47 protein-coding genes (2 of these 47 cut by a window edge) are annotated in these 57671 nt (G+C 53.5%); 22 read left to right on the top strand and 25 right to left on the bottom strand.

Annotated elements, in window-relative coordinates; translation table 11 throughout:
* The 5 genes from SFC07_RS09480 to SFC07_RS09460 form a co-directional block, all read right to left on the bottom strand.
* On the bottom strand, positions 1–1620 hold the 5' portion of the coding sequence (locus SFC07_RS09480) for a hypothetical protein (protein WP_411208001.1). 687 nt of this gene lie to the left of the window's left edge; 1620 of the gene's 2307 nt are visible here — the first part of the coding sequence; the start codon lies at positions 1618–1620; the stop codon falls past the left edge of the window.
* Positions 1621–4434: a hypothetical protein gene (locus SFC07_RS09475; RefSeq protein WP_411208000.1), complete on the bottom strand. Its 2814-nt coding sequence runs from the start codon at positions 4432–4434 to the stop codon at positions 1621–1623.
* Entirely contained in the window at positions 4434–8030 is a 3597-nt protein-coding gene (locus SFC07_RS09470) for a tubulin-like doman-containing protein (protein ID WP_411207999.1), read from the bottom strand. Before SFC07_RS09470 ends, SFC07_RS09475 begins: the two co-directional genes overlap by 1 nt.
* Positions 8031–8106: 76 nt before the next feature.
* Positions 8107–10890, bottom strand: a complete 2784-nt coding sequence (locus SFC07_RS09465) for a vWA domain-containing protein (RefSeq protein WP_411207998.1) — start codon at positions 10888–10890, stop codon at positions 8107–8109.
* 8 nt (positions 10891–10898) lie between these two features.
* Positions 10899–11468: a hypothetical protein gene (locus SFC07_RS09460; RefSeq protein WP_411207997.1), complete on the bottom strand. Its 570-nt coding sequence runs from the start codon at positions 11466–11468 to the stop codon at positions 10899–10901.
* A 250-nt stretch (positions 11469–11718) separates the two neighbouring features.
* On the opposite strand from SFC07_RS09460, the gene SFC07_RS09455 reads away from it, so the two are divergent.
* From SFC07_RS09455 to SFC07_RS09415, 9 genes are all read left to right on the top strand, one after another.
* The gene (locus tag SFC07_RS09455; protein WP_411207996.1) at positions 11719–13092 is read left to right on the top strand and encodes a dipeptidase; all 1374 of its coding nucleotides are present in this window, start codon (positions 11719–11721) and stop codon (positions 13090–13092) included.
* 335 nt (positions 13093–13427) lie between these two features.
* Complete coding sequence (locus SFC07_RS09450) at positions 13428–13988, top strand: acetyl-CoA acetyltransferase (protein WP_411207995.1); 561 nt, start codon at positions 13428–13430, stop codon at positions 13986–13988.
* Between the two features lie 390 nt (positions 13989–14378).
* The gene (locus tag SFC07_RS09445) at positions 14379–17453 is read left to right on the top strand and encodes a Na+/H+ antiporter subunit A (protein WP_411207994.1); all 3075 of its coding nucleotides are present in this window, start codon (positions 14379–14381) and stop codon (positions 17451–17453) included.
* Positions 17454–17945: a Na(+)/H(+) antiporter subunit C gene (locus tag SFC07_RS09440; RefSeq protein WP_411207993.1), complete on the top strand. Its 492-nt coding sequence runs from the start codon at positions 17454–17456 to the stop codon at positions 17943–17945.
* Complete coding sequence (locus SFC07_RS09435) at positions 17938–19707, top strand: Na+/H+ antiporter subunit D (RefSeq protein ID WP_411207992.1); 1770 nt, start codon at positions 17938–17940, stop codon at positions 19705–19707. Before SFC07_RS09440 ends, SFC07_RS09435 begins: the two co-directional genes overlap by 8 nt.
* The gene (locus tag SFC07_RS09430) at positions 19704–20213 is read left to right on the top strand and encodes a Na+/H+ antiporter subunit E (protein WP_411207991.1); all 510 of its coding nucleotides are present in this window, start codon (positions 19704–19706) and stop codon (positions 20211–20213) included. The genes SFC07_RS09435 and SFC07_RS09430 overlap by 4 nt, the downstream gene beginning before the upstream one ends.
* 3 nt (positions 20214–20216) lie before the next feature.
* Positions 20217–20492 carry a monovalent cation/H+ antiporter complex subunit F gene (locus tag SFC07_RS09425; protein ID WP_411207990.1) on the top strand — a complete coding sequence of 92 codons (276 nt, stop codon included), beginning with the start codon at positions 20217–20219 and terminating at the stop codon, positions 20490–20492.
* Positions 20493–20873: a monovalent cation/H(+) antiporter subunit G gene (locus SFC07_RS09420; RefSeq protein WP_411207989.1), complete on the top strand. Its 381-nt coding sequence runs from the start codon at positions 20493–20495 to the stop codon at positions 20871–20873.
* A 145-nt stretch (positions 20874–21018) separates the two neighbouring features.
* Positions 21019–22227 carry an Nramp family divalent metal transporter gene (locus tag SFC07_RS09415; protein WP_411207988.1) on the top strand — a complete coding sequence of 403 codons (1209 nt, stop codon included), beginning with the start codon at positions 21019–21021 and terminating at the stop codon, positions 22225–22227.
* Here SFC07_RS09415 and SFC07_RS09410 read toward each other — a convergent pair.
* The 4 genes from SFC07_RS09410 to SFC07_RS09395 are packed head-to-tail and all read right to left on the bottom strand — an operon-like array spanning position 22224 to position 24920.
* Entirely contained in the window at positions 22224–22826 is a 603-nt protein-coding gene (locus tag SFC07_RS09410; protein WP_411207987.1) for an alpha/beta fold hydrolase, read from the bottom strand. The two genes, SFC07_RS09415 and SFC07_RS09410, sit on opposite strands and share 4 nt — an antisense overlap.
* Before the next feature lies 1 nt (position 22827).
* Positions 22828–23973, bottom strand: coding sequence for a glutamate--cysteine ligase (locus SFC07_RS09405; RefSeq protein ID WP_411207986.1), 1146 nt, complete (start codon positions 23971–23973; stop codon positions 22828–22830).
* A 54-nt stretch (positions 23974–24027) separates the two neighbouring features.
* A complete protein-coding gene (locus SFC07_RS09400) occupies positions 24028–24702 on the bottom strand; it encodes a LytR C-terminal domain-containing protein (RefSeq protein WP_411207985.1) in 675 nt (224 codons plus the stop codon).
* Positions 24703–24707: 5 nt separating this feature from the next.
* Positions 24708–24920 (bottom strand): DUF3263 domain-containing protein, encoded by a 213-nt coding sequence (locus tag SFC07_RS09395; protein WP_411207984.1) that lies wholly within the window; start codon positions 24918–24920, stop codon positions 24708–24710.
* A 16-nt stretch (positions 24921–24936) separates the two neighbouring features.
* Between SFC07_RS09395 and SFC07_RS09390 the strand changes: the two genes are divergently transcribed.
* From SFC07_RS09390 to cls, 4 genes are all read left to right on the top strand, one after another.
* Positions 24937–25518: a peptide deformylase gene (locus SFC07_RS09390; RefSeq protein ID WP_411207983.1), complete on the top strand. Its 582-nt coding sequence runs from the start codon at positions 24937–24939 to the stop codon at positions 25516–25518.
* A complete protein-coding gene (locus SFC07_RS09385) occupies positions 25508–26524 on the top strand; it encodes a GNAT family N-acetyltransferase (protein WP_411207982.1) in 1017 nt (338 codons plus the stop codon). Before SFC07_RS09390 ends, SFC07_RS09385 begins: the two co-directional genes overlap by 11 nt.
* Positions 26525–26614: 90 nt before the next feature.
* Positions 26615–27406, top strand: coding sequence for an exodeoxyribonuclease III (locus tag SFC07_RS09380; RefSeq protein WP_411207981.1), 792 nt, complete (start codon positions 26615–26617; stop codon positions 27404–27406).
* 4 nt (positions 27407–27410) lie between these two features.
* A complete protein-coding gene (gene cls / locus SFC07_RS09375) occupies positions 27411–28928 on the top strand; it encodes a cardiolipin synthase (RefSeq protein ID WP_411207980.1) in 1518 nt (505 codons plus the stop codon).
* Positions 28929–28949: 21 nt separating this feature from the next.
* Here the strand turns inward: cls and SFC07_RS09370 are convergent, their stop codons facing one another.
* Positions 28950–30146, bottom strand: coding sequence for a multidrug effflux MFS transporter (locus SFC07_RS09370; RefSeq protein WP_411207979.1), 1197 nt, complete (start codon positions 30144–30146; stop codon positions 28950–28952).
* 268 nt (positions 30147–30414) lie between these two features.
* Between SFC07_RS09370 and SFC07_RS09365 the strand changes: the two genes are divergently transcribed.
* Positions 30415–31725, top strand: coding sequence for a Na/Pi symporter (locus tag SFC07_RS09365; protein WP_411207978.1), 1311 nt, complete (start codon positions 30415–30417; stop codon positions 31723–31725).
* Here the strand turns inward: SFC07_RS09365 and SFC07_RS09360 are convergent.
* Genes SFC07_RS09360 through SFC07_RS09345 form a run of 4 tightly spaced genes read right to left on the bottom strand, consistent with a single transcriptional unit; the run spans position 31722 to position 34808 of the window.
* Entirely contained in the window at positions 31722–32543 is an 822-nt protein-coding gene (locus SFC07_RS09360; protein WP_411207977.1) for a PhzF family phenazine biosynthesis protein, read from the bottom strand. The two genes, SFC07_RS09365 and SFC07_RS09360, sit on opposite strands and share 4 nt — an antisense overlap.
* A 26-nt stretch (positions 32544–32569) precedes the next feature.
* Entirely contained in the window at positions 32570–33328 is a 759-nt protein-coding gene (locus SFC07_RS09355) for a multidrug ABC transporter permease (RefSeq protein WP_411207976.1), read from the bottom strand.
* Complete coding sequence (locus SFC07_RS09350; RefSeq protein ID WP_411207974.1) at positions 33329–34276, bottom strand: ABC transporter ATP-binding protein; 948 nt, start codon at positions 34274–34276, stop codon at positions 33329–33331.
* A 4-nt stretch (positions 34277–34280) separates the two neighbouring features.
* Entirely contained in the window at positions 34281–34808 is a 528-nt protein-coding gene (locus SFC07_RS09345) for an NUDIX domain-containing protein (RefSeq protein ID WP_411207973.1), read from the bottom strand.
* 164 nt (positions 34809–34972) lie between these two features.
* On the opposite strand from SFC07_RS09345, the gene SFC07_RS09340 reads away from it, so the two are divergent.
* The 3 genes from SFC07_RS09340 to SFC07_RS09330 are packed head-to-tail and all read left to right on the top strand — an operon-like array spanning position 34973 to position 40245.
* A complete protein-coding gene (locus tag SFC07_RS09340; RefSeq protein WP_411207972.1) occupies positions 34973–36595 on the top strand; it encodes a hypothetical protein in 1623 nt (540 codons plus the stop codon).
* A gap of 1 nt (position 36596) precedes the next feature.
* Positions 36597–37661, top strand: a complete 1065-nt coding sequence (locus SFC07_RS09335) for a glutamate ABC transporter substrate-binding protein (protein WP_411207971.1) — start codon at positions 36597–36599, stop codon at positions 37659–37661.
* On the top strand, positions 37645–40245 hold the full coding sequence (locus SFC07_RS09330) for a tetratricopeptide repeat protein (protein ID WP_411207970.1): 2601 nt from the start codon (positions 37645–37647) through the stop codon (positions 40243–40245). The genes SFC07_RS09335 and SFC07_RS09330 overlap by 17 nt, the downstream gene beginning before the upstream one ends.
* A gap of 87 nt (positions 40246–40332) precedes the next feature.
* Here SFC07_RS09330 and SFC07_RS09325 read toward each other — a convergent pair whose 3' ends face one another.
* Both SFC07_RS09325 and pta read right to left on the bottom strand, forming a co-directional pair.
* Complete coding sequence (locus SFC07_RS09325) at positions 40333–41526, bottom strand: acetate kinase (protein ID WP_411207969.1); 1194 nt, start codon at positions 41524–41526, stop codon at positions 40333–40335.
* Positions 41527–41528: 2 nt separating this feature from the next.
* Positions 41529–42911 (bottom strand): phosphate acetyltransferase, encoded by a 1383-nt coding sequence (gene pta / locus SFC07_RS09320; RefSeq protein ID WP_411207968.1) that lies wholly within the window; start codon positions 42909–42911, stop codon positions 41529–41531.
* Between the two features lie 476 nt (positions 42912–43387).
* On the opposite strand from pta, the gene SFC07_RS09315 reads away from it, so the two are divergent.
* From SFC07_RS09315 to SFC07_RS09305, 3 genes are all read left to right on the top strand, one after another.
* A complete protein-coding gene (locus SFC07_RS09315) occupies positions 43388–44755 on the top strand; it encodes an FAD-dependent oxidoreductase (RefSeq protein ID WP_411207967.1) in 1368 nt (455 codons plus the stop codon).
* Positions 44756–44882: 127 nt separating this feature from the next.
* On the top strand, positions 44883–45431 hold the full coding sequence (locus SFC07_RS09310; RefSeq protein WP_411207966.1) for a GNAT family N-acetyltransferase: 549 nt from the start codon (positions 44883–44885) through the stop codon (positions 45429–45431).
* A 143-nt stretch (positions 45432–45574) separates the two neighbouring features.
* Positions 45575–45901 carry a type II toxin-antitoxin system HicB family antitoxin gene (locus SFC07_RS09305; RefSeq protein WP_411207965.1) on the top strand — a complete coding sequence of 109 codons (327 nt, stop codon included), beginning with the start codon at positions 45575–45577 and terminating at the stop codon, positions 45899–45901.
* 71 nt (positions 45902–45972) lie between these two features.
* Here SFC07_RS09305 and purT read toward each other — a convergent pair whose 3' ends face one another.
* On the bottom strand, positions 45973–47187 hold the full coding sequence (gene purT, locus SFC07_RS09300) for a formate-dependent phosphoribosylglycinamide formyltransferase (protein ID WP_411207964.1): 1215 nt from the start codon (positions 47185–47187) through the stop codon (positions 45973–45975).
* 169 nt (positions 47188–47356) lie between these two features.
* The gene (locus SFC07_RS09295; RefSeq protein ID WP_411207963.1) at positions 47357–48646 is read right to left on the bottom strand and encodes an adenylosuccinate synthase; all 1290 of its coding nucleotides are present in this window, start codon (positions 48644–48646) and stop codon (positions 47357–47359) included.
* Positions 48647–48765: 119 nt separating this feature from the next.
* Between SFC07_RS09295 and SFC07_RS09290 the strand changes: the two genes are divergently transcribed.
* Positions 48766–49617 (top strand): hypothetical protein, encoded by an 852-nt coding sequence (locus SFC07_RS09290; RefSeq protein WP_411207962.1) that lies wholly within the window; start codon positions 48766–48768, stop codon positions 49615–49617.
* On the opposite strand, the gene SFC07_RS09285 is transcribed toward SFC07_RS09290, so the two are convergent.
* The 7 genes from SFC07_RS09285 to SFC07_RS09255 form a co-directional block, all read right to left on the bottom strand.
* The gene (locus tag SFC07_RS09285; RefSeq protein ID WP_411207961.1) at positions 49614–50789 is read right to left on the bottom strand and encodes an FUSC family protein; all 1176 of its coding nucleotides are present in this window, start codon (positions 50787–50789) and stop codon (positions 49614–49616) included. The genes SFC07_RS09290 and SFC07_RS09285 overlap by 4 nt on opposite strands.
* A gap of 155 nt (positions 50790–50944) precedes the next feature.
* Positions 50945–51979 (bottom strand): class II fructose-bisphosphate aldolase, encoded by a 1035-nt coding sequence (gene fbaA / locus SFC07_RS09280; protein ID WP_411207960.1) that lies wholly within the window; start codon positions 51977–51979, stop codon positions 50945–50947.
* 259 nt (positions 51980–52238) lie between these two features.
* Positions 52239–53456: a glycoside hydrolase family 76 protein gene (locus SFC07_RS09275; protein WP_411207959.1), complete on the bottom strand. Its 1218-nt coding sequence runs from the start codon at positions 53454–53456 to the stop codon at positions 52239–52241.
* Between the two features lie 126 nt (positions 53457–53582).
* The gene (locus SFC07_RS09270; protein ID WP_411208016.1) at positions 53583–54254 is read right to left on the bottom strand and encodes a TrmH family RNA methyltransferase; all 672 of its coding nucleotides are present in this window, start codon (positions 54252–54254) and stop codon (positions 53583–53585) included.
* The gene (gene pyrE, locus SFC07_RS09265) at positions 54238–54792 is read right to left on the bottom strand and encodes an orotate phosphoribosyltransferase (protein WP_411207958.1); all 555 of its coding nucleotides are present in this window, start codon (positions 54790–54792) and stop codon (positions 54238–54240) included. Before pyrE ends, SFC07_RS09270 begins: the two co-directional genes overlap by 17 nt.
* A gap of 155 nt (positions 54793–54947) precedes the next feature.
* Positions 54948–56339 (bottom strand): hypothetical protein, encoded by a 1392-nt coding sequence (locus SFC07_RS09260; protein ID WP_411208015.1) that lies wholly within the window; start codon positions 56337–56339, stop codon positions 54948–54950.
* Between the two features lie 42 nt (positions 56340–56381).
* Complete coding sequence (locus SFC07_RS09255) at positions 56382–57206, bottom strand: sulfurtransferase (RefSeq protein ID WP_411207957.1); 825 nt, start codon at positions 57204–57206, stop codon at positions 56382–56384.
* 147 nt (positions 57207–57353) lie between these two features.
* Between SFC07_RS09255 and SFC07_RS09250 the strand changes: the two genes are divergently transcribed.
* Positions 57354–57671 carry the start of an MFS transporter gene (locus SFC07_RS09250; RefSeq protein ID WP_411207956.1) on the top strand. Its footprint extends 1095 nt past the window's final position, so the window shows 318 of its 1413 coding nt (coding positions 1–318); its start codon is at positions 57354–57356; its stop codon lies beyond the right edge, outside the window.

Here is a 57671-nt window from a genome sequence, read left to right as displayed (position 1 = left end):
AAGCAATTGGCTATTCACGCGCTCATGCAAGGTGGCGTTAGTAATTGCGCCCACGCGCACGCGGGAATGGGTTTTACCCACCTGGGCTTGGTTGCCCACCACATTAACTGGGGTAATGAAGATTGAATACCAATCATCAGGCCACGTGACGGTGCAGGAGGATTTTTCTCCCTCCAAGTCATTGGCCCAATCGCGGCGTGCTAGTCCAAAACCTTCCAGCTGGTCTACTTCAATTTCATTAAATTGCAGCTCAGGATCGGGTGCGGTGGCGGTGCGATAAATCCACACATCTCCTGAATGTGGTGGTTGCCAGGACACCTTAAAGGTGGTGTCAAAGCCGTTATCCTTTTCCACCACTTGAATTGGCACGGCCATAACCTCAGCCGGAACGTGAATGGTGAATTCATCAGAGGGCTTGGAGGCAAGTTCCAGGCCATTAATGATGACAAAGCGCTGCGCCACAAATTTATATCCGCGGCCGCGGTGCTGTGGCGTAAAACGGAAGCCCTGCAGATTAGCGGTATCCGTGGCGATCTCATTGCGACGAACCAAAGCTAGGCGCTCATTGTCTGGAACCGCAAAAACTGCCACGCGGTGGGTGTGCTCTGCAGAGGCCCATTGCCCCTTAACCTCAGAACCAGCAACAGAAAGTTCCAGCTCGCCGATGGGAAGAATATAAGACTTCTCACCAATGAGCACTGGTTGGGAACGAACCGCCGTAGATTCTGAAGTGCCTACGTACATCCACACCTGGTACATACGGTATGCAGAGGTCAAACCCTCATTATCGGTCCAATGATTGCCCACTGTGACAGCGCGGTGCTCGCCAAAATCAGGATCCAATTCGAAGGATTGATCATCACTGACAATACGGAAAAGACGCACTTGCTGTGGTGGCAGTTCTAGTAATTCCCAGTCCAAGTTAAGCCCACCAGTGGCATTAGCTTCGACTCTTAGGTCTGCACCTGCTAGCGGTTCAGGGCGGGCAAAAGCATCCAGGCGAGCAAACTCATAGGACTCCCATTTACGCATGTTGGAGTCAACTTGAGCCGTGGTATTACGGGCACGGCGACGTCCGCCTCGGCTGGGGCTGGCAATTGTTGCTTTAGTTGCTTGGATAAAGTCCGTTGCCGCTGGAGCTGCGGGATTGTCCTCCCGGTGGCGGGAACGTTTTTGGGGTTTAGGTTTTTCAGCGCCGGTTTCTTTAGTGCTGGTTTCGTTTCTGCTGGGCGGGGCGGGAGCTGTTGTGCCGGAATTTGCTTCAGGCTCCGGGGTTGCCGCAGGAACAGGCGCGGGGGCCACTACCTCGGGGCTTGCCTCAGATGTTGCCGGTGCTCCTCTGCCACTGATATCCACAGACAGATCCGGTTGGAATAACAAAGGATCGCTGCCGTCTTCAATAATTGAGGTCGTGCCTACGCGGGCATAACCAGATACCCGCCGCAGTGGCTTCGCCCAGACCAAAAGCTCGGGATACTGCTCTCCAGTTTTTAATAATTCGGGATTGGCAGCTGCTGCAATTAGCGCTTCATCAGACGGCAGTGCCTGTGCGGAATAGGTCTCCCTGGCAGTATCACGCCAGATCCTAAAAGCGCTAAGGATTTGGTATTCGGTGGACATTTAGTACTCCCCCATTCCTGGCAACTGCGTGTTTTTGTTATTTCGGGCAGAAAAGCCACCATTTACTCCGCCTTGGTTGAAGCGGTTGGGATTTACACCAGTGGTGGGAAAGTCCTCATCAACCGGCATTCCAGCGATAAGTTCTGCAGAGATCTGCTTTTGTTCAGGGATCTTAAAAGCAATATCTTGCTCATTTACTGGCCCACTGACCTGCAACAAGACCTCGCTCAATCCGATGTAATCAAAGGCATTGATATGTGTTTCGTATTTGCACAGGTTCGGATCCAATTCCAAAATGTCATGCACTCGACCAATTTCGGTAGCAATCTCACCGTTAAAGGATCCCGTGGTGGTGTGCTTTTCCAAGGATGAATAGGAAGGCGCACTGATCTTGTGTCCAGCACGGTAGATCGTCAATGAATCAAGAACGCCGGCGCGGTAATTATGGGGATCATTAATCAGCTCACGCGTGATTTCAGACCAGGTAGACACACTGCGGTCTTCATTGAGGAATTTCTCATCCTCAAAGCTGGCGGCTAATCGACCCAGATCACCGAAGGTATTGTTGCCAGTGGTGGCAAAAAGATTCTTGGTATTAACCGGGCTGTTGGTACGCTCTGCCAGAATCTGCGCAGCGCGATTAATGCCTTCCAAAACATGCTCGCCGAGCCAGCCTTGTTCAAATACTTCTCTGCGGAATCTCCGCGCCAATTGGTCCACTGCCAGGGAATCTGGGGTAGCTTCCGCAAAAACCACGGAATCTGGAACGGTGTTTTCTAAAATGAGTGGCGATTCGGACTCTTTGCTGATGCGACCAAAAGGCTTTTCCAACAAGGTGCCAATAATTTTTGAGGTAGACAAGAACTGCTGGTAGCCCACTTCAAGGCGCACCAGATTGTTCTTTATGATCTCCAAATTTTCCCGCGCAGTACGAAGTTCCTGCGAGGTGGTATCGCGGAAGGCTTGAATACGGAGCTTATCCTTGGCCAGACCCACATTCTGCAAAATCACACACAGCAGCCATAGTGCAAACCATGTGCTAAAAAATGTCCATTTTTTGGCAGTTGAGACACTATTGAGGTGCAGCACCCAGGTATCAAGAGCTGTACCAGGTTCCTGATTGACGTTTTTGTACCACCACACGCCAGCGAAGAATATGGCCGACCAAAAAATGACATATCCCAACCACCGGAAAATACTGGCCATTTTGCCAACTTTGGGACCTTCCACCGATTTCTTTTCCAAATCGGCGATAGTTGATTCCAGTCGGCGTTTTTCCATCATTTGGTGACGGGTACGATCTCGCAAACCCTGCGCCACAAAATAGGCGTAGGAGTTGGAGTTTTCTTCTTTCCACTGCTTAAATTCACCGATGGCAGCGCCGATGCCACGTTGTCCACTGTCGCTATGGCGAGCAAGTTTTTCTTCAAATTTTTCCTGCCCAATCACGTCATAGGGAGCAACTTCTCCACCCTCAACACGCACTTTGATTTCCACGGGCAGGCTAGCGCCATAGTTTTCTTTGGGTCCTGGAATGACATCAGCTGCTTTGCGGGCCACGATGACTCGCTCTGAGGCGTTGGATTTCACCGCGGCCGGGCGTCGAATGCCATCTTTTCCAGGCCCAATAAAACGCGGCTCTGCATCCAACAAGCTCATGGACGTATTGGCGTATGCGGTCCACACACTCACCAATTCTGCAGCAGCATTGAGCTCCTGATCTACCTGAGAAGCCTGTGAACTGCGTTGTTGTCCATAATGCGCAGCGACACCAGCTTGCCCAACGTGTGCTGCAGTTGAGGTGGTGCCATAAATTCCTGCTTGAAGCGCATCATCGGTCAAGCTAAGAGTTTCGGAGCGTAAATCATCCCATGCCCGGCGCGGGGTGCGAATGAGGTTTTTCCACCAAGCACCGAGGAATTCTTTGGTGGCCTGGCCGGAACTCATCACCTGAGTCTTTTTCACCAAGACGTCTCTTTGGGGATTAACCAGGGTTTTATCAAATTCACCAAAAAGTTCAGCTGCTGCTTTATGGGAAAAATCCTCAGGATTTTCGGTGTATTGCGCGGTGTAATCGGTGCCGGGTTGTTCCTTAAGTTTGGGCAAAGGATTTTCTTCGGTCGCCAAAATTAGATCTTTAAGACGTGCCTGCACAGCTTGACCGTCAATATGCCGATAAAAAGCGCGGACCAGGCGGAAGCTGCTGCCCTTAGCTGGTTCCAGATCAGCAACCGGTGCACTGGTGCTTCCCTCCCAGAGTCCAAAAAGGGAAGCAATACCTGCGCTACAGTGCAGCACAAAGCTATGGTCAAGATCGCCATGATGATAAGCCACGGTAGATGCATCGGGACCAGGCGAATCCTCCGGTGCCAACATCAGGTTGAGGTAACCGCTCAGGACCGGAAGTTGTCCTTCTAAAGGAGCATTTACCGAGGTAATCATCAAGTTGGTGCGGTGAATCTCAAAATTGGCGCACACGCTGTCAATGGTGCGCATTAGTGGCGAAAGCTCAGCATACCCGAGGGTTCCAGCTGGTGAATCCACTACATTGATAACGCCCAGGTTCATTTTTTGCGCGCCGGAGCGGGAGACCAGCTCATTAAAAGGACGACGCGCAATATGCGGTTGACCTGCATCATCAACGCGCAATTCAGTAACCAAAGAAGCGGAAGTTTCAAAGGCATCCGCATCCACCCACACCAGGTTGCGGATTAATCCCGTGGCGGTGAAATCTTCGATCGTTTGTCGAATGCCTTGGGATAATAATCCGCGACCCAAAAATATGGTGAGCGTTTTATCAAAGGAATCTGCCACTAGAACTCCCCTTGACCAGGCAAGGTAGGACCGGAGTTAGTCGGGCGCGTTGGCGCGCCAAACCCAGTGGGCTTGTCGACGGGTGCTCCCAACTTATAACACGCTTCAAGAACCTCAATTAGCTCAGCAGTGGCATCGGCAACATCAACGGCGATGTCATGGAATACCGGAATCTGAGATGCCAATTGGCGATCGGTGATATCGCCATAGGGGCGCTCAGCAAAGTTGAACATCTGGCCTTGACCCAGTTTGTCACTTGGTACATAGTGCTGCGCGATCTCATTTTGGCGCTGCAACCAGGCAACGGCGTTCTTGAGGCGCTCCTCTGGAGTGACTCCGACTTCGGTTCCCTCGATCTGCAAGGCCTCGCCCGACTGGCGTTCGCCGTCGAAAAGCCACTTGTGTAGCAAACGGCGCCCCTTAGTGGTGCGTCCTTCGCGGGATGGGCTGGGTGCATCGTCCCAGAGGTGGCGCAGCTCGATATATGGCTTGACGGATTCAAATACTGGCTGTGCGCCAGCACGCGCCCATGCCAAAGAAACCGATTCCAGCAGGTTAGGCAGCCAATCGAGGGTGGCGCGGAAGCGGGAAGCTGGGGTGAGCATCGGGGTGTCGAAGTTGAGCCAGCTATTGCTGTGTTCATTATAGATCTGCACCGGGGTGAGATCTGAGGTGTCCAAGGTACCGGGGAAGAATACGCGTCCAACCAAACGGCCCACATACCAACCGCGAACCATGGCGTTTCTTTCCACATCGGTCATCGGCAACGCTGCGGTCAGCGGACGAGTGCGGCGGCCATGCCAGAATTCTTCGCGGGTTCCGGCGGTTTGACGCCATTGCTTCTCGATTGGAGGCAGCAAGGATTCAAACACGATCGGCGCATAGTTGGGGTAGGAACCAAAAATGTCGATGGAACGCTCTTCACCCTGGTTAACCAGTGCTTTACCCAGTGGTTTGGTGACATCTGCCGGACGATGATTGGGGTAATCACGAACTGCCTGCTCGAGGCTGGCTCCAACTTCATCGCCGCCGAAAGGAATGCGCGAGAAGTTGAACTGATAACGCACCTCATCGTTGTAGATGGCGCGCACCAGTTGAGTGTTGATCTGTGCCAATGGCAAGGCATAAGTCATAGCCTCACTGAACTTGCTGAGAACCTGCTGGCGGCGGGCGCGGCGCTCATGCTCAGAGAGTCCTGCAGCAGTGACAAATTCACGCAAAGAGCTGGAAATAAACTGCTGGAAAGAGAAACCTGGACGGCGAATGTACTGGCGTGAACGTTCCAAAACTGCATCGGTGGAGATATTGATATCAAAACGCGCCGGACGAGGATCGCGGTGTGCTTTGGGATTATTGGGATCGAGAGTTAACTCTCGGGAAACCCAGGTATCTTGCAGCACAATGAGGTCCTTTGGTGATTGCTCAGAACCGGAAAGAGATTCCCATTCACCGCTCACCACGCGAGTTGCAGATTCACTCAAAGCAAAGGTGTAGTCAACATCTTGGCTCTGCTCGCTTTGAGCAGACTGGATAATATCTGCCTCAAATTGGCTAGGGAAGCTTTCTACCTGGGTGAGGAAGACCTCGTTGGCGGCTTGGCTGAATCGACGAGGAACCTGAGTCTGGCTCTCATCTGGCCAAAGCGCGGGCACATTGGTCTTGAGCTGAGAGACACCGAGGTTCACATCGGTGCTGAGCTCGCTGAATTTCTCTAGATCCTCATGTTTATCATTAATACTGCGCTGCAATGGTGCAAGGAAGTGATTAATGAAATCACGCAAAATGCCCTGCATATGGTGGGCAATATGCTGGGCACCGCGCAGGCGGAGCGGGGTGGCGTTTTCATCGATGATTTCTGCAATCATCTGGGTTGAATCCTCAACGCGACCCTTGGCGCCTTCGAGTTGCAGGCGTCGTTCGTCGGAAAGCCCCACTGCTTCTGGGCTGCGTTGCTCCCACAAGTGGTTGAGCGCCGGCAGGGTGGAAACTTCAATGTGGTTGCGGATTTTATCAATCATCGCTTTGGCATAAGCCACACCGTATTTACCGATTTCCGCACGCACCATATTCAAAATGTAGTTTTGCAGCGCCTCAGAGCTGGCCCAGAAGGAAATACCGCGGTAGAGCTCACCCTTGCCATCGAGGTCAATTTGTCGGCTAGCTTCTTGCAGGCCACGCATAACATCGCTGATCCACTCGCTGCCACGTTTATTATTGGCCTCTGGAACTTGCTCCTTAATTTTCTGCGCCATGCGACGAGCCCAGGACTCAATTACCTCGCCGAAATTAGCTCCGATCCAGTTCAGTTCATTTCCTTGTTCTGGAATCACAGTGTTGAGTTGGGCAAAGAAGCTTTGTTCATTATTATTCAAACGCTTGATGATCTGCTGGTCAGCAGGGGAATCATCATGAGGATCTTCGTGCCCATGCAACAAGCGCTCTACTGCTGAGCGGGCAAGGCGCTGAGCTGCGTATTCTGCATAGCGGTCACGGCCCATGGAAAGCTGCGCGTAGCCATAGGTACCCCAGGGAACATTCTTGGCTTCTGCTGCACCCCAAGCATATTTGCTCTGATCGGCGCCTGATCCACCGCGGTTGCCCAGAGTGAATTGTTTGTAATTATCCATGGAGACTTCATCGGACATCAGTGCTGCGAGTCCACGACCAAGTGCGCGGTAAACAGTATCTGGCTTGCCGTCACCAAGTAGTGCGCCGTTTTCACCGGAGCGCACACCCACGGGGAAAATACGTCCAACTGGGATTGAATCATTACCTACTGGCACGCCCAAAGCATTGAAAATGCGCTGGTCAGCATCGGTGGCAGCACCCAACTGGGCGGCGACGAGCTCGGCGAACATGGCCAATGCATTTGGGTTGGTACCAGCAACAGCATCTGGAGAGAGCTGGGAGAAGATATCTGGAGTCACCATAAATAGGGAGCTCTGGCCCACTGCATAACCTTCAAGGCCAGTGAGCAAACGGCAGATATCAAGTGCCATCGATGCACCAGCGCCACCTGCCATAGATGAGACTACAAAGACCATGGGCTGTTCTTTAGAGGTATCGCCTGAGGATACGGAACGGCCATAAAGTTGGGAGCGTAGATCGGCTAGCTCACGCTCGGTTTCACCGGTAAAAAGGACATCCCAAGACTTGCGTAGCTCTTGCTGGATTTCTTGTAATTTACTCAGGATGAGCATGCGACCAATGGAACGATACTGGCCCGCACCTGCACTAATTGGGGTGGTTTCAGATTCAGGATTATCCAATGCCCAGGTAGCGATGCTGCCTTGAGCACGGCGAGTTGCTAATTGGTTGGTCACTGCAGTGTCCACAGTGACATAGCGATCGGAAGATCCACAGGAAATATAACGTCCGCCAGCTTCTGGAACGTTGGGAAGATTAGGTCCTGGGCGTTCTGGAGTGGTGGGAACATCGACGGATACAAATTGCCATGCACCGGGAAGTTTTACGTCTTTAGGGCTGTCATATCGCTCAGGCAAACGATCTGCCAGGGTGGACTTAAGCTGATCCATCATATAGGCGAGGGTTTTGGCACCTGAGCCACCACAACCGACGACAAGAACTTTATGCATGTGAAGTCTTCCTTAAAAAAAATAAATGAATCAGAGTTATACGATTTTATCGTTTGGGCCGCAGGCCCGCAGTATTCTACTGCGGGCCAAAGCCACCCGAGCCGAAACCACCGGAGCCAAAGCCACGAGATCCACTGGAGCCGCCGGTGCCAAAGCCACCAGACCCGAAACCACCAGAGCCTGTTCCGCCGGAATTGCCGCCAGTATTTCCGCCCGAGCCAAAGCCACCAGAGCCAAAGCCACCAGATCCGAAACCTCCGGAGCCAAAGCCACCAGAGCCACCAAAACTATTGGGATCAGACTGTGGGGAATCCGGCTTTTCAGCAGGTGGAGCTGGGTTTTTCGGCGCAGCGCCACCGGATTTCTTAGCACCGCGCTTAGGCGTTGTGGGCTGAGCGGGGGCGGCGTCGACAAGCATGGTTTGCAGCTTTTTAACCAGCTCAGGGGCTTTGTCACGGATGTCAGAGGCCATGCGATCCAGCTGGCTTGGATCGGCCGGCAGCACCGGCAGCGCGATGAGGTCAATGTTTTCAGCATCGGTGGCGACCAAGAACCAGGTCCCCTGCACTACCACGGGGAGCTTGGCTTTAGCCTTTTCGGACTTGCCGTCATTGCTTATCGACGGCACCGTCTGGACCAGTGCTACGGGTGAAGCAATCGGGTTAAGTTGGAATCGCTTCACCTTCACCTGGTGACCAGCAGCATTAAAGGAAATTCCCTGGTGATTGACCTGGTTTGAAGAGGTCGTCTTTGAGCCCAGCTCTGGACGCTGCTGACCTTCATATTTAATGAGGTCGCCTTCAAAAGTGAGCGGAATGCGCACGGCTGCGAAAGACTCGGATGGAATCTTCGCGGTGAAGTAACGAATCAAATAGAGAATAAGCAGCGGAATAAGTAGCGCAATGAGCAATGCCAGGATGAAAGCAAGCGCAAATTGGGTGGCATTTAGGGGAACGCTGAGGGTTCCTTCCGCCGGAATATTTACGGTGGTTTCATTGCCACCCTCAGGATTGGAAATCTGAATAGGCAATGCGCCGTTGACCAAACCATCGCGCAGCTGACTCATGGTCAATTGCACAGGTAGGGTGCCCTTTTCATCGAGTCCCAAGACGAGTGCATTGTCTGGACTGTCAAATTGGCTGCTTGCTGCAATGCTGTCCACACCATCAGGCAAGCTTCCAGAAAGTGCTGTTCCTGCTGGTAGCCACACCTTTCCAGGGCCGCTAATCGGGACCTCGACGGTAACAACTTCCTCATCGGCGCGGAAGTTGATGGAACTTGGCACGATCGGCATATCTCTTTGGGTAACGCTAATGCCCGTGCTGTTGAGAATTGGGCTGAGCGCTGTACCTGGCTGGCCGTCAACTCCAGCGGTGGTGATGAAAGTACGTGCGTTCAAGGTACCCAGCGCTGGGAATTCGGAGATCATAGAAAGCGGAAGTTCCGCCTGACCAGAGGTGATATCAAGACCTTGGGTCAGGGAGGTTTCCGCACCGGTATCCGCGCGGGTGAAGGTCAAATCAACAGTGGCTGATCCTTCAAGCGCTCGTGGGTTACCTTCACGGTCCACCAAATGCAGCTGAAGTGGCTGGTCATCGCGGAGGTTCAGACCGTTATCGTCGGCTTCCCCACCGCTAAACTCCAACTGCAGATCAGGCTGAATAGACACTGAGTTAAACACACGGCCATCTGCCTTGGAGGCATCAAAACCCTCAAATTGCAGCTGCCACACGCCTTTCCAATCCCCACCATCTGGCAGGGTCAAGGTGCCATCGGCCAATTGCACCGGCGAATTTTGAGATTCCCAGGTGACATTGGCAGAGTTTAAACTGCCAGAACCACTATCTACCAGGGAAATCTTCTCCCCATTTGGGGCGGTAACAACAAGGTGTGCCTGCTCGCCCAGATCGTCTTTGGCGATTACGGAAAAACGCACCGAATCCACGGAATTATCCAACGCAAAGCTAAACGGTTCCCCGGCGCGGGTTTCACGCATCAATTCACCACCAGTTGCCAGCGCCTCGCGGAAAGCCGCAAAAAGCCCGCCCACATTGTCGGCGGTAAAGAAAGCGCCATTGGGCGCTTCCACGCCGCAACTATCGCCACCGGCTCCCGGGCCTTCGGTGATACCTTGCAGCAAGCGGAAGTCAGAGGGGTTGCTTGGCGACGACAAACCGATGCCAATGTGGGTAATCCCACCAGCGCGTAAGCGGTCAGAGACTCCGCCAGGTGCGCATAATGCCTGTTGAGCTGCATCTGCGCCTTCCTCAGCTGTAAGTGCACCATCGGTGAAGGTCACCAACATGCGGCAGGCATCGGCAGATTCTGAGCGGGAAAAGTCTTGGTATGCCCCATCAAGTGCAGCGGCATAGTTGGTGTATTGCTCGGAGGTGCGGTCAGAAAATGCCTGAATTTCTGCGAGCGTGCCATCAAGGGAAGACTGTGAAAGCTCAGTCCAGGGGCCATAGTTTTCAGCATCAGTGGTGCCGGATTTATAGCTTTGGCCAAATCCAGAAACCCTGACCTTGGTTTGGAAGCCTTCGTCTTCCTGTTTGTTGAGAAGTTCTTTAATAAAGCTTTGAGCTGCTGGTACGCGGTTTCCATCAGCATCAGCGCCAGGGACATTTGCATTTACGTTGCCATCGCGGGCCTCGTGGATGAGTGATTCTGTCTCATCGATCATCACGATGACATCAAGGGCGCCTTTTTGAGCGATGCAGGCGCCCACGTGGTTAAGGTTTCCGCCCTGCAAAATGGGAGATTCTTGAGCTACTGCTCCCGGTGCTGAAACCACTGCAGTAAGTATTCCTGCAGCTAGTACTGCTAATCCCCGAGAAATCTTAGGTGCGAAGTTAAGCATGTATCTCCTTATAATTTCCCGAAGAACTGAGCGATATTAAAAGCTGACCACAACACTGCAATAAGCAGGGCAATGGCGGTGACATAAAAGAAAGCCTTGCGGGCCGACTCATCAACAAAGATGCCATTGGCTCTAGCCTCATTTAATCCGTTGAAATACCAGCTCAGCATAGATATTCCAAAAATTCCTGCCAGCCCCCACGCAGCCCCAGACACAATGAGGAAGGCGGTATCCGTGGCGACGATATCGCTGAATATGAGCCAAATATTTAGTCCGATTCCCAGCAGCGCAAAAACCAAACTTGGGATTAATTTTTTAATAGGAGCCTTAGTGAAGCCCCGGTTTCGAGATCCCGCAGGTGCAGAACCGAACCCAGAATCAAAACCACCTGTTGAAAAACCACTATTCCCCGCGCCCCCAAAAGGGCTTGGTGCTGCTGAATCTTGGCCAAAGCCACCAAATCCGCCTGAATTTCCCGCGCCTGCTCCAAAACCGCCTTGACCGGCACCAAAGCCCGATTGCCCGCTGGGAGACGATCCAAAAGGACCTCCAGACGGTGGATTAAAACCTTGAGACATAAACAACTCGCGATCTTTCGAGGATTTCTGGTGGTACTGCATTAAAGGAAACCAGTCGGAAGAAAATTGACCAACTTTTAAGATTTTTGCTTCCCCTCGAAGTTTACTCAGCCACCGGACATCATTCGCCTACAAGCTTAAAAAATCGAACATTTCCTACAATTTCCCTAAAAGTTGCTAGCCTGAAAACCCGCCACGATCCTACAAGCGCTTTAACATCTGCAGCTCAAGGTATATAAGGTGGAAAGGCATGAGCCAATTCAGCAATGTCCAAGAAATCAAAGCCCATCTTGAGAGTCAACGAGAGCAAATCTTTAACCAGTTAAAAGAGATTGTTTCTTTTGATTCAGTGCACAGCAGCGAAGCCCTTCACGAGGACTATGTCGCAGCTGCAGCCTGGGTCCGCAAGGCCCTCACCGAGGCGGGACTATCTGTAACTGAATATCCCGCAGCAGACGGCACCACTAATTTTGTTGCCACCAAAGCTGGCGCTCCCGATGCCCAAAAGATCCTGCTCTACAGCCACTTCGACGTCGTTCCTGCAGGTCCTTTGGAGCTGTGGGAAACCAGTCCTTTTGAACTGACCGAGCGCGATGCAGGCGAAGGCACCCGCTGGTACGGCCGTGGCGCCGCAGACTGCAAGGGCAACCTGGTCATGCACCTCGCTGCTCTGCGCGCAGTGCAGGCCTTGGGCAATACCGACCTCAACCTCACCTATGTCATTGAAGGTTCAGAGGAAATGGGCGGCAGCGCGCTAAGCGCGCTCATTCAAGAACAACCAGCGCTTTTCGACGCCGACGTCATCCTCATCGCCGATAGTGGTAATGCTGCTGTTGGCGTTCCAACTCTTACCACTACTTTGCGTGGCGGTGGCCAGGTCACAGTCACCGTCGACACCCTCAAAAATGCTGTGCACTCCGGCCAGTACGGCGGAGCAGCTCCAGATGCAGTAGCTGCATTGGTCCGCATTCTAGATACCCTGCGCGATGAGGACGGTCGTACTGTGATTGATGGTGTGGACTCCTCTGCTGTTTGGGAGGGTGCACCTTATGATCCTGAAACTTTCCGCACCGATGCCGGAATCCTGGACGGTGTTGAGATCATGGGCAATGGTGACAACCCCTCCAGCATGCTGTGGTCTCGTCCCGCCATCTCTATCACGGGCTTTACTTCAACTCCTGTCGCCCAGGCTCTCAACGCGGTTCCTGCAACTGCTTCTGCAAAGCTCAACTTACGTGTACCTGCAGGCCAAGATGCAGATGAGGTAGCCGCAAAGCTAAAAGAGCACTTGATCAACCATGCTCCTTGGGGCGCAAAGGTCACCGTGCAGATGGACGATATCAACCAGCCATTTTCCACCGACATCACCGGCCCTGCCATGTCTACCTTCTCCCAGTGCCTTTCCGCGTCTTATGACGACAAGGAAACTGTGACCGAGGGCAGCGGTGGATCCATTCCTTTGTGCACCGAGTTGATTGAGGTTAATCCCAACGCAGAATTGGCGCTTTATGGTGTCGAGGAGCCACTTTCAGTGATCCACTCTGCTAACGAATCCGTGGATCCTCACGAGATCCGCGATATTGCCACCGCGGAGGCACTCTTCCTGCTCAACTACACAAAGTAGACTTTTTAAAAGTAGTACTTTAACCCTAACCCACCCCCGCCTGGGGGTGGGTTTTTGCCTGTCCCGAAATGGCCTCTTGATCAATTATGTGACCGTCGTTACTATGGCCAACGTGACTAAAAACATTGACCTTAAGCGAGTAGCCAAGGCTACGTACCCTACGGCGGGATGAAGGACTGACTCCCCGCACTAGGGAAGTAGTCGTTAATCATCACCCAAAAAACGCTTAAGAGTCGGTCCTCCACCTAACAGGATCCTGTACACACATATTCTTTTCTGGAACAAGAAGAGAACGATCCTGCTTTCCCCTTTTAAAGACGCAAAGGACCGTGTCAATGTCTCTCTACCTCCGCACCCAGAATTCCCGCCACTCCACCATCATCAACTTTCCGCAGCGGGAAACGCAGCCTCAAACCGCTCCACAGAGCACCCCTATCCAGCACATCCCAAGCGCTGATCCTTTCCAGGAACGCTTTGGACACCAGCTCCCCCGTGGCCTGCGCGAAGAAGCTCACGGCATGGAATGGCGCACCTTTATCAACAACTACGCTCCAATGGGCAACTTGCGCATTAACAACCTAGAGTCCCAGGCTCTGCGTGGAGGCCTCTTCCGCTTTAACGCTACGATGATCACCAACTCTGAACAGCACCGTAGCACCATCGATGCTGAGATCATCGCTACCGGCCCAGTTTCCGCTTGCACCAATCTTCTCGCAGATGCTGGCCGTCGCATTGAAATCCTCGAATTCCACCAATTCGACATCTTTGAAGCAACCGTCACCTTTATCTACACCTGCAATAACGTTCACCGCACCTGGGCCATGGGCTTTGGTGGCACCCCTGAGCATTCCGCAGCAGCTGCTATGAGCTCCGCAGCTCACCTCATTTATGGGTAGTGCCGCAGGCGAAAAACCAATAATCCAAAAATAATTCCATCGCTGGAACGCCCCACAGGTGCACCCGCGATGGAATTATTTTTGGGCTTACACCAGCCTCTCATCATCATGCAATGAACTGCATAAACGTTAACTACCAGCGTGCAATAGCCCCCTATTAATACAGTGAAAATCGTTTTTCCATTGGGAACACAGGGAAACGATAGGTAGACTTCATAATTATTGGTCGCGCCCTCAAGCGACGCCGACCGAGCTTGGGTGTTTCTCAGTTATCAACTTCGTGCTCCATATTGACGTGTGTTTCTAGCTGGGGGTAGCACGCGCGCCGGCGTTGTTAAATGGTGTGGCTCCAGACAAATCCACAATGCGCAAAGGGGAACTGGAGATCGCGTGCTAATTCTTTTTCTCGCCCTCACTGCCGCCGCAGTGATCGCCCCCGTACTCATCCGTACCATCGGACGACCCGCCTTCGGATTGCTCGCACTCGTGCCAGCAGCCGGATTCTTTTGGGTTATCTCGGAATTTCTCACAGGCACCTTCAAGAATGGAGGTGATATACGCCTCCACTATGAGTGGATGCCTTCGGCAAACCTCGATATCAACTTCCGCTTGGATTCTCTAGCTGCACTATTCTCCCTTATTATTTTGGGCGTCGGTGCACTCGTCCTGCTTTATTGTTGGGGCTATTTTGACTCCAACCCTGGACGCCTAAGCGCCTTCGCGGGAGAACTCACTGCCTTTGCAATGGCCATGTATGGCCTCGTGATTTCCGACAATATTTTGCTGATGTACGTGTTCTGGGAGATAACCTCGGTATTGTCCTTCCTGTTGGTCGGCTACTACGGTGAACGCGCATCCTCTAGGCGCTCGGCGGGACAAGCACTGATGGTCACCACCTTGGGTGGTTTGGCCATGCTGGTAGGCATCATCTTGTTGGGAACCCAAACCGGAGTATGGAATTTCTCCGATATTCCCGCTTATGAAGGTTCTTGGGCAGATGCCCCCTTCACCTCTGTGGCTGCTGCCCTGCTCTTGGCAGGTGCGCTATCCAAATCAGCAATCGCCCCCACACACTTTTGGCTACCAGGCGCTATGGCTGCTCCAACGCCGGTATCTGCTTATCTGCACTCCGCCGCGATGGTGAAAGCTGGCATTTATCTAGTAGCACGATTGGCGCCAGAGTTTAATGTGGTTTCCTCGTGGTATCTCATCATTATTCCGCTCGGCATGCTCACCATGACCATGGGTGGCTGGATGGCTCTGCGCCAAAAGGATCTTAAGCTCATCCTCGCCTATGGCACCGTCTCCCAGCTCGGTTTTATTATCTCGGTCATGGGTATCGGCACCCGCGAGGCACTGCTGGCGGCGTTGGCACTAACCTTTGGCCACTCCCTCTTTAAGGCCACGTTGTTTATGACAGTGGGCGCCATCGACCACACCACGGGTACCCGAGATATTAGAAAACTCTCCGGACTCTGGCGTAAACAACCAATTTTGCTGGTGGTGGCTGCAATTTCCGCAGCCTCCATGGCTGGTATTCCACCGCTTTTTGGTTTTATCGCCAAGGAATCAGCACTGACAGCAGTGCTGAATGAAGAAATGCTGCACGGTATGCCAGGTCGATTGATGCTGGCGGGAATTGTGCTGGGCTCAATTTTCACGATGGCATATTCTTGTTATTTCCTTTATGGTGCTTTTGCCACCAAGCATGTGCAATTCCCGGAAAACAATGGACAATCACCTGCTGTGGCCAATATGCATCCGGTGAAGTTCAAGCTGTGGATTGCGCCGGTAGTATTGGCATTCCTCAGCGTCGGCTTGGGTCTTTTCCCCAAACCAATTTCCGCTGCGATTGTCATGCACCTTGATAATGTCACTCCTGCCGCGCCCGATGCTCATGCCACTTATCTATCACTCTGGCACGGCTTTAATATTCCGCTGTTGCTCTCCACGGTGATTGTTATTTCGGGCTTCTTGCTTTATTGGAAACTTGATACCGTCGAGGCCATTCGCCCTAAAACGGCAGCTTTTGGCAGTGCGGATACCGCCTATGATGCGGTGTTGGACTTCTTGCGTGTGCTTTCCCTGCGCTTAACGGCATCCACCCAGCGTGGTTCTTTGACCTTGAACGTCGGTGTGATTTTCTTGGTGCTCACCTTGGTTCCGTTGATCGCATTGATCAGCGGAGATCGCAGTGCGGTACGCATGGAACTCTGGGATACTCCGCTCCAAGGTTTTATTGCCAGCATCATTATTGTCATGGCTATTGTCGCCACGCGCATGGACAATCGCCTCTCGGCATTGATCATGGTGGGTGTTACCGGTTATGGCATCGCCATTATTTTTGCCATGCATGGCGCCCCCGATTTGGCACTTACCCAGGCCCTGGTAGAAACCATCGTCATGGTGGTATTCATGCTGGTTCTACGTAAAATGCCCACGGAAGTATCATGGAAAGCAGGTCCTAAAAATTCCCGTCTGCGAGCTTGGTTGGCTGCTGCCACTGGCTTCGCTGTTGTGATCCTCACGATCTTCGCTATGAATGCCCGCGTGGGTGAACCGATCTCTGTCTATATGCAAGAACTTGGTTATGAGATCGGCCATGGCGCCAACACGGTCAACGTTCTGCTGGTGGATCTGCGTGGCTTTGATACCTTCGGCGAGATTTCGGTGCTGGTGATTACAGCAACCGGTATCGCTTCCTTGGTCTATCGCAATCGCAGCTTCCGCAAGGATTCCAGGCGTCCAACCCTGGCTACCGCTGGTCGACGCTGGTTGGCTACTGCGGTGGATTCGGAAAGGGCTCAGAACCGTTCCTTGATGGTTGATGTGATTACCCGCCTCCTCTTCCCCTCGATGATTTTGCTATCGGTGTACTTCTTCTTTGTCGGTCACAATGCCCCAGGTGGTGGCTTCGCCGGTGGTTTGGTTGCTTCCCTGGCTTTTGCTTTGCGCTATATCGCCGGTGGTCGTGAAGAATTGGAGGAGGCTCTGCCCATTGATCCTGGCCGTATCCTCGGCTCAGGTCTGCTCATTTCTGCTACGGCAGTCTTGTGGCCGCTGGTGCTTTTGGGCGAACCACCGCTGACCTCCCATATCTTGGATCTTGAGCTGCCGCTGATTGGGGAAATGCATATCCCTTCAGCATTGCTCTTTGACCTGGGCGTTTATCTCATTGTCATTGGTTTGATTATGCATATTCTCACCAGTTTGGGCGGCCAGCTCGACCGCGATGAGGAAATGCGTAAGCAACGTGCCCGTGACCGTGCGCGCCGCCTGGCGCGCACGATGCGTCGCAAGCAGCCTGCCAAGGTGGGCGCGCGCAGCAGCACGACTGCTGGAGAGAAAAATCCCCGGGCACTGCCTTCGATTCGGCCGCAAGCCACAGATAGCGCAGCGCTGAGTGAAAACCGCAGCGATGGAACGTCGACAAGCACAATCAACGCTGAAGGGAAGGAACAGTAAATGGTAGCCAATCTTTTCCTCCTACTAGCTGCGGGAACGCTCATTGCAGCGGGCGTGTATCTGCTGCTGGATCGCGCAATGACCAAGATGATTATGGGGCTGATGCTGATGGGCAACGGCGCGAACCTGCTGATTTTGGTCTCCGGCGGCGCGACTGGATCGCCACCAATTCTGGGGCGTGAAAATGAGCTTTATGGCGATAAAATTGCGGATCCGCTGGCGCAGGCCATGATTTTGACTGCCATCGTGATTTCCATGGCTATGACAGCTTTTATGCTCGCTTTGGCGTATCGCCAATACCGTTACCGTACTGAGGACTTTATTGAAGATGACTCTGAAGACGTCGCAATTTCTGTGCGCCCCAATCTGGCATCTGCAGCACCTGACCATGATGCCTCGGATGACCCAGAGACTGGCCGCATGACCTCTGAGGGCGATGGTTTTGGTCCGGAATCCTTCGAATCACCAGTGAGGGGAGCTAAGGATGAGTAGCGAACTGTACAACTTCCTGGTGCCACTTTTGCCTTATATGGTGTCCATGCCGGTTATTTTGCCGGCGGTGGCCGCTGCGCTGACGCTGATTTTATCCAAGTACCTGCACGTTCAGCGCGTGGTCACCTTGGCTGTCTTGCTCTTCCTTATTGGTATCAATGTCACCATGTTGTACCTGGTGGACCGTGAAGGCATTCAAACCCTGCAAATGGGCGGCTGGGATGCCCCCGTTGGCATCACCTTGGTGGCAGACCGGTTATCGGTATCCATGCTGACGGTGAGCTCTATCGTGCTTTTTACCGTGATGTGGTACGCGATTAGCCAGGGTATTAGAGATGGTGGCAAAGATGAGCCGGTTGCGGTGTTTTTGCCTACCTACCTGCTGCTATCCATGGGTGTGAACCTGGCCTTTTTAGCTGGCGACCTCTTTAACCTCTATGTCGGTTTTGAGGTGCTGTTGGTGGCCTCCTATGTGCTGCTCACACTTGGTGCCTCGCCGGCGCGTGTGCGTTCCGGCGTGGGTTATGTGATGGTGTCTATGTCCTCATCGATGGTCTTCCTCTTTGGATTGGCCATGGTTTATGCCTCGGTGGGAACACTAAATATGGCCCATATTGGCCTGCGCATGGAGGAAATCCCCTCCGGCACACGCTCCGCAATTTTTGCGGTGCTATTGGTGGCCTTCGGCATTAAGGCAGCGGTTTTCCCGCTGGATTCTTGGCTGCCAGACTCCTACCCCACCGCACCTTCGCTGGTCACCGCGGTGTTTGCGGGTTTGCTGACCAAGGTGGGTGTGTATTCCATCATTCGTGCGCGATCGATTATCTTTACCGATGGTTCCCTGGACACCATGTTGATGTGGGTGGCTTTGGCCACCATGTTGGTGGGTATTCTCGGCGCCATGGCGCAGTATGACATTAAACGTCTTTTGTCATTTACCCTGGTCAGCCATATTGGCTATATGATTTTCGGCGTTTCCCTCGGTTCTGCTCAGGGTCTTTCCGGCGCTATTTTCTACGCCATTCACCATATTTTGGTGCAGACCTCACTCTTCTTAGTGGTTGGCCTGATTGAACGCCAAGCTGGATCCTCTTCCCTACGTCGCCTGGGATCACTGGCGTATCTCTCCCCGCTGCTGGCTATTTTGTACTTCATTCCTGCCATCAACCTCGGTGGTATCCCACCTTTCTCCGGTTTCTTAGGAAAGGTTATTTTGCTACAGGCTGGTGCCGAGGAAGGCAGCTGGATGGCGTGGGTGCTTATCGCCGGCGCAGTTATCACCTCCTTGCTCACCCTCTACACCATGGTGTTGGTATGGTCGAAGGCCTTTTGGCGCGACCGCAAAGATGCCCCCGATGGCGCAACTGTGCTAGCCCGTCCAGCGCCACTGGTGGATGTGCAAGATGAGATCTCTGTCAAGGACCGTAATGATGTGGGACGCATTCCTTTTGGCATGGTCGCATCCACTTCAATTCTTGTAATTTCCTCGCTTGCCGTATCGGTGCTGGCAGGCCCGCTTTCCTCTATCACCGGCCGCGCTGCTGAGTCCGCCCAGGACATCAGCATTTATCGCACCGCGGTGCTCGGCCCCAACTACGAGGATCCCTCCCGGACCTTGGAGATGGAGCGCTACGACGCCAACCGCGACGATATCAACCACCGCATCGACGCCAACAACGCCGGCGAATCCCAACAAGAGAGCTTTTCGACGGACCCCTCAACCGCCAGCTCTGAAGCAACTTCTGTGGAGGAGGGACAATGATTGAAGGTCTAAAAAGGCGTTTTCGCCCCTATTTTGTCATTTGGCTGACCCTCATGTGGGTTATGCTCATGGCGGAATTCACCTGGGCTAATTTCATCGCTGGGCTCTTGGTAGCCCTGGCCATTGTGCTGTTTTTGCCTATGCCTGCGATGCCCGTGGCCAACCTTTCCATCCGCTGGGGTGCGCTAATTAAGCTAATCCTGCTGTGGTTCTGGGATTTGGCCAAGGCTTCTGTGAAAGTGGCCTGGTTGGCTTTGCGTCCAGCTGATCCCCCCAAAACGGCAATCCTTAAAGTTCCCATGCGTGTAAATAATGATTTGGTATTGGCACTGGCCACGGTGCTTTATAACCTGCAGCCGGGTGGCACCGTCACCGATATTGATATCGCCAACCGCATGTGGACTATTCACGTCCTTGATGCTGATGATGAAGAGGGCATTCAGCGGGAAATCAACAATGTTGCAGAACTTGAACGTCGCTTGATCTACACCTTTGAAAGGAGCTAAGCGATGGATCCTCATCTCTACACAATCGGGCTGACAGTTGCTGCGGCCTTCTTCATGTTGTCCTTTATTTTTGCCACCTACCGCATTGTGGTTGGCCCCAATTCCATGGACCGCCTGCTGGGACTTGATGGCACGGTATCCATGCTGCAATGCGCTATGGCCACCTATATCTGCTGGTCTTTGGATACCACCGTGAGCAATGCCATGATTGTGGTCGCATTATTGGGATTTATTAGCTCAGTTTCCGTAGCCCGCTTCCGCAAGAGGGATGGTGCCTAAATGAGCCTGCAATTAATCACCGATATCATCTCACTCGTCTTTATTATCCTCGGCGCATTTTTGTCATTTTCTGCCTCGGTGGGACTACTGCGTTTTAAAGATTCCATGTCGCGTGTCCATGCCATGGCCAAGCCTCAGACCTCTGGTCTGATTTTGACCGTGACTGGAGCCATTATCCGCATTGTGGGCCATGAAAGTTTTAATCAGTCCCATCGCAGCGATCTTGGCCTGCTGGTTTTGCTGGTGCTTTTTGCGCTACTCACTAGCCCCGTAACAGCCCAGCGTGTTGGCCGTGTGTCCCGCCGTGAAGGTCTTTATGGCACCAAGGATTCCATGAGCGCCAATGAAGCCCCAGCCGAGCTCAATATGAAGGGCAAATAACGCTTCCGCTGTTTAGCCCAGCCCCGTGAGCACTCCCACATTAACTCCCACAGCAAAGTAGTAGTTTCACACCCAGCTGTGGGAGTATCGTTTAACTAGAGATAGTTCAATAACTTGAAGTCTGATCTTCAAGGGAGGCCACGAAATGACGCTTCATAATTCACAGCTCGCCCGAGTCATCGGGCCTGCGTTTATCGCGGCCGTGGCCTATGTAGACCCCGGCAACGTAGCTGCAAATATCTCTGCAGGCGCCCAATTTGGATACCTGCTGGTCTGGGTACTGGTGTTATCCAATCTCATGGCCATGCTCATCCAATATCAATCCGCCAAACTCGGCATTATCACTGGCAAATCCCTGCCCCAATTGCTGGGCGATAGGCTCAGCAAACCAGCCCGTTTAGGTTTTTGGCTGCAGGCTGAACTCATCGTCATTGCCACTGACCTCGCCGAAGTCATCGGCGGAGCAATCGCCCTCAACCTGCTTTTTGATCTCCCGCTCATTTGGGGTGCAATAATCACCGGCGCAGTCTCCATGGTGATTCTCCTCTTCCAAGGCACCACCAAACACCGCGCCTTTGAAAGCACCATCATCGGTCTCCTGGCCATCATTTCCATCGGGTTCCTGGCGGGTCTTCTCATTAACCCACCCGATCCGGCCGGGGTAGCAGCTGGTCTAATTCCGCGTTTCGACGGCCCGGAGACCGTAGTCCTCGCCGCTTCCATGCTGGGGGCAACGGTCATGCCACACGCCATCTACCTGCATTCTTCGCTGGTCAAACACCATTTCCACAAAGACCACAACATAGATGAAATCACCCGGGTCCTAAAAGGAACCCGCAAAGACATCTTTATTGCTTTGGCCATCGCCGGCATTGTAAATATCGGGTTGCTCTTAGTTGCTGCTAGTTCCCTCTTCGGGGTGGAAAGCACCGGCTCCATCGCCGGCGCACACCAAGCCATTGTGGACCATCTGGGGCCAATAATCGGCGTATTTTTTGCCATTGGCTTATTAGCCAGCGGTTTAGCTTCTACCTCGGTGGGCGCCTATGCAGGATCAGAAATTATGGCGGGGTTGCTGCATGCGCGTATCCCAGTGGCAATTCGACGCATTATTACTGTGATTCCGGCACTGGTGATCATCGGCGCAGGCGTAGAACCCTCTCGAGTCTTGGTGATCTCCCAAGCACTGTTATCCATCGGCATTCCCTTTGCGATCATCCCGCTTTTTCGTTATGCGGGATCGCGCGAGGTGATGGGGGTTTATGCGTCGAAAAGCTGGGTGCAGGTGGTCTGTTGGCTCATTGCCGCGGTGATTGTTGCCCTCAATGTGGCACTGGTGTTGTCTACCTTTTAGACGCTTAGGAAGTTGTTTAGCACTGCGCCGGTTTCGGCGCCATGGGTGCGATAGGTGAGGTTTTTCGCCCCATTAATAACGTGGCTTTGTACCCGCGTCAACTGTTCTTTGAGAACTGCACTTTGATCAAAAGCAGCGGCACTGCCACTAATAACCAGAGTGTCAATATCTAAACCACTAAAAGCAGGTTGTTGCTGCTCTTGCGCCTTATCCAGCTGGTTTAAAACTTCCTTTTTGCTTTGTTTGCGGAAGAGGAAGCCCGGAATAAATTTCACTGCTTTTTGTGCTGTTTGCAGCTGCTTTTTATCAGCTACAACCAGGGGTGAATCCACGATGAGCTTTTCTACTCGTTTGGGATTATTTACCGAGATTTTTAAAGCCACCGCTGCCCCACTGCCACCGGCGAAAAGCACCACCCGGCGAATTTCCTCACGGTCCAAATAGGATTCCACCGCGCGCACGCCCTCATCCAAAGAACCTGACCAGGGAATAATTCGTGGTTTAAGGCCCAATGCCGGGGAGATCTCATTAACTACCTCGGTAAAAGTATCCGGCATTTCATTATTTTCGGGGATGAGAACGATGTGGCGGCTATCCATATTATTTTTCCTCGCGGGGCTCTAGGGGTTTAAGCTGCTCCATTTCGGCACAGGCTAGATCAACAGCAGCAAGCCAGGAACCAGTGCGTTCAAATTCGCGGCGCTGACGTTCATATCCGCCTCCACGCTCCAGGATCTCCAGCACCAGCTCCAGCTCGCGGTCACAGCCCAGCTCTACAGCCAAAGGATGTAGCAGGGCGACCGTACGGCGCAGCTCATCTTGAACCATGGCCTCATCGGTATCGCGAGAAATAATAATCTCCGCATCTAGGCCATAGCGAGCTGCACGCCACTTATTTTCCGAGACATGCCATGGTTGCAAAGTAGGCAGGGTTTCACCGCGGTCAATCATGCGGTCATAGTGCACAACCAGGCAGTGGATCAGGGCCACCACTGCGGAAAGTTCACGCAGGTTGGAGGTGGAATCGGCAATGCGGACTTCAATGGTGCCCCATTTGGAAGCCGGGCGGATATCAAAGTGCATGGAGCCGGTGTGGTTGATTACTCCAGATTTATCCTGGTCAGCCATATAGCTCAGCCACTCATCCCAGCTTTGGAATTGGTAGGGCAAACCAGCCGTAGGCAGCTGCTGGTACAACATGGTGCGGTTGGAGGCATATCCGGTATCAATGCCATCCCAGGCTGGGGAGCTCGCAGAAAGTGCCAGGATATGCGGGTAATTGGTGACCAATGCGTTGATAATTGGCCATACGCGGTCCTCATGGCTAATACCTACGTGCACATGGATGCCCCAGATAAGCATCTGATTTCCCCAGTACTGGGTACGCGCAATGATCTCATCATAGGAGCCTTTTTCTGACACCGGGTTTTCACGGAAATCAGAAAAAGGATGCGAACCCGAGGTCCACAACCTCAAGCCCAATTCATCGGAGGCTTCTTTAACCGCGTCCAAGCTATGCTGGAGATCGGCTACTGCTTCGGGAACAGTGGTGCAAATACCGGTAACCAACTCCACGGTGTTTTGGAGGAATTCCCTTTCCAAATGCACCTCAGGGTGGTGGGCTTTGACAATATCTAGAATTTCCGAGGCCCGTGGGGAGAGGTCGCGGGTTTCTGGGTCAACCAGCGCCACCTCCCATTCCACGCCGAGGGTCGGTTGCGGTGAACGCTTGAACTCAATGCCCATGGCGTGAGCCTCCTCAAAACTAATGTGGATCTACGGTGTTAAAACTAGTGGTTATTAAAGTGCTACGTCTTGGGTTAAAACCAAAACGATTGCATCATTTCCGGCAGTTTCGGCCGGCAGAATATCGCTGCGCTCAACAGCAACGCCACCAACACGATCAGCCAACTCACGAGCAGCGGTTTCTGCCTCAGGATTGCCTGGGGTGAAGAATACGGTGTTTTCTGGCAGGACCGCATCGGCCAAGTTACCGGAATCAACCTTCTCGTAATCGCCCTTGAGTTCATCGGCAACACGAGCTGCCAGCTGCGGAACAGTGGAGTTATTCAGCACATACAGGGTGGTCACTGGGGTTCCCGCTGCTGCTGCACCGCCAGCAGCACCGGCCGCTGCAATGCCGCCCACCGGAGCTGCCGCAGAAGTACCGGAAGCAGCAGGAGCAGCGCTCGCGCCAGCAGCTGCTGGAACGGAGCTAGCAGCAGCGGAATCAGAGGCAGCAGGAGCTTGGGAAGCGGCAGTTCCAGCATTGGTGGCTGGTGCTTGGGTCTCGGTGGTGCTGGTAGCAACCGTGGAGGAATCATCTTTACTGGTCATTGACCACAGTGCCCAAGCGCCCAAAAGCACTGCAACAGCGATCAAAATCATGGCAAAACCACGCATGGGTAATCCACCGGCGGCAGCGCCATTGGTGGGTGTGGGATCCTGTGGAGAATTCTGCATGTCCGAAGTCATGGTGTTTAGTCTATCTTTCCCGCGCGTCGCCGTAACCTGGACACCAATGTTGGATTCACTTTCATTGCCTCGGGGGTATCAATAATGAGGTTGAGTCGCTGGTAATAGCGCACAGGTGAGATGTCAAAGGTGGCACGGATGGCCTCCTCCTTAGGCCCCACGGCACGGGGCGCGGAGGCCTCAAATGTGAGGATCTTTAAATCATCTGCGGAGAGCATGCCTAAACTGTAAAGCATGACTGTCCGACCAATTGTTATTTGTGGTGATCCGGTACTCCACAATCCCACTGCCCTCGTTACTGAAGATGTCTCTGAGCTGCAAGAACTTATCGCAGATATGTTTGAGACCATGGATGTTGCCAATGGTGTAGGCCTTGCTGCCAACCAAATTGGCGTATCCAAACGCATCTTTGTCTACGACTGCCCTGATGATGAAGGCAATATGCACAAGGGTTGTTTTATTAACCCAGTGCTTCAAACCTCGGAAATCCCCGAGACCATGCCTGCCGATGATGGCACCGATGAGGAAGGCTGCCTTTCTGTTCCAGGCGAAGGCTTCCCCACTGGCCGCGCACACTGGGCAAAGGTCACTGGCCTTAATGAAAAGGGCGAGGAAGTTTCTGTTGAAGCCGAGGGCTTTTTGGCACGCTGTTTCCAGCACGAGGTCGGCCACCTCGATGGCTTCCTGTACACCGATGTGTTGATTGGCCGCTGGAAGCGCATGGCCAAGAAGACCATTAGGGCCAATGGCTGGACTGTTCCTGGTCTGACTTGGATGCCGGGCGAAGATGAGGATCCTTTCGGGCATGACGCCTAGTCTTCCGCGTTTTCGCAGCCAGAACCCTAAAGTCGGCGATCGTATTGTATTGCGGCGTAGGCTCCCTGGAGCGACCGCCACGGAGGTGCATTGGACCGATGTGATTGGCCATGTGGTGGGGCTTAATCCTTTGGTGGTGCGCCCCCAGAGCATTGGCGGAATACCCTCCCAAGCTGCAGAAATTGAGGTACCCGCGGAGCAAATTGAGGTCATCAAGATCCTCTCCCCGCGCACCATTCGAAATTCCGATATTCGGGCCGTGGAGGTTGCTACTGCCAAGGCCTTTCCCGGTTTGGTGCACGAATGGTCCGATGGGTGGCTGCTACGCGCGGGCGATGGCATCACTGAGCGTTCTAATTCCGCTTCTCCGCTGGGCCCTAGTGTCGGATTTGAACCGGTGCCCATGGATAAGATCACCCGTTTTTATCGCGAGCATGACCTGCCTATCCGTTTGCATATTCCAGAACGTATTGGCCGCCCTGCCCAAAAGGTGGTTGATGTGGCTCCTGCGGAGTGGATTATGGGGCCGGAAATTGTGGTGATGACCAAATCCTTGGAGGATATCCCCGCTAATGAATTGCCCGAAGGCATGGAATTTAGTGTGGATGCTCAGCCGGATGCGGATTGGCTGAATATGTACCATTTCCGCGGCCAGGCGCTGCCACCGGAGGCCTTGGAATTGCTGCGTACCCAGATTGAAGGACAGATGGGCTTCGGGCGTTTTACTACCAAGGCCGGTGAGACGGTGGCCATTACCCGCGCCACCATCACCGCTGCGGAGGAGCGGGAATTCCTCGGCTATTCCGCCGTTGAGGTTGCTCCTGCTTTTCGACGCCGGGGCCTGGGCACCGCGCTCGGCGCACTGATTCAGCAGTGGGGCGCCGAAATGGGCGCACAGGAGGCATACCTCCAGGTAGTAGCCCATAACGAGGCTGGCCTGGGCTTGTATCACAAGCTCGGCTTTGCCGAGCATCACCGCCACCGTTATGCGGAACACCGCCGCTAAACCGGAGGCACTGCGGTGCGGGGCGGCGTCGAAAAGCACTTTTTGACGCCGACTCGGTTGCGCAAATCCAAAACCGCTACTGTATAAGACATGCGCATTGTTAATTGGAACGTCAACTCAGCCCGCACCCGTGTGGACCGGATGGTCGACTTTTTACTTCGCCATGATGTTGACGTGCTGGCAGTGCAGGAAACCAAGTGTAAAGATGCGCAATTTCCCTTTGAGCGTTTCACGGAAATTGGTTATGAGGTGGCCCATTTTGGGTTAAATCAGTGGAATGGTGTGGCCATCATTTCCCGCGTGGGCATCACCGATGTGCAGACTCATTTCCCTGCGCAACCTGGTTTTAATAAGGACATCACCAAGGAGCAAGCAATCGAGGCGCGTGCCATTGGTGCGCGCTGCGGTGGTGTGCAGGTATGGAGCCTTTATGTGCCCAATGGCCGCGAAATTGCCGATCCGCACTATGACTACAAATTGCGTTGGCTTTTTGCGCTGCGCAATTATGTTGTAGATACTCTGGCTGAAAAACCTGAAGAAAAAATGGTGCTGCTGGGCGATTTCAACATTGCCCCCACCGATCTGGATGTGTGGGATGTAGCTGCCTTTGAGGGTAAAACCCATGTCACCGAGCCAGAGCGCGCAGCTTTTGAATCCCTGTTGGAGGCTGGCTTAAAGGAAACCACTCCCGGCCCTGGTACCTATACCTATTGGGACTATAAGGGTGCGCGTTTTCTTAAAGGTGAGGGTATGCGCATTGATTTCCAACTTGCAAGCCCAGCATTGGCAGCACAGGCTGGAAATACCTTTGTTGATGTTGAGGAGCGTGCGGGGGAACAAGCCTCTGACCATGCTCCGGTGATTGTGGATTATTCGGTGTGATTGCATGTCTTTTGAGGTAAATCTGGAACTGTGGCAAACCATTGGTTTGATCATCGATTATTCCATTAAAGTCCTGGCTATTGGATATGTTCCAGAGGGGCGTCGCCCCAGTTCCTCAACGGCATGGCTGCTGGCAATTTTGTTAATTCCTTTCCTCGGATTGCCGCTCTTCCTATTGATGGGTTCGCCCTATATCAACCGGCGCCGCCACCGCATTCAAACAGAGGTTAATGACCTCATTGAAAACGTCCACGAAGATGTTCCCGATGTTCCAGATGGTATGGAGCTTTCCCCGGAGCTGCGCTCTGTAATTCGTCTTAATAGGCGTTTGACCAGCATGCCTGCGGTAACTGGAATTAACTGCGGGGTGTACTCCGATTATCGGGAAACCCTCAACCGCATGACCGCAGCCGTAGATGAGGCCAAGGACTATGTGCATGTGGAAATCTACATTATGGCGTGGAGCCCACTCACCCAGCCTTTTTATGAATCCTTGGAACGCGCCGTCAAGCGCGGAGTGAAGGTGCGCTTGCTCTTTGATCATGTGGGCAGCTGGAAATACCCCGGCTATCACAAACTAAAAAAGCAGCTCACAGCCATGGGCATTGATTGGTACCTCATGCTGCCGCTGCAGCCTTGGCGTCGCCGTTTCCGTCGCCCAGATCTACGCAATCACCGCAAAATGCTCATTATTGATGGTCACACCGGGTTTATTGGCTCCCAAAATATGATTGATCGTAGCTATTTGATGCGCCGCAATGTGAAAATCGGCCGCGAATGGACGGATGTCATGGTGGAGATGTCCGGCCCGATTGTCTCCTCCATGGAAATGACCTTCGCCGGTGACTGGTTTGTGGAATCCAATGAAGCCTTAGATATCCGCGACCATCAAGAGGCACACGAATTTACCCCCAATACTGACCAAAAATCTCAGACCAACCTGGTGCAGATTGTGCCCTCTGGCCCGGGATACACCACTGAGCCCAACCTGCGCATGTTTAATTCCATCGTGCACCATGCCAAAAAACGCCTGGTATTGTGCAGCCCCTACTTCATCCCCGATGAATCCCTGCTCGAGGCGGTGACCTCAGCGTGTTATCGCGGAGTGCGGGTGGAACTATTGGTCTCTGAACAAGCCGATCAATTCACTGTGGACCACGCACAGTCCTCTTATTATCAAAGCCTGCTGGAGGCCGGGGTCCATATTTATCAATTCCCCAAGCCCACAGTGCTGCACTCCAAGTTTGTGCTGGCAGACCCCGATATTTCCGAGGATCCACTAGAGCCTCAATTGGAGCCTTTGGGCGTGGTGGGCTCCTCCAACCTGGATATGCGTAGTTTTGGCCTGAACTATGAGGTCTCCATGATGATTGCCAAGGGAAATCTCATTCAAGATCTAAACCGGCTCACCACTCAGTACCTAGAAAAGAGCATTCGCCTCACCTTGGATAAGTGGAATCAACGCAGCTGGGGCCGGCGCTATGTGGATAATGTCATGCGTCTGACCTCCGCGCTGCAATAACCCAGCGCTGCAATAACCCTTTTAGGCCATGGTGGGCAGGCCTTTGCGGCCCGCCAGGTAGGCAAAGCCCAGCGCGCAGCAGGCACACAGGGTCATCATTAGAGCCATGGTCAGCGCTTTATCAGAGCCCAAGCCCACCAGCGGGCTCACCACCGCAGCCATGGAAAATTGGGTAAATCCCAAAATTGCCGATCCCGAACCTGCGCGCTCACGCACCACCTCAGTACCAAGTGCGGTGGCATTGGCCATAATCATCGGGATATGGGACATCAATAAGAAGAGCAGTAGCAAAAATAGTGGCGTCCACTGAATAAAGAGCACCTCCACCAGCAGGAATGCCCCCAAAACGACCAAACTCAACAAAACCGTGCGCATCACAATATGGGCGTGCACCCTTTGCAGCAAACGACGATTAAGCATGCCGCCCAGGATCAAACCACAGGCATTAACGCCGAAAATAATGGAGAACATCCCCACCGAAAGCCCCATCTGCGTTTGAATAACAAAAGGCGAGGCCGAAATATAAGAAAAAAGCGCACCAAAGGCAAAGGCCAGCGTTAGCGTATAGGCCAAAAATTGCCTATTACCCAGCACAAATGCGTAGTTGGCCAGCATCCCGCGCAAACCTGCCGCACTGCGTTCCTCCACCGGTTGGGATTCGCGAATCCCAAAAACCACCACGCCCAGCTGCACCACATTAATCAGCGCCAGCGCCCAAAAAATGCCGCGCCAGCCCACATATTCCACCAGCACACCACCAAAAAGCGGAGCCAAAACCGGCGCCACACCCTGAATAATCATCAATAGCGCAAAGGCCTGAGCTGCCTTTTTACCGCGCGCCAGATCTGGCACAATCGCGCGCGCAATCACCACGCAGGCACCGCCACCAAGTCCCTGCAGGACTCGGGCCAAAATAAGAACGCTTATCGACGGCGCCACCGCGCACAGCACACTAGCAATCAGCGCAGCTGCTGCTCCACCCACCAACAGGCCTTTACGGCCCAATTGATCTGAAATGGGACCAATGATGAGCTGACCAATAGCCATACCCGCCATAAATGCCGAAAGAGTCAACTGCACCATGGGAGTGGTGGTGTTGAGATCTGCTGCAATTCCCGGCATGGCGGGCAGATACATATCGGTGGAGAGCGCCGGGCTGGCGGACAGCAAGGCTAATCCCCAGATAAGCGGGGTGCTTAATTGTTGTGGTGTTTTCATGATCTGCGGTGGGTTCCCTCAGGTTTGAAAAGTGGCTTGGTAGCATTTTATGGACTTAGACTAATCTTGATGGTGCTATCTATCAACGAAAAATGATCATTAGAGCTAGGCCTATTAAGCACCGTGAGCACTATCAATACTTTGTTATTGGTTTGTTTACCCAAATGCAATATAAGATTAAGGCAAATCTTCGCGAGCGATTGCAATAAGTTTGCCCCTCACGATAAATTTTTCCAATTATTTTTTAACGCGAAGGGAGGGTCGCTGCGTGGCTAGCAGCTTTGAATTTGTCCAGCATCCGCGTCGCACCCTACCGCCCCCAATTCCCACGAATCAGGGGCCGGCTGCTGCTTTCTTACCGGGCACCTTTCATCCCATCAATCCTAAAAACATAGCCGCGGGCCAAGACCAGGTTTTGTTATCTGGACGGGGCAAACTGGTCCGTTGGCTTTTAGTAATTGTGGCGATTTTTGCCATCACCCTAGGCATTAATCTCATTCTTGATGGTGTCTCTGCTGCTGGCACCTCAACGGTAAACCGCATGTACCAATTTGCGGAGGATCCGCTTGTTGGCCTGGCCATTGGTGTGCTAGCAACGGCGCTGGTTCAATCATCATCAACCACCACTACCCTAGCGGTCACCGCCGTGGGCTCCGGAATTATCTCCGTATCGGTGGCGATTCCCCTCATTATTGGCGCCAACATTGGAACGTCCATCACCGCAATGTTGGTGGCCTTTTCTTATGTTGGCGAACGCCGGGATTTTAAAAAAGCCTTTACTTCCGCAGCAATGCACTCCTGGTTCAACATCATTACCGCCATCATATTTTTTATCGCGGAAGTCCTCTTCCATCCGCTGCGTTCCATGAGTGGATATTTGGCTGCCGAAGTAGCCAATGACGCCCCTGGTGTACTTCCCACCAGTGAAATTATCACCAAGATTTTGCACCCGTTTATCCAAGCAATTGGCATGAACGGCCTAATTGGCAAGATCGGAAACCATAACCTAGCAGTGCTGATTTGCCTGGGACTTGGCACTTTGTTCATTCTGGTGGCAGTGCGAGTGATGAGTGCTCAAATCCGCACCATTACCGCAGCGACGGCCACCTCTATTATCGATAAGCTCATCAACTCCAGTGGTAATTCACGGGCTACTGCTCGCTCCTCCTTTGTCAGCTTCTTTATGGGTCTGATCTTCACCTTTATGGTGACAGCTTCCTCGGTGACCGTGGCATTCATGCAGCCGGTGGCAGTGTCCGGAACAGTGAAACGACGCCCCGTTTTGGGAGTAATCCTGGGTGCGAACGTGGGCACCACCTTCACCGCCCTTTTCGCCACCTTGGCAATCATGGGTAGTTTGAGTGAATTTGCCATGCAGGCAGCTTTTGTTCACACCATTATGAACGTGGTGGGTGCTGCCGTGGTGCTGTGTATTCCACAGCTTTCCCGGCAGCTAATTAGGCTTTCTTCCGCCACTGCGCGAATTGCTTCGCGCAGTTATACCAAAACTCTCATCATCATCTTTGGGCTGTATATCGCCCTACCAGCACTGGTATTAGCGGTCTACGCGCTGAGCTAAAGCTCGGCTTCGCCCCGGAAAATAGTGCGGGTGCTTCCACCCACCCATACCGTTTCATCTTCAATAGTGATTGTTATTTCCCCAGCTCGCTGCAGTTTTTGTCCTTGGGTTGCCAAATAACCAGCACCGGCACGGCCTTCACGCTGCAACCACTGAGCAATCGAAGCATTAAGGCTGCCGGTTACCGGATCCTCCCCAATGCCTGGGGCGAATGCACGAACTTCAAAGGCTGCAGGAGAACCTGCTGGATAAGCTCCTAATAAACCCACTTTAGCCTCGGGGTAGGTGGAAAAATCCGGTTCAACGGCGAGCACTGCATCTGCCGATTTAAGCTCCAGCACGACCCAACCGGGGCCATTATCCACCCACTGATGGCCGATGACATCCTGCGGTGACACCCCTAGGGCGCTGCACAGGCGCTGCAGGTGGGCGTCGAGAAGCGGTCCTTTTTTGATAGTTGGTGGAGCCTCAAAGGCCAAGGTTTCCGCGGTGCGCACGCGCACCAAACCAGCGGTGCATTCCTGGATAACTACTCCCTCGTGGCGGGGTGTGCCGCCATTTTCGAGGAAAGCGTGCGCGCTGCCGAGCGTAGGGTGGCCGGCGAAGGGAAGCTCTCCGGTGGGAGTGAAAATGCGGACACGGTAATCGGCTTCCGCGGTGGTGGGAGTAAGCAAAAATGTGGTTTCCGAGAGATTAGTCCAACGCGCGATGGCTGCCATGTGCGCTTCGCTGAGGTCATCAGCCGCAGTAAAAACTGCCAGTGGATTGCCCATTAGGGGCTGATTTCCAAAGACATCAACTTGGAAAAATTTTCTCATTTTCTCATCTCTTTTGTGATTTTGCTTTAAGCGTCGCGTTTTTCAAGCATGACAATGCCGAGGATAAAGAGCACCACTGCCCACGCGCCGAAATAGATTCCACCTTGGGCTGCGGACCAGCCAGGATCAGCGGACTGGTAGTCAGTGATGAAGGCATTAAAATTGCTAAATGGCCCGTATTTGGCAACAAACTCACCAATGCGAGGCAGTAGAGAGAGCAAGCTTTCCAGTGCAAAGTACCACACCAAAACTACTGCTACGGCGCCTGCCGTATGGCGCAAAAGCAGTGCGATGCCAGAGCAAAAAGTTACCAACAACGCAGCTGCCAGGGGATATTGCCACATAATTCGGCGGGCTTGGGGATCTTCCCACACCACCAATGTGGAACTTGCGGCATCAGAGGCAAAAGCCTTGGCCACATAAAAACACAAGATCGCGGTGATGAAAGTGAGCACCACGGCGATGACCAGGTAAAGCAGCCATTTAGCCACTGCTACCTGCCACCTTTTAGGGGTTGCAAGGAAAGTCTGCTGCTGGAAACCAAAACGGAACTCCGTGGTGTAGACCATGATGGCTTGGATCATCATGACCAAAAATCCCAGCAAATAGAGTCCAGAGACTGTGCTTCCGGCCAACAAGAAGATTGTGGCCAGGCTTTCGCCGGTGGCCAAGGAACCCATGAGTGCTGCATAGCCCAGACTAAAGACCAGCACTAAAAGGGTAGTCCAGATAAAAGATTTGGTGGTGGTGAGCTTGGTCCACTCAGAACGAAGAGTATTGAGCATTTATTTGTCCCCTTCTAGCTGGGTGTTATTCATGGTGGTGGCCTGATATTGCACTGCGTCTCCAGTGGTTTGCAAGAAGGCTTCTTCCAGCGAGGCGCGGTGTTCCGCCAATTCCAAAAGGGCAATGTGATTTTCAAAGGCAAGTTTGCCCACCTCATCAGAGCTGACATCGGGGATGACAAAGCTGGGGCGGTTGAGATCATCAAGCTCTTGGCTGAAGGTGATCCCGGCGCGCTTGAGGGTTACCGCTAGTTCAGCTGGTTCCAGGGTGCGCACGCGCACGGTGGTGGCGGAGTGACTGCGAATAAATTCAGCCATCGGCATATCTGCCACCAATTTGCCACGCCCAATCACAATGAGGTGTTCTGCGGTTTGAGCCATCTCAGATAAGAGGTGCGAGCTAATGAGCACAGTGCGACCCTGTGCCGCTAGGTTCTGCAGCAGGGTACGAACCCAGTGAATGCCTTCAGGGTCCAAGCCATTAACCGGCTCGTCCAAAATGAGATATTCCGGATTGCCCAGAAGTGCGGTTGCAAGCCCGAGGCGTTGGCCCATGCCGAGGGAAAAGCCACCGGTCTTTTTCTTAGCTACCGCGCTTAGCCCCACCAGTTCCAGGACCTCATCCACTCTTTTGGTGGAAATGCCATTAGCCTGGGCGATCCATTTGAGGTGGTCTTTGGCGGCGCGATTGGGGTGGGTGGCTTTGGCATCAAGCAAAGCACCAACCTTGGTGAGAGGATTTTTTAATTGACGATAAGGCTGGCCATCGATGGTGGCGCTGCCTGAGGTCGGAGTATCCAGGCCCAACATGCAGCGCATAGTGGTGGATTTGCCAGCGCCATTAGGACCGAGGAAACCTGTCACAATTCCGGGCTGCACATCAAAGCTCAGTCCATCAATTGCGCGGACCTGACCGTACTCTTTGCTGAGGTCTACAACATTGATCATTTACCTAGTGTGTCATAGCTAGCTCGCCTAAGAGATCACGCAGCTTAGGCCAAGCTTTTTCAAAGGCTGGCATCAGTGGCATGGAATCTACCTCTGACAGTGGAACCCAGCGCAGTTCTAGGGATTCGTTATTAGCGGTGGTGGGTAATTCCTGGCCGTCAACAGTGCGCGCAATAACTGTGGTGTAGCTCCACTCCCCTGGCAGCTCAGGGCGCTGCGGATCCTTGGGGAATGGGCCAGCAGTGACAAAAGACTTAAGGATCTCTACGTCGCTTGCTTTGATACCGGTTTCTTCCTCGGCTTCGCGCAAGGCTGCATCTTCAACTGTTTCATGGGAGTCGCGAGCGCCGCCCGGAAGTGCCCAGGTTCCGCCATTATTGGTCCAGTGTGCGCGGTGCTGCATCAGCAGCGACCATGAGTTCAATTCCGCCCCGGCTGGAGCTGCTAAAAGTAGAATTCCGGCAGCTCCGTTTTTACCCCACATTGCTGCGCCATTAGGGCCTGCAGCCCAACCATCGCCATCACCCTTCATATCGTCCACAATATGCTAGAAACCACGACCATTTTGTAATTTTTGCACTTTTGGGACTAAGTCACAGTGTTGGAATTCATTGAAGTTGCTCACTACTTTCACAGGGGGTGGAGGCACGCTATTCTAAAACAATGACCCGGGATGGAAATGGGGAGCACACACAAGTGTCAAGCTCAACACATGACGCTCACGGCTCCGGCATGCTCACACCGGATGAAAAGGCCCAGCCAGTTATTGTGGCTAATGAAAGCGATAAGCCAAAACGGCGAGGCTCCACCGAAAACCTTTTGCCACCTACGCCCATTCCAGCGCGTAAAAACCCGCGAGCGGCCCAAGGTGATTACGATATTGATAAAGCTGCTTCAGCTAATTCTGCGGATAGCTCCGTAGATGGCGCGGAGGATGCGGATGAGGAGCCCGATCATTGGCTTGATCCCATCACCACCAAGATGTCTACCAAGCGTGGCATTATCAATGCGATTATCCAGGAAAGCTTTGGACAGCCACTTTTTGTGATGCGCAAAGCGTGGGGTTTTATCACCACCTCCCCAGGCAAAATCACGCTGATGACAGTGGTCATTTCCTTAGCAATCATGGCTGCAGGTTATGCCATGTCAGTATCCTCTGATTCCCGCCAGGCGCGCCTTGATGAGCTAATTACCAATGCCGAGCCGGTCTCTTATAACGCACACGTGCTTTATACCTCGCTGTCGGTAGCAGACACCACCGCCACCACTGGTTTTGTCCAAGCTGGTGTGGAAAGCCCGACTAACCGGGTCAGATACAACACCGCCATTGATCGCGCGACCATTGCTGCTACTCACACTGCCGTGTCCACGGATTCCTCCGATGAACACCTCATGGAGTTGGTGTTGGAGATCCAGCGCCAGCTGCCCGTATATACCGGCCTGGTGGAAACCGCACGCACCAATAACCGCGCTGGAAACCCTGTCAGTGTGGCGTATATGGCTGAGGCAAGTGCCATGATGCGCAATGATATTCTGCCCAAGGCCTCTGAGCTTTATACCCTGACCAGTAGAAATGTGGCTGATCAGCAAGAAACAGTAAGCCGACCACAATGGATTCCACTCTCTGGGCTATTAGCTGCGATTTTGATGTTGTTGGTGGCGCAGTGGTGGTTAATGCGTAAAACTCGCAGGCGTATTAATAAGGGTTTTGCCTTTGCCACGGTGCTGATGCTCACGGCTACCCTCTGGGTATCTGCCGCTAACTGGGCTACCTGGCAGGCTGGAACTAAGGGCTTTGAGGAAGCCTCCGGTCCGCTTAATTCCATGACCACTGCTCGTATTTATGCCCAGCAAACCCGCACCACCGAGACCCTTTCACTGGTGCGCAGGCAATCCATCCAAGGTAGTGCTACTGGCTTTAATGCCACCAGTAATCAGATTAAAAAGGCTTTGGATGAATATGAAACCACGGCACAATCTCAAACCCCTGAGCACCAGGAAATGATTACGGCGACACGCAACTCCTTGGCCGAGTGGACTAGCGAGCATGATCGTTTTACCGCGCAGCTATCTTCCGGAAATTACAACGATGCGGTGGGCACCGTATTAGGAACTGATGGAGCTGGTCAAACCAGCTTTGATGATCTCGATGCAGCATTGGCTGAGTTGATTACCGGTTCCCGTGCCTCCATGCGTGCATATATTAAGAGCGGACTTGAGGCTACTGCCTTGGTATCGATTATGGTGCTCATCATGTCGATTGCTTCGGTGCTAGCTTTGTGGCTTGGTATTCGCCCCCGGCTGCAGGAGTACTTATAACATGGCTACATTCCGCAGCTCCCGCAATTCCCGTGGTGCTTCAAAGTTCCCCGGCCGCGCACCCCTGGCCATTTGTGCTGGAGTTTTATGCGCAACACTATTAGCGTCCTGTGCTGAACAACCAGTTGAAGAAACAGAAACACTCACAGCGCTCAACCCAGATGCAGGTCCACCTTTGCCACCCGAAGCAGAACTTGAGGAAGCCGGTTCGGTATCCCCTTTTATGGATTCTGACTTCAATTGGGAGGGCTCACTGCGGCCAGATGAGCTAACTCCCGAGGAGCGCATCCCCACTATCTTTAAGCGGGGCCGAATTATTGTCGGTGTGGATCAATCCCAAAACCTACTGAGTTTCCGCGATCCCGTCACCGGTGAGCTGCGTGGTTTTGAGGTGGAATTAGCCCGCGAGATTGCCCGAGATATTTTTGGCGATCCCAACCGCGTCGATTTCCGCTTTGTTGATACCACTGATCGTTTCCGCGCACTGGAGCGAGGTGACGTAGATATTGTCATTCGCTCTGTAGCTATTACCTCAGAACGCGCTAAGCAAGCGGAGTTCTCCACACCTTATTTCCGCACCCAGACCCGCCTTTTAACAATGGATTCCTCCGGGATTTCTGGAATCGCTGATCTAGCGGGACAAACTATTTGTGTGACCGAGGGTTCCACCGCTTTGCAAAGAGCTCGTGCAATAGCGCCAGCATCACCGATTCTTAAAACCCGCAATTGGTCTGATTGCCTGATGGCCCTGCAACAGCACCAAGCCCAGGTGATTTTGGGAGATGACGCCATTCTCTCCGGCATTGCAGCCCAAGATCCCTATACCCATATTTTGTCGCTATCGCTTTCCACTGAGTCCTATGGTGTAGCTGCAGCCCCCACCACTGCCGATAATGATTCCTCTGGCCTGATTCGGCAGGTGAATTCCACTATTGAAAGAATCCGTTCGGATTCCACCTGGTGGACAATGTTTAATACCTGGTTTGGCCCTTATTTAGCCACTTATGGTCCCCCACCACTGCAATATCGATCGGAGGAAGGTGAGCAAAATGCGCAAGCACAATGAGCCATCACCGCAGGAAGAACAACAGGATAATCCGCAGGTTTCCATCCAGGAATCTCCTGCCACTGAGGCTGTGAAATTTGATCCCTTCGCTGATGATGAAGCAGGCTCACCAGCCACCGAAGCTGTGCCTTATAACCCATTTGCCGACGAAGACGACGAAGATGAATTCGGCAATGGAGGTAATGCGGGCACTCCCGGCACGGAAGCAGTGAAATTTGATCCTTTTGCCGATGATGACGAGGATGACGAGGATTTTGCTGGTGAAGGCCTCGATTATCTGCTGCGAGACCTAGACCATCTGCGCGAAACCCATGGCCAATTAGTTCAGCCTAAAAACCCGGATCCCGGCACTGATCCGACCACGTCCACTCCAAGTGCTACCACCGCAGCCACCGCCGCATCTGCAAGCCCCCGCCGGCCTGTGGACCCGAGTGAGAGGAGCCGTCGACAAGCAATTTCTTTATTCCGCGAGCGTCGCGGTGTTAAGCGGGAATCGCGACTGGTTGCCGATGGCATGGTGGAATTGCCATTTATTACGCCCACCCCGGAAAATGAACTGCTCATTGATCCCAGCGCTAAGCGCAAACCGGGTATCGAACCCCCGCAGCTAAACCCTGGCGATATTGTGGCCGAGCAATATGAGGTGCTCGGTGTTATCGCGCACGGTGGTATGGGATGGATTTACCTGGCTAATGACAAAAATGTCTCCGGCCGCATTGTGGTGCTTAAGGGCATGATGTCCCAAACTTCGGTGCAGGATCAGGGCACCGCCGAAGCTGAGCGCGAATTTTTGGCCGATATTACCCACCCCGGCATTGTGAAGGCCTATAACTTTATTGATGATCCCCGCGTGCCCGGCGGCTTTATTGTCATGGAATATGTCAATGGTCCTTCACTTAAAGATCGCTGCAAGGCCGAACCCGATGGCGTGCTCAGCATTGATCTGGCCATTGGCTACATCATTGAACTACTGCCAGCCATGGACTACCTACACCAACGCGGCGTGGTCTACAACGATCTCAAGCCAGAGAACGTAATCGCCACCGAGGACCAAATTAAACTTATTGACCTCGGCGCCGTCACTGGTATCGGCGCTTTTGGATATATCTATGGCACCAAGGGTTTCCAGGCGCCGGAAGTTGCCACCGAAGGCCCCTCCATTGCCTCCGATATTTTCACCATTGGTCGCACCCTTGCTGCGCTGACCATGAAATTGCCGGTGGTTGATGGCGTCCTCGCACCGGGTATCCCCTCCCCCAGCGATGTGCCTTTGCTGCGCCGCCACCTGTCTTTCTACCGGCTGCTGCAAAGAGCTACCTCACCTGATCCCAAAAAACGTTTTAGCTCAGTGGCGGAACTGCGCACCCAGCTCTTTGGTGTGCTGCGTGAAATTTTAGCGGTGCGTGATGGCCGACAATTCCCTGCTCAGCACTCACTTTTCTCCCCACAGCGCAGTACCTTTGGCACCAAACACCTGGTTTTTCGCACCGATAAACTCATTGACGGCATCGAGCGCCAAGTCCGCATTACCTCCCCCGAGGTGGTCTCGGCGCTGCCGGTGCCACTGATTGACCGTACCGACGCCGGCGCGCGCATGCTCTCAGGTTCCTCCTATGCTGAGCCCTCGGAAATCTTGGAAACCCTGCGCAACGCCATGGAGGATGAGCAGTACCGCGAATCCATTGAAATCCCGCTCGGCGTCGTGCGCGCCCTGCTTGACCTCGGCTTTACCATCGAAGCGCGAGCCTGGCTAGAAACCCTAGAAGAGCGGCTGGGCAATGACTGGCGCCATCAGTGGTTTTCAGGCATCACCCATTTGCTTCTCGACGACTACCCGCGCGCACAGGTTTATTTCAATGCCGTGCTAAACATCCTCCCGGGCGAAGCAGCGCCCAAACTGGCGATGGCTGCCGTTGATGAGCTGCTGTTGCAGCAAATGGGCGAGGAAAATAACGCCCTCCTCACCCCGGAGATCGCCACTGCCACCGCAACTCTGGGCACTGACTTTGAGGATCTTGATCCTTCTGCCTTTGCAGCTCTTAGTGATACCTGGTCCCATATCACCCATGATCCACAGGTGCTGCGCTTCCATACGCTGCGTCTTTATGCTCTGGTGTGGGCAACCAACCCCACCACGGTGTCCTCTGCCTTTGGACTAGCCCGCCAGCTTATGGCTGAAAACCAAATTGAGATGGCGGTGCAATCCTTGGATAAATTATCTCAATCCTCAACACACCACCGCATGGCAGTACTCACCACGATCTTGCTGCTGGTGAGCTCCCAGTTAAGTGAATCCAGAATCCGCCGTGCAGCCCGCCGACTTTCGGAGATTCCGACCAATGAGCCACGCTTTAACCAGATTAAAATTGCGGTGCTATCTGCCGGTTTGTCTTGGCTGCGCGATAGCAAACTAAAGGCCTCTGCCTCGGATAATCCGCTTTTTGAATATCCATTTTCCCAGCGTGGTTTGCGTTCTGGAATTGCCGAGGCGCTGCGTTTCCAAGCGCGTTCAGCTCCTTTTGCTAAACACCGCTATGCGCTGGTTGATATGGCAAATTCAGTGCGCCCGCTGACCTGGTTCTAGATCACTGAATCCACCGATAAAGAAATGGACCCGAGGCCTTAAACCTCGGGTCCATCGCATTTCAAATGACGCAGCTTTTTAGGCTATTTAGGCGAATTTCACGGCATAGCGTGCAATTGCCAGCTCTTCATTGGTTGGAATGACATAAACCTTAATTTTGGAGTCGTCAGTAGAAATCAGACGTGGGCCATCATTAGGCAGGTCATTGCGCTCGGGATCAATGTTGATGCCATACATTTCCAGATCAGCCAGGGCATCGGCGCGCACAAACTTAGCGTTTTCGCCAACACCGGCGGTGAAGACGATAATGTCCACACGACCGAGAGCGATCATATAGGAGCCCAGGTAACGGCGCAGCTGGTGGATGTAAACGTTATAGGCACTCCAGGCATCCTGATCGCCATCTTCAATCATTTGGCGCAGTTCGCGGAAGTCATTAACTCCGGAAAGCCCCTTCACACCTGACTTTTTATTCATCAGGTTGTCAATCTCATCAATGCTCATTCCAGCATTGCGAGCCAGGTGGAAAACCACACCCGGATCAATATCACCGGTACGGGTACCCATGACCAGGCCAGCTAGTGGGGTCATACCCATGGAGGTATCAACTGCACGTCCGCCTTCAACGGCAGCCATGGAGGCACCATTGCCCAAGTGGCAGGTAATGACATTGATGTCCTTAGCAGGCTTATCCAAAATTTCCGCAGCGCGCTGGGAAACATACTCATGGGAAGTGCCGTGGAAACCATAACGGCGCACACCATACTTAGCAGCCACTTCACTGTTAATGGCATAAAGTGCTGCAGCCGGTGGCAGGGAGTGGAAGAAGCCGGTATCAAAAACGGCAACATGTGGCACGTCAGGCAAGATCTTGCGGGCAACCTCAATGCCATCAATATTGGCTGGGTTGTGCAGTGGTGCCAGCGGGATGAGATCGCGGATCATCTCCACAATTTCATCGGTAATAAGTTCCGGCGCTGAGAAGAGGATTCCGCCGTGTACCACGCGGTGTCCCACAGCAACGATGTCCACCTGGGAGGGGCCACAGTTGTGCTTTTCCATGAGTTCGAAGGAAAGCTCCAAACCAGCTGAGTGATCTGGAATAGGTGCTTCCAACACATGCTTTTCACCAGCTACTTTGAGCACAATGCGACCAACTGGCTCACCAATCTGCTCTACCAAGCCCGATACAAAAGGCTCGTCGGTGGCGTGATCTTCAGGGTTGACCAGCTGAAATTTAATGGATGAGGATCCGGAGTTAAGAACCAATGCTAAGGCCATGATCAGCGCCCTCCTGCCTGAATAGCGGTAATTGCAACAGTGTTTACGATATCTGGCACGGTGGCGCCACGGGAAAGATCATTAACGGGCTTATTCAAACCCTGCAAAATTGGGCCGACAGCAAGTGCATGGCCGGTACGCTGGGCCGTCTTGTAGCCAATATTGCCGGCTTCAAGGTCAGGGAAAATAAAGACATTGGCACGGCCCGCAACCTCAGAATCAGGCATCTTCTTCTTCGCTACACCTGCGTCAACAGCGGCATCAAATTGCAGCGGGCCATCAACTTTGAGCTCTGGGTCAAGGCGCTTAGCCTCTGCCAAAGCCTCGATGGCGCGGTCCACATCTGGGCCGGTGCCGGAGTTGCCGGTGGAATAAGAAAGGATGGCCACGCGCGGATCGATACCGAATTGAGCTGCGGTTTTAGCAGATACTACGGCGATTTCACCAAGCTGGGCAGCAGTTGGGTTGGGGTTAACGGCGCAGTCACCAAAAGCCCACAAACGGTCGCGCAGAACCATGAGGAAGATGGAGGACACCACTGAAGCTTCGGGAACAGTCTTAATGATCTGGAAGCTGGGCTTAATGGTGTGGGCAGTGGTGTGTGCAGCGCCAGAAACCATTCCATCGGCGTCGCCATTGTGAACCATCATGGTGCCGTAATAGGAAATATCTTTAAGCGTCTCACGCGCCTCTTCCAAGGTGATGCCCTTGGATTTACGCAGCTCATAGAATTGCTGCGCGTACTCATCCAACTTCTTGTCAGTTAGTGGATTAACAATATAGGCAGTCTTGAGGTGCAGCCCCAACTCGGTGGCGCGCTCATTGATGGTCGCTGGGTCACCCAAAATGGTGAGCTCACAAATATCTTGTTCCAAAAGCTGATGCGCTGCCATCAAAATGCGGTCATCATCGCCCTCTGGCAGCACAATGTGTGCACGTTCCTGGCGTGCACGCTTAAGCAGCCAGTTTTCAAAAAGCTCAGCGCTCATAACTGGCTCGAGGTCAGCATTGTTGCGCACCGCGCTGCGCAAACGCTCTGGCTGAGCAGGCTGATCAGCACTAAAAGCCGCCGCGACTACCGCACCGGCATTGCCCGCCTGCACGCGTGCCAGGGATACATGCTTTCCAAGCTTGTCGACGAGTAACAGCAGCGGGACTCCAAGTGCTGCGGCTACTTGCGCATCGAAAAAGGTATTGCCCGCGCCTACAATGAGAGCTGGACCTGCTGCAAGGAGGTCAGCGCTTAAGACTTTGGAAAGTTCTAATTCCTCTTCAGGCAGGTGGACAAGCCGCACGTCAAGATCTGCCGCCAAAGCGTTGAGATCAAATCCTTCAAAGCTGCGGTTAACCGTAGTAATAAGGGCTGAGGTTGGGGTGTCAGACATTTGTCGCCTTTCTTAGCTCCACCTGAACTTCGACGAACTTCCAGTGCAGGTATATGCGGTTCAACACATTGTGGGAAGTGTTGTGATTCTTTACATATTCTAGCGCTCTAACTCGCCCTGCACAGTGGGCTTGGAAAACTTTTCTTCCCCCGCGCCAAGCTGCACTTTTAAAATTTGTCCTGAGCTGCACTAACTAGAAATTAACAAAAAACAGAACGTGCCTTATACAAGTTGCGAAGCCGTCTTTGCAAAGTTTCTCCACTCGTCGAAAAGCATTTTACCCCCTACGCACCGCTGTGGCGGTGCACTGTGCGGCACACCCAGGCCACCTTTATATGCCCAAGGTGGCCAAGTCGACCCCGTCGCTATCTTTATTAGTCTGTACTAAGCACGTAACATAGTGGGTTGATAGCTCTACCCTTAGCTTTTTTCAATCGTTCATTCACGTTCACCATGAATAAGGAAAAATACTTTTTATGTCTCGCACTTTGCGCGTCGCAGTTGTAGGCGCAGGCCCCGCTGGAATTTATGCATCTGACCTCCTGATGAAGTCTGGCCAGGATGTTCAGATTGATCTTTTCGAGCGTATGCCCGCACCTTTTGGTCTGATCCGCTACGGTGTCGCTCCCGACCATCCTCGCATTAAGGGCATTGTTAAGTCCCTGCACAATGTTTTGGATAAAGAGCAGCTCCGTTTCCTCGGCAACGTGGAAATTGGCAAGGACGTCACTGTGGAAGAACTGCGCGAGTTCTATGACGCAATTGTGTTCTCCACCGGCGCTACCGGCGACCAGGATCTCCGCGTTCCCGGCTCCGACCTGGAAGGCTCCTATGGCGCTGGCGAATTTGTGGGCTTCTACGACGGCAACCCAAACTTTGAACGCAGCTGGGATCTGACCGCTGAAAAGGTAGCCGTTATTGGTGTGGGCAACGTTGCATTGGACGTTGCTCGTATTCTGGCAAAGACCGGCGATGAGCTGCTGGTTACTGAAATCCCAGACAATGTTTATGAGAGCCTGTCCAAGAACCAAGCCAAGGAAGTTCACGTTTTCGGACGCCGCGGACCTGCTCAGGCTAAGTTCACCCCACTTGAGCTGAAGGAACTTGACCACTCCGACACCATTGAAGTTGTGGTTAACCCTGAAGATATCGACTATGACGCAGCTTCTGAGACCGCACGCCGCGAGTCCAAGTCCCAGGACCTGGTCTGCCAGACCCTCGAGCAGTACGCAATGCGCGATCCTAAGGGTGCTCCACACAAGCTCTTTATCCACTTCTTCGAGTCCCCAGTGGAGATCCTCGGCGAGGATGGCAAGGTGGTAGGCATCAAGACCGAGCGCACCCAGCTTGATGGCAACGGCGGCGTCACCGGCACCGGCGAGTTCACCACCTGGGATGTTCAGGCTGTATACCGCGCTGTTGGTTACCGCTCCGATGCTGTTAATGATGTTCCTTTTGATGCACAGCGCGCTGTTATCCCTAACGATGGCGGCCACGTAATCAATCCTGAAACCGGCGAGCCAATCACCGGCCTTTACGCCACCGGCTGGATCAAGCGTGGACCAATTGGCCTGATCGGCAACACCAAGTCCGACGCCAAGGAAACCACCGAGATGCTGCTTGCCGATTTCGAAAACGGCACCTTGCCTGCTCCTGCACAGCCAGAGACCGAAGCAATCCTCAGCTTCCTCGATGGTCGCGACATCGCCTACACCACCTGGGATGGTTGGCACCTGCTCGATGCTGCTGAGCGCGCACTTGGCGAGCCAGAAGGCCGCGAACGCAAGAAGATCGTGGAATGGGATGAGATGGTTCACCACGCTCGTTCCACCCAGAACAGCTAAAACCCCTGTTTAAAGGCACTGCTATCAGCTGATATGCAGTGCTTTTTGAGTATGTCCTTAGTGAATATTCGGTGAAAGATAGCTCACTTAGTGGGGGAATTGCCATGCGGCAGGCTAATCTTTTCTCATGACCCGATACTTCGCTGTTTCCAACCTTCTAGAACTAAGTTCCCTAGAGGTACACAAGCTGTACAAGCTTCGTGTTGATATTTTCGTACACGAGCAAGCCACCCCGTATGCGGAAATCGATGATATCGATGCTGCACCTACCACCAATCACATCCTGGCTTGGCAGCGCCACGAATCCCTCCCTTCCACATTGGAAGGCTGTGCGCGACTCATTCCCACCACCGTTGCCGAACTTTCTGCTTATACCGGGGTAAAGATGGAGCTTGACGACGCCGCCCCGCTCTCACAACTCGGCCGCCTAGCGGTGACCAAGGCCGAACGTGGCACCGGACTTGCCACTGAGCTTATGCACAATGTTTTGCGTCTCGCCTATGAGCAGTACCCTGAGCGCGACGTAGTCCTTACCGCCCAGGTTCCACTGGTCGATTTTTATAAGGACTTTGGTTTCAGCGCCTGTGGCCCTGAGTATTCCGATACCGGCGTAGCCCATCTTCCGATGGTGCTCAAGGCTGCTGAACTTGATAAATTTGCTGATCTCAAGGCTTAAAGCTTTTTGAGATTCACTGCTTCAGACCTCTATTTCCCTGGTGGAGATAGAGGTTTTGTTGTTTCTAATCCTTGTTGAGCTATTCAACTTTGGTACTAAATGCAGGACCATAACTTCAAAGTTGTCGGAGCAGTTAGGCAAACATGGATTCGAATAAATTTACTTATCAAGTACTTTGGTCCGGCGAAGACCAAGAATTCCTTGCTACCGTTCTGGAGTTCCCTTCCCTTTCCTGGCTCGCGAAAACCCGCCAAGATACCGAGAATGGCCTGGTTGAGCTGGTAGTTGAGGTTCTGGAAGATATGGCACTTAATGAAGAGTCCATCCCTCAGCCTTTGGGCGAGCGCACCTTCTCCGGGAAATTTAATGTGCGAACTTCCAGTAGCTTGCACCGAAAGCTCGTTCTTGCGGCAGCGTCGGAGGGAATTTCCCTCAATGCACTTATTAATCAGAAGCTCTCAGCTTCTTAAAACACCAAAGGTGGGGTCCCCTGTGTTGGAGACCCACCTGCTGTGAGGGGGCGTCGAAAAGCGCCTTGAAGTTACTGCGCGGGGTGGACCTTAATGGCCGCCGCAGCCAGGGTGGCGCGGTCGCGAGCTGCAGAAACGTTCTCTGCGGTGGAGAACACCACGCCCATGCGACGCTTGGTGAAAGCCTCGGGCTTGGCGAAGATACGAACGTCAGTCTCGGCAACCGCAAGCGCTTCAGCCAGGCCGGAGTAGCTCACGCCGACTTCGTTGATGCCGCCATAAACTACGGCAGAAGCGCCGGGGGAAACCAGGGTGACATCCACTGGCAGGCCCAAAATAGCCTTGGCATGCAGCTCAAACTCGGAGAAGCGCTGAGTGCCCATGGTGACCAGGCCGGTGTCGTGTGGACGTGGGGAAACCTCGGAGAAATAAACGTCATCGCCGGAGACAAAGAGCTCCACACCAAAAACGCCACGGCCGCCCAGCGCATTGGTTACGCGCGCCGCCACAGAGCGAGCATTTTCCAGCGCACGCGGGGTCATCGCCATGGGCTGCCAGGATTCCACATAATCGCCATCTTCCTGACGGTGACCAATAGGCTCGCAGAACCAGGTGGCATCCTTGCCGGTGGTGGGATCAACCGAACGCACGGTGAGCAGGGTGATCTCATAATCAAACTCCACAAACTGCTCTACGATAACGCGGGCATTGCTCACGCGCGCACCACTCATGGCGTAATCCCAAGCCTGCTGTAGATCATCGGCGGACTTCAACACAGATTGGCCCTTGCCAGAAGAGCTCATTACTGGCTTAACCACATTGGGGTAGCCCAGCTTGGTGGCTGCCGCTTCAAATTCTTCAAAGGTGGAGCAGAATTCATAGTTTGAGGTGGGTAAACCCAATTCCTCCGCAGCCAGGCGGCGAATGCCCTCACGGTTCATGGTGAGTTTGGTGGCACGTGCGGTTGGAACGACGGTGGCGAGGCCTTCTTCCTCAATCTTGAACAGCTCATCGGTGGCGAGTGCCTCGATTTCTGGAATTACAAAATCGGGCTTAATTTCCGTGACCAGGCGACGGATTTCCGCTGGATCGCTCATATTAACGGCATAGGCAAAGTGAGCTACCTGGTGTGCTGGCGCGTTTTCATAACGGTCAACTGCGTGGACTTCAACGCCGAGACGCTGGAAAGCAATGGCTACCTCCTTACCCAATTCACCAGAGCCCAGCAACATAACCTTGGTGGCATTGGGGCTGAGCGCGGTGCCGATTTTTTCTGGAATGTACATGTGTTTCTCCCTCGCAGAAAGTTAGGTTTCAAGCTCACTTTATCGGAGCTGGTGGGTTGGTAGATCCGTGCGGATTAAATAAAAAACAATCCCAGCGCAGTTCTTGGTGAATGCGCTGGGATTGTCATAAGGTCTGCTTGTTTCTGCTAATGCCTAGAAAATTTGGCTACTAGCTAGCAAGCACATCGTGCAGAACGATGGTCTGGTCGCGACCAGGTCCAACACCGATGTAGGAGAAGCGGGCTCCGGAGAGTTCCTCCAGGCGACGGACATAATCCTGAGCCTTTTGTGGAAGCTCTTCGAAGGTCTTGCAGTTGGTGATGTCTTCGTCCCAAGCAGGCATGGTCTCAAAGATTGGCACTGCATGGTGGAACTCGGACTGAGTCATTGGCATTTCATCGTGGCGGACGCCATCAACGTCATAGGCCACGCAGATTGGGATTTCACCAATGCCGGTGAGCACGTCTAACTTGGTGAGGAAGTAGTCGGTGAAGCCGTTTACGCGGGAAGCATAACGCGCAATAACGGAGTCATACCAGCCACAACGGCGCTTACGGCCGGTGTTAACTCCCACCTCGCCACCAACGGTCTGCAGGTACTCGCCCCACTTATCAAAGAGCTCGGTAGGGAATGGGCCAGCGCCAACGCGGGTGGTGTAGGCCTTGATAATGCCCAAAGAGCTGGTGATCTTGGTTGGTCCCACACCGGAACCAACACAAGCGCCACCAGCGGTGGGGTTAGAGGAGGTTACGAAGGGGTAGGTGCCATGATCAACGTCAAGCATGGTGGCCTGGCCACCTTCCATGAGCACGTGCTTACCCTCGTCGAGAGCCTCGTTGAGCACCAAGGTGGCGTCGATGACCATTGGACGCAGACGATCGGCGTAGGAGAGGAAATACTGCACAATTTCCTCTGCAACGATGGCCTTGCGGTTGTACATCTTGACCAAAACCTGGTTCTTCACATCGAGTGCAGACTCGATCTTCTGACGCAGGATTGACTCGTCGAAAATGTCCTGGACGCGGATACCCACGCGCGAAACCTTATCGGCGTAGGTAGGGCCGATGCCACGGCCGGTGGTGCCGATGGCGCGCTTGCCCAGGAAGCGTTCCTGAACGCGGTCCATGATCTGGTGATATGGAGCAACAAGATGTGCGTTGGCAGAAATGCGCAGGCGGGATGCATCCGCACCGCGAGCTTCTAGCCCATCAATTTCCTCAAAGAGAGCCTCGAGGTTGATAACAACACCATTGCCCAGGATTGGGGTAGCGCTGTCTGAGAGGACACCGGCAGGAAGGAGCTTGAGCTCGTACTTCTCACCGCCGACCACAACAGTATGTCCAGCATTGTTGCCGCCATTGGGCTTAACCACGTAGTCGACGAGTCCGCCGAGAATATCCGTGGCCTTACCCTTGCCTTCATCGCCCCACTGGGCGCCGACAATAACGATTGCAGCCATTGATTTACGTCACATCCGATCCGTGAAGTAGGAGTATGCACGCGTGTGCGCACACAGACGTTATTTCATCTTACTAGGCAATGGATAGTTTTTAATCATTGCAATACTAAGCTTGCGGTATGCGTCTTGTGGTCCTGCGTTGTGATGCTCCTTCAATAAGCGATTTTTCCGCTGCTCCGGTCCCGCCGGAGGTGCATGATCTCCCCGCAATTCCTTCCCGGCGCGATCTACGCATGATCGATGATGCTGCTTTTGATGTGCTCCCGGTGGACCCCACTCCATCCCTCGATGACATCGCAAAACAGCCTGATGTGGCGCACCTCGGCGCACCCCAGTTTGCACCCCAGCGCCCCGATCGCCCTTTGCGCATTGTGGTTATTGGTTCCGATGCTGCTCTTTCTGCAGTGCTCACCCGCCTCATGCGTGCCGATAATATGTGGGCGGAAATCGGCTTTGTGCCGGTTGGTGCTTCGGTGGCTGCCACCAGTTGGGCTCTGCCTGCTTCCACTCAAGAAGCGCTTGATTTTGCGCTCACCCAGGCCGTGCGCCCGGCGCCACTTATTCGTGATGACGCCGCCGTCGCCGTGGCTGGTGCTGCCACCATCACCAACTGGGACAATGGCGAGATCACCGGTGAAATCATTGTTGATGATCATGTGCAAATTCACCATGAGGCTGGCTCCAAAATCCCCCGTCGCGGCGTTTTTGGTACCCGCCTGGTGCCAATGCTGGATGCCCCTGGAATCGCGGCGGTCACCATGGACACTCCCCTGCCCGGGGCCGTTGCCTCCCGCGGCCTTTTCCCGCGCAAGTCCGGCACCGTTATTGCAGAGAGCTTGTCGACGGGGCGAGCTTTGCAGGCTGGCGGCCTGTCCCTCCGGGTCCAGGTAGATGGCACCTCACGCAAAAGGCCGGTCGAAAGAGTGACTTTCTACCGGCACTTACGTGATCTGCAAATTGTGCGCCCTTAGGCTTCATCCTCTTCATGCCACACTTCCGGCGGATAAGCCGGGCTGTCTGAGGTAGGCACCAACACTGCCACTGCGGATTCGCGGGACATGCCGCAAATCTGCAAAAGGTCAACGATGATGGAGCGCGACTGCGCCAAAATCACCTGTGCAGAAAGCACATTGCCTGCAGAAACCTCAGGTCCAACTCGGCTGCCCAACTGGCGCAGGCGACGTACCAGTTCCGGGATCTCAATGGCTTCACTAATTTCCTTGTGGCGCTCATAAAGATCAGAGAGGTGCAGGGAAATATCTGCGATTTCCTCAATGATTTGTACCTGTTCTTCGCTTACAGAATCGCCGTCTTCTGTCAGTACCACCGCGCGACGGGCCAAGACGCGGGCATTACGCACCACATTGTCCACCGGCCCCAGGATCCTGAAAAGCGATCGAATACGTCCTTTATCTCCCCATAGAAAAGGAGAAATAGTGGTCATCTCTTTACCTGAGGAGGCTGCGGTATTGAGCTTATTCACCGAGGCTTGGGATTTACGCAGCGCTTCCAGCGCGTGATTAAGTTTGGCCGCGTCCTGAGCGCGCAGTGCATCTGCCACATCATCCAACACACTGGAGGCAATGCCCAGCACATTGGAAATCTGGTGGCGTCCGGCATTAAGTGGGGAGGTCGGCAACAAAGCAATGACCAAGATACCCACGCCACCACCAATAAAAGCGTCAACCATGCGGTCTACGCTACCACCATTACCAGGTGGGAAGATGGTTGCGATCAAGATGCCACCGATGGCCATTTGGTTGCTCACCAGTGGCGCTGGGGAAACAAAAGAAGCCACCAGCAGGGCTAGTCCCACTACCACAAAGATTTGCCAATAACCAGTGCCAATTTGCATTACCAGCAAGTCTCCCAGGCCAACGCCTAATGAACAGCCCAGGGTGAGCTCAGTGGCTCTTTTAAGGCGATCACCACCTGAGAGTCCGAGGATAATGACCGCGGCCATAGGGGCGAAAAATGGTTCAGCGTGATTTACCACTTCTACTGCGATGAGGTAGGCAACGCCAGCACCAATGGCTGAATGCAAAATAAAGAACAGACGCGACCGTACCCGCAGAACCCTATTGCGCAGGGATTTATCTAGCTCTGACAGGCGCGCGACTGTCCCGAGTCTCTTCTTCGGCATTGCCCCAGATTAGCGATTCTTTAAAGGCCAAGCATTATGACTCCCCCACATGCCAAACCCCCGATCTAGCCCCAACACTCACCGCTAATGTGCGGCGGGTGAGGGAAGCTAAAACGGGGGTTCTAGGTGCTATTTCCGGGTAATGGGGAAATAGTTTACTTAGCGGTGGTCTTACCCACAGAGTGGAGATCCTGGCAAGCCTCGAGCACGCGCTCGGACATGCCCTGCTCTGCCTTCTTCATGTAGGAGCGAGGGTCATAAACCTTCTTGTTGCCAACTTCGCCGTCTACCTTGAGCACGCCATTGTAGTTCTCGAACATGTGAGAAACGATTGGGCGGGTGAAAGCGTACTGGGTGTCGGTGTCAACGTTCATCTTGATGACGCCATAACGCAGTGCCTCTTCGATCTTTTCCTTCTCCGAGCCCGAGCCACCGTGGAAAACGAAGTCGAATGGGAGTGCTTCGTCAGAAAGACCAAGCTTCTTGCGAGCAACCTGCTGGCCCTCAAGGAGCACCTCTGGACGCAGCTTGACGTTACCTGGCTTGTAAACGCCGTGGACGTTACCGAAGGTAGCAGCAAGCAGGTAACGGCCTTTTTCGCCGGTGCCGATTGCGTCGATGGTCTTCTCAAAGTCCTCAGCGGAGGTGTAGAGGTTTGCGCCAGCCTTAGCTTCAACGCCGTCCTCTTCGCCACCGACAACGCCGATTTCAACTTCGAGGATGATGTTGGCGGCCTTAGCCTTAGCCAGCAGCTCCTGAGCGATCTCCAGGTTCTCAGCGATTGGAACAGCGGAGCCATCCCACATGTGGGACTGGAAGAGTGGAAGCTCGCCGCGGTTTACGCGCTCCTGGGAGATAGCGATCAGTGGGCGGACGTACTCGTCCAGAACTTCCTTCTGGCAGTGATCGGTGTGCAGGGCAACGTTGATGCCATAAGCCTTGGCTGCTTCGTGTGCGAAGGCAGCAAGTGCGACTGCGCCCTTGACCTTGTTCTTTACCGCTAGGCCGGAACCGAACTCAGCACCACCGGTGGAGAACTGGATAATTCCGTCGGATTCAGCCTCTGCGAAGCCCTTAAGAGCTGCGTTGATGGTTTCCGAAGAGGTGCAGTTAATGGCTGGGAAGGCGAAGCCGCCTTCCTTAGCGCGATCGAGCATCTCGTTGTAGACCTCGGGAGTTGCGATAGGCATAGAGTGTCTCCTCCAAAAGGTGACTGTTGCTGAACAATATGTTTATGACAACCGCTTCTGAAGTTATTTCAGGCGCGGAGTGTGCAAGCCACAAAGCCCCACAAGAAGATGTCCGATCATTTCCGATCAGACAGGGTATGTGGTCTTAATGACTGCCTACCGTTAATTATGCCTGTATCACTCAGATTTTGCCCTGTGATATTTCACCAGACCGAAGAATCTTCTAAAATCCCAGGTCAAGCCTCCACTCCAATGGGGGTTAGAGGCTTCTTCCAGTGAATTCGCCCTCATTACCGTCGAGTTTTTCTACTACACGTGCTGCGGCTTCCATCAACATCCAACCGGACAATTGTACGGAAAGGTCACGTTCATCCACGCGCACCACACTGACCAAATCATTAAAACCAGAGGAGCTTAAGCCAAAGTTTTGTGGCAAGCGGGCATCCGTGGTCCAGTCGGTAGCAAAAACGGGCAAGCCATCAACTTCCAAGCGGTGATTCCACACGCTTTCGGCTGATTCCATGACCATTCGAGCTGCCAGCTTCTTGGTTTCACGGTTGCTGGGGGAATCATCAGGCAAGCGCACTGCCACATCGGCAAGATAGCGGACCAAAATTCCCTTAAAAAGCCCACCATCGCCGTCGCCGGTGTTCCAGTCAATTACGCCGGTAGAGTTGGTCATCTTCCGGGAAACTGCACTCACCAGCGCTTGGATATGGGCAAAATACTTCCACGCATCTTCTAGCTTGTCAGCTTCGCTCCAGCTCTCTACGGTGGTGCCACTGACTCCAGCACGTTCCTGCAGTTTAAGGCCAATTTCCAAACATGCACCCAGCGCTACACCCTGGCAATAGGGATGAATATTGGTGACCAGCTCGGGGCCGTGCATACGCATGCGCAAACCATCCATAACCAGACCATCAGCGTCGATAAGCGTGTCAAAGATCCAGTCGGTGATTTGGCGAGCTTCTTTAAGTCGGCCAGTACGCGCCATCATGATCGCCGCAGGACCATTGGAGGGAACGTTATAAAAGGTCTCCCCCGAACGCCAAGGAAGTACGCCTGTGAGGGAATCAATACCAGCGATAATATCGGTTTCTAAAGGCGCCAAGCCCTTAGGAGCACGAACTTTACGCACCTTGCCAGCACGCTCCATGGCCAGCGCCAGCCAGGCTTTGTCATCGTAATAGCGATTGGTGGTGAGCTTTTTAACGTTGCGGACGGAAATGCCCCGCATGGTATCGCGAATACGATCTCGGCGTGCTTTGGTGGTGCGCCTGCGCGCTGCATCAACAAGACAATCTAGGTAATGCGCCTGCCACCAATAATGCCAGTGGATAAAGAGTTTTTCTTTGGCGTTCGCCGGCCACGCCACATGCCCCAGGTTGGTGCGGGGAAGTCCCCACACCCGGGCAGCATGGCGCTCATTAATGGCGGATTCCGCCAAGTCAGCTCTATTGACCCATTTGTGTATCACTGAAAGTTTCTACGCTCCGATGCCGTCTCGCTGGGGTGATGTAGAGATCACTCTAGATACCAGAAGTATAACGAAGGACTAACAATGCGGAAGTAGAAACAATCTTTACAATCTACCCCCAGTCACCTACCATGCGTGGGATAAATCAGCGTGCTGGCGAATCCAAGCATGCATCGCAATTCCGGCGGCCACACCAGCGTTAATGGAGCGAGTGGAACCAAATTGCGCGATGGAGCATGTCATCAATGCACCTGCCCGCGCAGCCTCGGTGACACCCGGGCCTTCCTGCCCAAAGAGCAGCAGGCATTCCCGTGGCAAGGTTGCGGTCTCCAAAGGTACTGAACCTGGGGTGTTATCAATGGCCACAACAGTGAGTTCATTGCGGATTGCCCAGGTCAGCAGGGATTCCACATCTGGGTGGTGCATAAGATGCTGGTAGCGGTCAGTCACCATGGCGCCACGACGGTTCCAGCGGCGACGGCCCACAATGTGAACGGTATCCACGGCGAAGGCATTGGCTGTGCGCACCACGGTTCCGATATTGGCATCGTTTTCGAAGTTTTCGATAGCGATGTGTAAAGGATGGCGGCGCTTGTCAATGTCTTTGACGATGGCTTCGCGGGTCCAGTATCGATAAGCATCCACTACATTGCGGCGATCGCCCTCGGTGAGCAGGGTTTCGTCGAAAAGCGGGTCTGTAGGCCGAGGTACCCCGGGGTTTTCCTCTTCCCAGGGACCTTTACCCACGCGGCTTTCGCCCCACTCCGTGGGGCCGGGGGTGTTACTTGAGTCCAAGATCTTCAAGACCCAAAAGGCTGCGGTAGGGCAGGCCAGCTGCGGCAATAACTTCATCGGCACCGGTTGCACGGTCAACCACGGTAGCTACGCCAACAACCTCGATGCCCTCTGCGCGCAAGGCTTCAACTGCGGTGAGCGGGGAATTTCCGGTGGTGGTGGTATCTTCCACCACGAGCACCTTCTTGCCGGTGAGATCTGGTCCCTCAATACGGCGCTGCATACCGTGCTTTTTAGCCTCTTTGCGGACCACAAAAGCGTTAATATCCCGGCCTTCAGCGTGCATAATTGCGGTGGCCACTGGGTCTGCACCCAAGGTCAAACCGCCCACGGCGTCATAATCCCAATCCGCGGTAGCCTCACGCAGCAGCTTGCCGATCAGGCGGGAAGCACGCGCATGCAAGGTAGCACGGCGCACGTCGATGTAATAATCAGCCTTCTTGCCGGAGGAGAGGGTGACCTCTCCATGAACTACGGCCAATTCCTTAATTAGCTCCGCTAGCTCAGCACGAGCGGCAGCATCAATACTTGGAGCAGACATCCAAGGCCATCCCTTCCGATAAATCCCAATAATCTTTCTAAAACTCTTAAGTCCAAGCATAGAGCCTGGGGTGGACACCACCTGCCACCACTTAGGTTTTAGCAGATAGAGCACCATTTTTAGGCGTTTAAGACTGCCCGCTTAAGCCCGTCCGTTTAAGACTGCCATGGCTGGGGAGGCTCATTGCTCTCAGGAGCATCCTCAAAAATGGAGGATTTGCCATTCAAATCACGCACCACGCGAGTGCCATAAAGATCCGAAGGCGCTTCGGGGCGTCCATCAGCAATGGATTCCACCGCATCTGCGCCCAGCGAACGTGGCTCCACCACCCCACGACTTTCCTGATGTCCGCGAACTGGCATCTGCAAAGGCTCTTCCGGACGAATAACCAGTGGCTGCGCCAAATCAATTTCTTCAGGTTCAACGGTCTGCGCAGGTTTTTGCGGTGCCTGTGGTTTGAGGCGAGTGGGCTCAATCAGCTTCAAATCCACCTCCACTTTGTCGGTGGAACGCGGTGGCAAAGTAAAGGAAGCATCGGTAAGCAGCGCCAGAGGATGCAATATTTCTTCCCAGTCCTCAGCAGTGGAACCCTTAATGGTTTCCGCAAGCACCCATTCCGATTCCATCCACACCGCGGTCACCGCCTCTGGCATCGCCTCAAAAGCTGCCAAAACACGTTCATCCACAAAGCGCTGAGCTACCCCGGCACCATTGCTGAGCAGGCGAAACTCCGACACTGTGGCGATCTCCACCAGGTCCTCAGATTCTTCACGCTCCACATCTGGGGTGTACTCGCCCCGGCGCGCATCAATAACAATGTCGGAATTGGTGCCACGGCGCATAGCCATCACGGGAATCCCAGCTAGATCCACCAAATGGGTTTCATAACCGGCAGCCATCCCGCTGACCACATCGCGAGCCACGGCACCAGTCGAGGCTGCTCCCCGCGACCATTCATCAGTAAGGAAGGCGTCTTCCTTAATAAAGTCAAAGTTGTGGCGCGCAGCCCAGTGCTTGCGTTCGCGGCGTTGGGAGCCCGGCAAAGAATTCAAAAAAGAATGCTTTTCGACGCCCCTCAGTTCGCCATCCGCCGCAGCCGGGGGCTCCACCGTATCCAGGGGTTCCTCCGCAACCTCGGGAATGGGGGCGGGTGCAGGAGCTTCTGCTGGCTGCTCAAATTGAGCAGCGCTTACTTCTGGAACTGCAGCTAGCTCTGCTTCGGCAGCAGTATCGAGTTCCTCAAAGTCATCTTCATAAATATCAGCAGCGCGGTCGGGTTTGACTGCACGCTGCGGTGGTGCGGGAGTGTCCTCCACGCGCACCACCTGCTGCGGCGCAGTTTGATCCCAGGCTTGCACCTGCTGGGGAGCAGCTTCTTCTGCAACAGATGATGGTTCTTCCTCATAGGAGGAATCCTCATCCACTGCTGCTTCAGAGGCCGCTGTTGCGGGGCGCGCGGGGCGACCACTCTTGGCTGCGTCTGTACGCCAAAGAGCAACACCGGCCATCAAAATTAAGACGGCGAAAACCAACACCAGAATTTCCATCACACCTGACACCTTACTGGCTGTTGGCTTTCAAACCGAGGTTTAGGACTCCACCGGGTTTTTAGGGTTGGCGCTCCACTGGGACCAGCCAGCAAAATAATGTGATGCACCGGTGATTCCTGCATGCTCCATACCTAACAAAACTTGGGAGGAGTGGTTGCCGGAACCGGAGTAAACAATGACATTTTCGCCACTTTGCACCCCTACGGCAGCGAAAATCTCTCGGATCTCTTCCGGAGTTTTAAAGGTATTATCCGCATTGAGCAGCGAACGTGCGGGCACATTAATGGCACCAGGAATATGTCCAGCTTTAAGATCCAACATTTCATGGCGGCCGGCAAAACGATTGGCATCACGCGCATCAATCAGAATACCCTCGTGGTTCCTGACATCTTCCATGGTTGACACCGGCATTTGGCCAGGGTTGGGGCGCACATTGCAAAAATGAGGGAAGTTGCCCGGTCCACCTGCATGGCCGAGGTTGTGTTCCTCCCACTTTTGGAAACCACCATCAAGGAATTTCACATTTGGCATGCCTGCCCAGCGCAAAACCCACCAAGCGCGAGAAGCATAGAGGCCACGGCCTTGGTCATAAACCACAATATCGCGGTCAGTATTAAGGCCCCAGTGGCGGAAAGAACGTTCAAGCAGCGCTAAGCGTGGGAGTGGATTACGGCCATCTGCAGAGGAAGGAAGGCCAGCTAGTTCCGTAGCGGGATCGCAAAAAATTGAGGTTGGGATGTGTTCCGAACAAAAAACTGTGCGGCCTGCTCCTTCAATAGGAGCCCAAAAAGCCGCGAGGACGGTGAGTTTTTTAGCAGCATGGATTGATTCAGCAAGGTCGGATGGAGACATCAACACTGTCATGGTTAATGAGCCTATGCGTATTTTTGCGCTCTCGCAGTGGAAGCTATCTTGAGGCGATTCCCCGGTACCAGGTGGCGTACTCCTATGTGGCCGTATATTTTTAGTTAGAAACTTTTCTGCACTCCCATACCCGCGGAGGATCCCTTAGTGAAGACCTTTCACAATGTTTTGATCAACACCATGATCTCCAATGTCACTACCGGCTTTTTATTTTTTGCCCTGGTGTTCTGGATTTATTTGGAAACCCACGATGTAGCTCTCACAGGCATTGTCAGTGGTGTCTATATGGGACTTATTGCTTTAAGTTCCATCTTTTTTGGCACGGTAGTGGACCATAATCGCAAAAAGTCCGTCATGGTCTTTTCTGCTCTTATCACCTTGCTCTTTTATGTTCTGAGCGCTGTGGTGTGGGTGGTGTGGATGGATACCTCAAAGCTGAGCACCACCTATGTGCCTCTGTGGTTT

The organism is Corynebacterium callunae, assembly GCF_046592015.1.
Taxonomy (GTDB): domain Bacteria; phylum Actinomycetota; class Actinomycetes; order Mycobacteriales; family Mycobacteriaceae; genus Corynebacterium; species Corynebacterium callunae_A.
This window is presented reverse-complemented; position numbering and strand designations above follow the sequence as displayed.

Coding starts and splice junctions, on each gene's coding strand:
- fbaA (WP_411207960.1), bottom strand. CDS start 51,979: ATGCCTATCGCAACTCCCGAGGTCTACAACGAGATGCTCGATCGCGCT.
- SFC07_RS09450 (WP_411207995.1), top strand. CDS start 13,428: ATGTCTCTCTACCTCCGCACCCAGAATTCCCGCCACTCCACCATCATC.
- SFC07_RS09355 (WP_411207976.1), bottom strand. CDS start 33,328: ATGCTCAATACTCTTCGTTCTGAGTGGACCAAGCTCACCACCACCAAA.
- purT (WP_411207964.1), bottom strand. CDS start 47,187: ATGTACATTCCAGAAAAAATCGGCACCGCGCTCAGCCCCAATGCCACC.
- SFC07_RS09360 (WP_411207977.1), bottom strand. CDS start 32,543: ATGAGAAAATTTTTCCAAGTTGATGTCTTTGGAAATCAGCCCCTAATG.
- SFC07_RS09370 (WP_411207979.1), bottom strand. CDS start 30,146: ATGAAAACACCACAACAATTAAGCACCCCGCTTATCTGGGGATTAGCC.
- SFC07_RS09285 (WP_411207961.1), bottom strand. CDS start 50,789: ATGCCGAAGAAGAGACTCGGGACAGTCGCGCGCCTGTCAGAGCTAGAT.
- SFC07_RS09390 (WP_411207983.1), top strand. CDS start 24,937: ATGACTGTCCGACCAATTGTTATTTGTGGTGATCCGGTACTCCACAAT.
- SFC07_RS09465 (WP_411207998.1), bottom strand. CDS start 10,890: ATGCTTAACTTCGCACCTAAGATTTCTCGGGGATTAGCAGTACTAGCT.
- SFC07_RS09400 (WP_411207985.1), bottom strand. CDS start 24,702: ATGACTTCGGACATGCAGAATTCTCCACAGGATCCCACACCCACCAAT.
- SFC07_RS09440 (WP_411207993.1), top strand. CDS start 17,454: ATGGTAGCCAATCTTTTCCTCCTACTAGCTGCGGGAACGCTCATTGCA.
- SFC07_RS09325 (WP_411207969.1), bottom strand. CDS start 41,526: ATGGCCTTAGCATTGGTTCTTAACTCCGGATCCTCATCCATTAAATTT.
- SFC07_RS09260 (WP_411208015.1), bottom strand. CDS start 56,339: ATGGAAATTCTGGTGTTGGTTTTCGCCGTCTTAATTTTGATGGCCGGT.
- SFC07_RS09290 (WP_411207962.1), top strand. CDS start 48,766: ATGCGTCTTGTGGTCCTGCGTTGTGATGCTCCTTCAATAAGCGATTTT.
- SFC07_RS09350 (WP_411207974.1), bottom strand. CDS start 34,276: ATGATCAATGTTGTAGACCTCAGCAAAGAGTACGGTCAGGTCCGCGCA.
- SFC07_RS09415 (WP_411207988.1), top strand. CDS start 21,019: ATGACGCTTCATAATTCACAGCTCGCCCGAGTCATCGGGCCTGCGTTT.
- SFC07_RS09305 (WP_411207965.1), top strand. CDS start 45,575: ATGGATTCGAATAAATTTACTTATCAAGTACTTTGGTCCGGCGAAGAC.
- cls (WP_411207980.1), top strand. CDS start 27,411: ATGTCTTTTGAGGTAAATCTGGAACTGTGGCAAACCATTGGTTTGATC.
- SFC07_RS09470 (WP_411207999.1), bottom strand. CDS start 8,030: ATGCATAAAGTTCTTGTCGTCGGTTGTGGTGGCTCAGGTGCCAAAACC.
- SFC07_RS09310 (WP_411207966.1), top strand. CDS start 44,883: ATGACCCGATACTTCGCTGTTTCCAACCTTCTAGAACTAAGTTCCCTA.
- SFC07_RS09410 (WP_411207987.1), bottom strand. CDS start 22,826: ATGGATAGCCGCCACATCGTTCTCATCCCCGAAAATAATGAAATGCCG.
- SFC07_RS09295 (WP_411207963.1), bottom strand. CDS start 48,646: ATGGCTGCAATCGTTATTGTCGGCGCCCAGTGGGGCGATGAAGGCAAG.
- SFC07_RS09330 (WP_411207970.1), top strand. CDS start 37,645: ATGCGCAAGCACAATGAGCCATCACCGCAGGAAGAACAACAGGATAAT.
- SFC07_RS09255 (WP_411207957.1), bottom strand. CDS start 57,206: ATGACAGTGTTGATGTCTCCATCCGACCTTGCTGAATCAATCCATGCT.
- SFC07_RS09420 (WP_411207989.1), top strand. CDS start 20,493: ATGAGCCTGCAATTAATCACCGATATCATCTCACTCGTCTTTATTATC.
- SFC07_RS09455 (WP_411207996.1), top strand. CDS start 11,719: ATGAGCCAATTCAGCAATGTCCAAGAAATCAAAGCCCATCTTGAGAGT.
- SFC07_RS09430 (WP_411207991.1), top strand. CDS start 19,704: ATGATTGAAGGTCTAAAAAGGCGTTTTCGCCCCTATTTTGTCATTTGG.
- SFC07_RS09385 (WP_411207982.1), top strand. CDS start 25,508: ATGACGCCTAGTCTTCCGCGTTTTCGCAGCCAGAACCCTAAAGTCGGC.
- SFC07_RS09435 (WP_411207992.1), top strand. CDS start 17,938: ATGAGTAGCGAACTGTACAACTTCCTGGTGCCACTTTTGCCTTATATG.
- SFC07_RS09460 (WP_411207997.1), bottom strand. CDS start 11,468: ATGTCTCAAGGTTTTAATCCACCGTCTGGAGGTCCTTTTGGATCGTCT.
- SFC07_RS09345 (WP_411207973.1), bottom strand. CDS start 34,808: ATGAAGGGTGATGGCGATGGTTGGGCTGCAGGCCCTAATGGCGCAGCA.
- pyrE (WP_411207958.1), bottom strand. CDS start 54,792: ATGTCTGCTCCAAGTATTGATGCTGCCGCTCGTGCTGAGCTAGCGGAG.
- SFC07_RS09405 (WP_411207986.1), bottom strand. CDS start 23,973: ATGGGCATTGAGTTCAAGCGTTCACCGCAACCGACCCTCGGCGTGGAA.
- SFC07_RS09395 (WP_411207984.1), bottom strand. CDS start 24,920: ATGCTCTCCGCAGATGATTTAAAGATCCTCACATTTGAGGCCTCCGCG.
- SFC07_RS09380 (WP_411207981.1), top strand. CDS start 26,615: ATGCGCATTGTTAATTGGAACGTCAACTCAGCCCGCACCCGTGTGGAC.
- SFC07_RS09425 (WP_411207990.1), top strand. CDS start 20,217: ATGGATCCTCATCTCTACACAATCGGGCTGACAGTTGCTGCGGCCTTC.
- SFC07_RS09315 (WP_411207967.1), top strand. CDS start 43,388: ATGTCTCGCACTTTGCGCGTCGCAGTTGTAGGCGCAGGCCCCGCTGGA.
- pta (WP_411207968.1), bottom strand. CDS start 42,911: ATGTCTGACACCCCAACCTCAGCCCTTATTACTACGGTTAACCGCAGC.
- SFC07_RS09335 (WP_411207971.1), top strand. CDS start 36,597: ATGGCTACATTCCGCAGCTCCCGCAATTCCCGTGGTGCTTCAAAGTTC.